A 41,004-nucleotide genomic window follows, 5' to 3' on the forward strand; every position below is an offset into this window, starting at 1 on the left:
GGTGTGGGGTACCGCCTGGACCTGGACGCGGACGCGCCCACCCCCCTCGTCGGGGACCGGTCGCGGTGACCGACGTCCTGCTCATCGCGCTCTTCGCGTTCCTGGGGGCGGCGGCCGCCGGGCTCCTCGGCGCGTGCGTCCTGCGCCTCCTGCGCCACCGTTCGCTGGTGGTCTCGCTGACCGTCGTCGCCGGAGTGGCCGTCACGGCGATGCTCGCCGGGACGCTGACGGTCGCCTGGGCGATGTTCCTCTCGCCCCACGATCTCTACGTCGTCACGACCGTCGTCGCCATGGCCGCCCTGATCTCCCTGGCCACCGCCGTCCTGCTGGGCCGCTGGGTGGCCGACCGCAGTCACGAACTGACCCTGGCCACAAGGTCGTTCGGCGACGGCGGAACCTTTGCCGCGCCCCTCGGGCAGCCCACCGCCGAGCTGGCCGCGCTCGCCCGTGAACTGGCCGCCACCAGCGCCAAGCTGGATAGCTCGCGGGAGCGGGAACGCGCCCTGGAGGCCTCGCGGCGCGAACTCGTCGCCTGGATCTCGCACGATCTGCGCACCCCGCTCGCCGGGCTGCGGGCGATGGCCGAGGCGCTGGAGGACGGCATGGCCGTGGACTCCGGGCGCTATCTGCGGCAGATAAGGACCGAGGTCGAGCGGATGAACGCGATGGTCGGCGACCTCTTCGAACTCTCCCGGATCCAGGCCGGTTCGCTCAGCCTGGCGCCGGCCCGGATCTCCCTCTACGACCTGGTCGGCGACGCGCTGGCCGGCGTGGACCCGCTGGCCCGTGAGCACGGGGTGCGGCTGGTCGGCGACCGGATCGACGAGGTGCCGGTGGAGGTCGACGGCAAGGAGATGAGCCGGGTGCTGGGCAACCTCCTGATCAACGCCATCCGCCGCACCCCGCCCGACGGCACGGTGGCCGTCGCCGCGCACCGGTCGGACGGCGGCGTCGTGCTGTCGGTGACCGACGGCTGCGGCGGAATCCCGGAGGAGGACCTGCCCCGGGTCTTCGACACCGGCTGGCGCGGCAGCCATGCCCGTACCCCACCGGCCGGGGCCGGCCTCGGACTCGCCATCGTGCGCGGCATCGTCGAGGCGCACGCCGGACGGGCCGAGGTCCGCAACGTCCAGGGCGGCTGCTGCTTCTCGGTCACGCTCCCGACAGCGTGACGGCACTCTCCTCCCGGAGGCCCCGCGAACCGCGCAAGGGGGCCGCCGCGAAGTCCCCCATCCCCTGGGCGAAGGAGACCCGGGGTCGCCAGCCCAGCTCCTCGCGCAGCGCCCGCGAGTCCGCCGTGACATGGCGTACGTCGCCGAGGCGGTACTCCCCGGTCACCACCGGGTCCGGCCCGCCGTGCGCGCCGGCCAGCGCGGCGGCCATCTCGCCGATGGTGTGCGGCTCGCCGCTGCCGGTGTTGTACGCGGCGAAGGACGAGGGCCGCCGCTCCCGTACCGCCTCCAGCGCCACCGCGTTCGCCGCCGCCACATCGTGGACGTGGACGAAGTCGCGCCGCTGGCCCCCGTCCTCGTAGACCCGGGGGGCCTCACCGCGTGCCAGGGCGGAGCGGAAGAACGAGGCGACACCGGCGTACGGGGTGTCGCGCGGCATCCCCGGCCCGTAGACGTTGTGGTAGCGCAGGGACACCGCCCGGCCGCCCGTCGCCCGCGCCCACGCGGCGGCCAGGTGCTCCTGGGCCAGCTTGGTCGACGCGTACACGTTGCGCGGGTCCGCGGGCGCGTCCTCGGCCACCAGGCCGGGCGTCAGCTCCGTTCCGCAGTCCGGGCAGCGCGGCTCGAAGCCGCCCGCCCGCAGATCGGCCTCCGCGCGCGGCCCGGGGCGGACCGTGCCGTGGCGCGGGCAGTCGTAGCGACCCTCGCCGTAGACCACCATCGACCCGGCCAGCACCAGGTCCCGCACCCCGGCCGCGGCCATCTCCGCCAGCAGCACCGCCGTACCGAGGTCGTTGCACCCCACGTACAGCGGGGCGTCCGCGAAGTCCTTGCCGAGGCCGACCATGGCCGCCTGGTGGCACACGGCGTCCACCCCGGCCAGGGCGTCCGCCACCGCCTCCCGGTCCCGGACGTCTCCGACGACCACCCGGTCGCCCGGCGGCTGCGGGGGAGTGGCGCCGGGGTGGGCCGAGGGCAGCAGGGCGTCCAGCACCACGCTCTCGTGCCCGGCCGCGGCGAGGGCGGCGACGACATGTGACCCGATGAAACCGGCTCCGCCGGTGACCAGTACGCGCATGACCGCCACGCTAGGGCCCGGTGGCGCGCGGGGCGGGGTGCGGCGCGCGCACGTCACGGGACCGTAAGAACGGGGCCGGCCCTGCCGGGACCTCGTGGGGTTCGTGACCTCCCGGAGGGACCCGCCGCCGGACGCCACCCCATATGGTTGTAACTTGAACAACTTTTGCGTGAGGGAAGGCGGCGGACCAGTGGGCGATCGGTCGGCGGGCGAAACGGCGGGCGACGCGGCGGACGGCATGACGGGCGGGCGGCCGGAGGCCTGGGCCGAGGCCGTGGTGGCCGGACTCGATGCCGCGAAGGCCGCGGAGCGCGCCCTGGCGGACGCCCTGCGGCCGGCCATGTCCCTGAAGGAGGAGAAGGCGCAACGACGGGCCGAGGCGGTCCGGGCGGCGGCCATGGGGCTGGGCGCCGCGGGCTGCGCTTCCGCCGCGGGCGTCTCCGAGCGCCTGCTCGCATCCTGGCGCGCCGAGGACCCGGTCTTCGACGCCGCCCTGTCGGCGGCCAGGTCGTTGGCGCATGTGCACGACGTGGTGCCGGACGTCGCCGCCAACCCCGCGGTGCTCAGGGTGGCGCTGGACGCCATTCTGGCCGGCGTGCCGTTCATCGCGGCCGGCGCCCTGGTGGGGGTCAAGCGGGACGCCTTCTACCGTCTGAGGCGAGGCAACCCCCGGCTCGGCGCGCTGTTCGGCGCGGCGCAGAACGTGCGCCGCCGGAGCGTGTCGCCGGGCCGGAAGAGGAAGACGGAGCTCAAGGGATACCGGCTGGTCCGGCTCGACGCGGCGGAGCCCCCGCGCGCCGACCCTGTCGCCTGAGCGGTGAAACACGTCTCACTCGGGGCGGCAACGGTGCGCGGTTGAGCCTCATTTGACGGAATATCATCATGACGTCACCCCATTTGCCCTATCGACAAGGCGGGTTGGTCAGCTTAGGCTCACCTAAGTTCAGGTGGGCGGTTCCGTCTGCGTGCCCACCTTCCGCGCCCTTCCCCTCACGCCTGACAGGCGGCTTTCCCAGACGATGGGAGTGACATGTCACAGGTTCTTCCTGGCGACACACCACTGGTCCACGACCTCATCGGCATCGGCTTCGGCCCGTCCAATGTGGCCATGGCGATCGCACTCAGCGAGCACAACAGCAAAGTCGGCAGGCAGGATTCGGTCACCGCCCACTTCTTCGAGCAGCAGTCGAGCTTCGGCTGGCACCGCGGCATGCTCATCGACGACGCCACCATGCAGGTGTCCTTCCTCAAGGACCTGGTGACGCTGCGGAACCCGGCCAGCGAATTCAGCTTCCTCTGCTACCTGCAGAGCAAGGGCCGGCTGATCGACTTCATCAACCACAAGAACCTCTTCCCGCTGCGGGTGGAGTTCCACGACTACTTCGAGTGGGCCGCGGCCAAGGTCGACGACCTGGTCTCCTACGGCCACGAGGTCGTCGCCGTCACGCCGTACGTCCACGACGGCACCGTGGAGTACCTGGACGTGACCGTCCGGTCCGCGGAGGGTCTCGCGGTCCACCGGGCCCGCAACCTCGTCATCGGGACCGGCCTGCGCCCCCTCATGCCGGAGGGCGTGGAACGCGGCGACCGGGTCTGGCACAACTCCGACCTGCTGCGGAAGGTCGACGCCCTGGAGAGCGCCTCGCCCTCTCCCTCGCGGTTCGTCGTCGTCGGCGCCGGTCAGAGCGCCGCCGAGAACGTCGCCTACCTGCACCGCCGCTTCCCGGACGCCGAGGTCTGCGCGGTCTTCTCCCGCTACGGCTACAGCCCCGCCGACGACAGCAGCTTCGCCAACCGGATCTTCGACCCCGACGCGGTCGACGACTACTTCGCCGCCCCCGAGGACGTCAAGAGCCGTCTGATGGCCTACCACGGCAACACCAACTACTCCGTGGTGGACATCGACCTGATCGACGATCTCTACCGGCAGATGTACCGGGAGAAGGTCCTCGGCACCGAACGGCTGCGCTTCCTCAACGTGTCCCGGGTCACCGGAGTGGCGGAGAAGCCCGACAGCGTTCGCGCCACGGTGAAATCCCTGGTGACCGACGAGGAGTCCGAACTGGACGCCGACGTCGTGGTGTTCGCCACCGGATACAGCCCCGCCGACCCGCTCGGCCTCCTCGGCGACGTCGGGGAGCGCTGCCTGCGCGACGACGCGGGCCGCGTCCGCGTGGAGCGCGACTACCGGATCGCGACCGACCCCGGTCTGCGCTGCGGCATCTACCTCCAGGGCGGTACGGAGCACACGCACGGCATCACCACGTCGCTGCTCTCCAACACCGCGATACGGGTCGGCGAGATCCTCGACTCGCTGCTCGACCGCCGGGTCAAGTCCACCTCCGACGCGTCCGGTCCGGTCACCGAGGGCGCCGGCCGCTGACGCGCCGGGCACCGCCGGCACGCCGTGGATACGGCGCCCGGCCCACCCGGTGACCTGCCGGGCGGGCCGGGCGCAGCCGTTCTGATCAAAGGGATATCGTTCGTCGACATGTTCACGACTGCAGTGGAGCGCCCCGCGCCCGGGGGGACGACGGACACCCGCAGACGGCGGGTCGTGGGGCTGGGCGTCCTCACGGTGACTCTGGTGATCGCGGCAACGGTGTCGTTGGCCGTCGGGGCGCGCGCGCTCAGCCCCGGCGAGGTCTGGCACGGGTTGTTCGCCGAGCCCGAGCCCGACCAGAAGCTCACCGAGATCCGGCTCATCGTGCAGACCGTGCGCGTGCCCCGGACGGTCCTCGCGATCGTGGCGGGCCTGGCCCTGGGGGTCGGCGGTGCGCTGATCCAGGGGTACACACGCAACCCCATCGCCGACACGGGGCTGCTGGGGGTGAACGCCGGAGCCTCCTTCGCCGTGGTGTCGGTCATCGCCGTGTTCGGGTTCACCAACCCCTTCCAGTACGTCTGGTTCGCCTTCGCGGGCGCGGGCATCGCCGGCGTCGTCGTCTTCGGCCTGGCGAGCATCGGCAGGGGAGCGGGCAACCCGCTGACCCTCGCCCTGGCCGGGCAGGGCATCACGGTGTTCCTCGCGGCGATGACCACGGCGGTGGCGCTGTCCGACCAGAAGTCGCTGAACGCGCTGCGGTTCTGGAACGCGGGCTCCGTGGCGGGCGTCGGATTCGACGTCATCTGGCCGGTGACGGGGTTCATCGCCGTCGGACTGGTCCTGGCCCTGATCACCCTGCCGGCCCTGAACCTGCTCAACCTGGGCGACGACGTGGCGCGCGGGCTGGGAGTGAACATCGCGGCGAGCCGGACGATCGGCATCGTCGCCATCACCCTGCTGGCGGGGGCCGCCACGGCGGCCTGCGGCCCCATCGCCTTCCTCGGGCTCATGGTGGCCCACGTGGCCCGCTATCTGACCGGCCCCGACTACCGCTGGCTGGTGCCGTACGCGGGTCTGCTCGGATCCGGCGTCCTGCTGGTCTGCGACATCGCGGGCCGCCTGGTCGTGCGGCCGGGCGAGTTGGAGTCGGGTGTCGTGGTCGCCCTCCTCGGGGCCCCCTTCTTCGCGGTACTGGTGTGGCGAGGAAAGTTCAGGAGCGCATGAGGCAGGTTCACGAGCGCATGAAGGAAGCCCCGGAGTCCATGGACGGGACCGAAGTGAAGGCGTCGGTGGCGCCGGGCGTGCGGATCGGCCGGGTGTCGTTCGTCTGGCGGCCCCTGCTCGTGCTGGTCACGCTGGTGCTCGCGGCGGCGGCCTTCCTGGTCTTCTGCCTCTCCATCAGCATCGGGGACTTCCCCATCGGTCTCTCCCGGGTCATCGCCACCCTCCTCGGCCGGGGCGAACAGGTCGACGAGTTCGTGGTGATGGACCTCCGGATGCCCCGGGCGCTGGCCGGTCTCATCGTGGGCATCGCCCTGGGCATGTCCGGGGCCATCACCCAGTCCGTGGCGCGCAATCCGCTCGCCAGTCCGGACATCCTCGGGATCACCGGCGGAGCCAGCGCCGTCGCGGTGTTCCTGGTGACGGCGACGGGCGGCACGGCCGCGGCGATCACCGGCTCGATCGGGCTGTCGGCGGCGGCCCTCGCGGGCGGTCTCGGCACCGGACTGCTGGTGTACTTCCTGGCCTGGCGGCGCGGCGTCGACGGCTTCCGGCTCATCCTCATCGGCATCTCGGTGACCGCCATGATGCAGGCGATCACGACCTGGCTGCTGGTCTCGGCCGACATCAGGGATGTGGCGCGCGCCCAGGTATGGCTGGTCGGCTCGCTGGACAACCGGTCCTGGGACGAGGTCCGGGTGGCGTTCTGGTGCACCCTGGTCCTGCTGGCCGTCGTGGCCACCGTGGCCTTCCCGTTCAAGCCGATGCACCTCGGCGACGACGTCGCCGCCGGGCTGGGCGTGCGGTTCGGCCGGGTGCGGGCCGTCCTGCTGCTCTGCGCCGTCCTGCTGGCCGCGGTGGGGGTGAGCGCGGCGGGGCCGGTCCCCTTCGTCGCGCTGGTGGCGCCCCAGGTGGCGATGCGCCTGGCGAGGTGGCCGACGCCGCCGGTCATCGCCTCCGGCCTGGTGGGCGCGCTGCTGCTGATCGGCTCGGACCTGGTCGCCCGCGCGGTGCTGCCGATCGGTCTGCCGGTCGGCGTGGTCACCGCCGTGATCGGCGGACCGTTCCTGGTCTACCTGTTGGTACGGGCGAACCTCCGGTAGATGGTATGAAGTAAGGCGAACCTCAGTAAGGGGGGGCTTGTGGCCGCTCAGTTCACCGCCCGGCCCGATGCCGGCGTCAAGGACGTCGCTCGGCTGGCAGCCAGGGGCATCACCGTCGGATACGGCGGCCGGCCGGTCATCGACGAGCTCGACGTGGCGATCCCGCCCGGGGTGATCACCACCATCATCGGACCCAACGGCTGCGGGAAGTCCACCCTGTTGCGCACCCTGACCCGCCTCCTCAAGCCGGCCGGCGGCACCGTCGTGCTGGACGGCGAGGACATCGGCAGGCTCCGGACCAGGGACGTGGCGAAGAAGCTCGGGCTGCTGCCGCAGGCGCCGGTCGCCCCGGAAGGGCTGACGGTCGCCGACCTGGTCGCCCGCGGCCGCCATCCGCACCAGAGCTGGCTGCGGCAGTGGTCCTCGGACGACGCCGACGTGGTGCGGCGCGCGCTGGCCATGACCGGGGTGGCGGACCTGGCCGACCGGCCCGTCGACTCGCTCTCGGGCGGACAGCGCCAGCGCGTGTGGATATCGATGACGCTCGCTCAGGGCACCGACCTGCTGCTGCTGGACGAGCCGACCACCTATCTGGACCTGGCGCACGCCATCGACGTACTCGACCTGGTCGACGATCTGCACGAGTCGGGCTGCACCGTCGTCATGGTGCTGCACGACCTCAATCTGGCCACGCGCTACAGCGACAACCTCGTCGTCATGCGGGCCGGGGCCATTCTGGCGCAGGGCCATCCGCGGGACGTGATCACCGCCGAGCTGCTGCGGGAGGCGTTCGGACTGCGGGCCCAGGTGATCGAGGACCCGGTGGGGGACCGGCCGCTCATCGTGCCGATCGGCAGGGCGCACGTCCGACCCGGTCCCTAGGCCCGGCAGGCCGCCCGACCCGATGCCGTACGACCGTTCCTTGACGGGTCGTCGGCCGGATCCGACGGACCCCGGTACCCCGACGGAGTCCAACTCATCCTGACCAGTGGAAAGTTAGTTGGTTAGGCTAGGCTGACCTCACTTGGTCGGGGTACAGTCTGGCTGCCCTCATACCGGGGCGCAGTGGACAGCGCGAAAGCAAGGGATTCCGGATGTCTCTCCATAGAACGACGCTTGTGAAGCCGTGGCAGCGGCTGGCCGCGGCCGTGTCCGCAGCCACCCTCGGCGTCGGTCTCCTCGCGGGATGCGGTAGCGACTCGGCGGACGAGAAGAAGAGCGACGACGCCCCGGCCGCGGCCGCGGGCGCGTTCCCGGTCACCGTGGAGCACGCGTTCGGATCCACCGAGGTCGCCAAGGCCCCCGAGCGGGTCGTCACCGTCGGCTACACCGACGACCAGGCCGTCCTCGCGTTCGGCATCAAGCCGGTCGGCATGGTCGACCAGTACCCGAACCCGACCGGTCAGACGCCCGACATCAACACGCAGTGGCCCTGGGTGAAGGACCAGTGGGGCGACACCCGCCCCGAAGTCGTCATGAAGAACGGCGACGCCGGTCCCAACTTCGAGAAGATCGCCTCGCTGCGCCCGGACCTGATCATCGCGGTCTACTCCGAGGTCGACAAGGCCGCCTACGACAAGCTCTCCAAGATCGCCCCGACCGTCGGCCGGACCAAGGGCGAGAAGGAACTCTTCAGCGCCCCGTGGCAGGACAACGCCACGCACATCGCCAAGGCGCTCGGCAAGGAGAAGGAGGGCGCCGAACTGGTGAAGGGCATCCAGGGCAAGCTGGACGCCGCCAAGAAGGCCCACCCCGAGTTCGGCGGGCAGAACGCCGTCGCGCTGTCCTGGTACAAGGACTCGATCTCGGCCTTCACCTCCACCGACGTGCGCGGCCGGCTCATCACCGGCACCGGATTCACCTACCAGACCGAGATCGACAAGATCGCGGACGGTGGCTTCTCCGCCGAGCTCTCGCCCGAGCGCATCGACCTGATCGACGTCGACCGCATCTTCGTCATCAACGACAAGGCCGACACGGACGCGCTCAAGAAGTTCGAACTGTTCAACAACCTGCCCGCCGTCAAGAAGGGCAAGGTCTCCTACCTCCTGGACAGCGAGGGCCCGGCGATCGGCGCGGCGATGTCCCAGGGCACCCTGCTCTCCCTGCCGTACGCGATCGACGAGCTCGTCGAGTCGGTCAAGTAGAAGATGACGACCCGCCACCCCCTTCCCCGGCGAGATTCGAGCTCCGCGTGAGTGCCGTCGACACCCCCGTCGCCCCGGCGGCCCTGCGCACGGCGACCGGAGGCGAGGCCGCCCGGTGGGTGACCGCGCACTGCCGGCGGACGCCGTGGCTGACGGCCTCCACCGTCCTCACCACGGTGGCCGGGGCCGCGCTCCAAGTGGTCCCGGTGCTGCTGCTCGGCCGGGTCGTCGACGGGGTGGTCGGGGGCCAATCGCGCTCGATACTGCTCACGGTCGGGGTGCTGATGGTGGCCGCCGCGCTGTTCGGCGCGGCGGCCACCGCGGCCTCCACCTTCCTGATCGGGAAGCTCGGGGCCGAACTGCTCGCCCGGCTCCGCGAGGAAGCCGTCCGCGCCGTGCTCGGGATGCCCAGCGCACGCGTCGAGGAGGTCGGCCGGGGGGATGTGCTGTCCCGCGTCGGCGACGACGTGGCCGTCCTGTCCAAGGGCATCCGGACGGCCATCCCCACGGTGTTCTCGGCGGGCGTCCTGGTCGCCATCGCGACGGTCGGCATGTTCGGCCTCGACTGGCGGCTCGGCCTGGCCGGAGCCTGCGCCCTGCCCGCCTACGCGCTGGCGCTGCGCTGGTACCTGCCCCGGTCCGCGCCGCTCTACCGCAGGCAGCGGGTGGCCCAGGCCGACCGCGCCCAGGCGCTGATCAGCGGACTGAACGGCATCGACACGGTCCGGGCCTACCGCCTGGAGGAGTCCGTACGCGAGAAGGTCACCGACGAGTCGTGGCGGGTGCGCAACCTCGGCGTCGAGGTCTTCCGCTTCTTCGGGCGGTTCGTCGGGCGGGAGAACCGGGCCGAGTTCATCGGACTCGTCCTGATCCTGGTCGTCGGATACGCCCTGCTGGAGGCGGATGCCGCCACCCTGGGCGAAGTGTCGGCCGCCCCGCTGATGTTCCACCGCCTGTTCACCCCGCTGGGCGCCATCATGTTCACCTTCGACGAGGCGCAGAAGTCGGGCGCGAGCCTGACCCGCCTGGTCGGCGTGTTCTCGGAGCCCTCCGAGCAGCGGCTGGTGGGCGACGGGTCCGTCGCCACCGCCGACATCGCGCCCTACCCGGTCACGGTGGAGGGGCTGACCTTCAGCTACCCCGGGGCGGACGAACCGGTGCTGCGGGAGGTGTCCCTGTCCATCCCGGCCGGCGGTTCGCTCGCCCTGGTCGGGGCGACCGGCGCCGGCAAGTCGACCCTGGCCGCGCTCATCGCCGGCATCGGGCGACCGCAGGCCGGATCGGTGCGCATCGGGACGCACGACCTCGCGGACATGGACGAGGCCGGGGCACGCGCCCTGGTGAGCATCCTGACCCAGGAGACCCATGTGTTCTCCGGTCCGCTCGCCGACGACCTGCGGCTCGCCGCACCCGGGGCGAGCGACGAGGAGCTGATGGACGCGCTGCGTACGGTCGGCGCCGGGGGATGGGCCGAACTGCTCCCCGACGGTCTCGACGCCATGGTCGGCGAGGGCGGCGAGCGCCTGGACGTCACCAAGGTCGCCCAGATCGCCCTGGCCCGGCTGTTGCTCGGCCGGTCACCGGTGGTCGTGCTCGACGAGTCGACCGCGGAGGCGGGCAGCGAGGGCGCCGCCGAGCTGGAACGCGCCGTGCGGGCCGCCTGCTCCGGCCGGACCACGCTGTTCGTGGCCCACCGGCTGACCCAGGCGATGACCGCGGACCGGATCGCCGTGCTGGACGAGGGGCGCGTGGTGGAGGAAGGAACGCACAGCGAGCTGGTCGAGCTGGGCGGCCGGTACGCCCGGCTGTGGCGTGCGTGGCGAGAAGGCAGTTAGACACACCGGGCCAAGGCCAGGTCAACTCGCATACCTCGGAAGGATGCTGAGACGTCGATGACGGAACCGAGCGCTTCTCGCGTACTGCTGTCCCCCACGCGGCTGGCCGCCGTACGCCGGCGGATCGGCGACTACAGCGACCGCACCGTCGTCGAGGCGTGCGCCGTAGGCCTCGCCTACTGGGCGACCGGCGCCGGCCCGGCCGGTATGGACCTCACCCCCGCCACGCCCTTCCCCGACCTCCTCGGATGGGCCGACAACGCCACGGGCGGGGCCGGAGGATGGGAGACCGACCCGGAGAGTCTCCACATCACCGTGCCGCCCGGCGTCGACCGTGCCGACGCGCAGCAGGCCCTGGACGACCTGGCGGACTTCCCGGACCGGCCCGTCGGCACCATCGGCCCCTCCGGCCCCCTGGCGAGGACCGAGGAGCTGGCCCGGTGGAACGACACCGGGGCGGACCGGGCCCGCCCGACCGTCATGGAGATGTTCCGCGAGCAGGCGCGCCTGCGGCCGGACGCCGTCGCGATCGTCGACGAGCACCGCTCCCTGACGTACCGCGAAACAGCGGCGCTCTCGGCCCAGTTGGCCCACCACCTGATCGAGCGCGGCCTCGGCCCCGAACAGGTCGTCGGCATCTCGCTCGGCCGTTCCGCCGAGATGGTCGTCGGCCTCCTCGCCGTCCTCCAGGCCAGGGGCGCGTTCGTCCCCCTCGACCCGCAGTGGCCCGCCGCCCGCCGGGCCGTGGTCGCCGAGGACGCCCGGATCGTGTTCCAGCTCAACCCCACCGGCAAGGCCGGCGCCGGGGAACCGGACGCCGTCGCCGTCGATCTCGGCGACTGGAAGTACGGAGCCCATCCGGCGGACGCGCCCGACGCGACCGTCCCCGGCGGCGCCCTGGCCTACGTGATCTTCACCTCCGGCTCGACCGGGCGGCCCAAGGGCGCCATGATCCGGCACGAGGCGATCAGCGAGCGTCTGCTGTGGCAGTCCGGCGAGATCCTCCACTTCGGCCACGACGACGCCTCCCTCTTCAAGGCCCCGCTGTCGTTCGACATCTCCGTCAACGAGATCTTCCTGCCGCTCGTCACCGGCGGCCGCCTGGTGATCCTGCGGCCCGGCGGCGAGCGCGACCCGCACCATCTGCTCGGCGTCATCGCCGAACAGCGCGTCACTTTCACCTACCTGGTGTCGTCCATGCTGGACGTCCTCCTGGAGATCGCGGGCGACACCGGCCGGCTCGACAGCCTGCGGCACGTCTGGTGCGGCGGCGAGGTCCTCACCCCGGAGCTGTACGAGCGCTTCCGCGACCGCCTCGACATCCCCCTCTACCACGGCTACGGCCCCGCCGAGACGACCATCGGCGTCTCCCACGTCATCTACCGGGGCGCGGCGACACGGCTGTCGACCTCCATCGGCAAGGCCAACCCCAACACCCAGCTCTACGTCCTCGACGACGAACTGCGCCCCGTCCCGGTCGGCGTCGGCGGCGAACTGTACGTCGGAGGCCTCCTGCTGGGACGGGGATACGTGGGCGCGCCCGGCCTCACCGCCGCCCGCTTCGTCGCCAACCCCTTCGCCTCGGACGGGTCCCGGCTGTACCGCACCGGTGACCTCGCGCGGTACGCCCCGGACGGGTCGCTGGACTTCCTCGGCCGCGCCGACAACCAGATCAAGATCCGCGGCATGCGGCTGGAGATCGAGGACGTCGAGGCCGGTCTGGCCGAACACCCCGGCGTACGGCACACCTGCGTCGTCGCGAGGAAGAACACGGCGGGCGGCGCCTATCTCGTCGGCTACGTCATCCCGTCCGGCGGCCACGAGGAGCTGAGCGCGGACGCGGTCAGGGCCTGGGCCGCCGCCCACATGGTCGAGTACATGGTGCCCGCCCACCTCGTCGTGCTGAGGGAGTTCCCGCTCACCGCGAACGGCAAGATCGACCGGAACGCGCTGCCGGAACCCTCCGTGGGCGGCGGGGCCCTCGTGGCGCCCGCCACCGAGAACGAGCGTCTGGTGTGCGAGGCCGTCGCGGCGGTGCTGCGGCTGGACGACGTCGGCGTGGACCAGGACTTCTTCCAGCTCGGCGGGGACAGCATCCTGGCGATCTCCCTGCTCAGCGCCCTGCGGGAGGTCGGCCTCCATGTGAGCGCACGCCAGATCTTCACCAACACCGTGGTGGGCGCCCTGGCGGCGGTGGCGAGCCGGGAGTCCGTCGCCGCCGTGGACCACGGCGACGTCGCGACCGGCTCCGTCGTGGGATCGCCCATCGTGCAGTGGCTCGGCGCGACCACGGACGCGATCGACGGCTTCGTGCAGTCGGTCGTCCTCAACACCCCGGCGGAGCTGACCGCCGACGCGCTCGACGACATCCTCGCCGCCGTGCTCGGCCGGCACGACATGCTGCGCGCCAAGCTGGTACGCGGCGAGCGCTGGGGCTTCGACATCCCGCCGGCCGGACCGGCAGCCCCCTGCTGGGAGCTGAGCGACGCCCCACCGGCGGAGTGCGTCGCCCGCGCCACCGAGGCGCTCGACCCGGAGGGCGGCGTCATGCTGCGGGCCGTCTGGCGCCGCGCGGCACGGCAGCTCGTCCTGGTCGCCCACCACGTGGTGATCGACGGTGTGTCCTGGCGGATCCTGATGGACGACCTCGCCACGGCCTGGCGTCAGCGCTCCTCGGGCGCACCCGTCGAGCTGCCCCCGGTGGGCACGTCGTTCAGGCGCTGGACCCAACTGCTGGGCCGCGCGCCGTTCGCCGCCGACCGGACGCACTACGCGACGCCGCTGCCCGCCGCCGACGCGCCGATCGGTCGCCGCGCCCTGACCCCGGCCGACACGGTGGAACGGGAGCGCACCCGGACCGTCTCCGTCGGAGCCGGGGCCACGGCGGCCCTGCTCGGTGAGATCCCCGCGAAGTTCCACGCGGGCGTCAACGACGTCCTGCTGACCGCCCTCGCCGTCGCCCTCGCCCGGTGGCGCCGCGACCGGGGCCAGGAGCAGACCTTCGCCCACATCGAGTTGGAAGGCCACGGACGCGAGGGACGCTTCGTCGCGGCCGCGGCCGGCTTCGAGCCCGAACTCTCGAGGACCGTCGGCTGGTTCACCACCCTCTTCCCGGTCACGGTGGATCCCGGCGCGGCGGGCGACCTCACCGCGCCCGCCTACCTCGCCGCCGCCCTCAAGGCGGTCAAGGAAGACCTCGCCCGTACGCCGGGCAACGGCCTCTCCTACGGGGCCCTGCGCTACCTGACCGGCGACGGGCCGGCCGGCCCCGCGCCGCAGGTGCTCTTCAACTACCTGGGCCGCTTCGACGCGGGCGGCTCGGCGGAATGGCAACCCGCCGGAACGACTGGCCAGTTGGGCGAGAAGCGCGACCCGCGGATGCGGCTGCCGCGCGCCCTGGAGTTCAACGCGATAGCCGAGCCCGACGCGAGCGGCGCCTACGAACTGGTCACCACCATCTCCTGGCCCGAGGGCGTGTTCGTCGAGGAGGACATCACCGCCCTCGGCGACCACTTCCGCTCGGCCCTCACCGCACTCGCCGCGCTCGATGAGGGCGGCCACACGCCCAGCGACTTCCCGCTGGTGCCGCTGACACAGGCCGACGTCGACGCCCTGGAGAGCCCGGCGCTGCACGACATCCTGCCGCTGACCCCGCTGCAGGAGGGTCTCTACTTCCACTCCGTCTTCGACGACGACACCACGGGCAGCTACGTCGAGCAGCAGTTGCTGACGCTGCACGGTGACGTGGACGCCGACCGGCTGGAGGCGGCGGCCACCCGGCTGCTCACCCTCTACCCCAACCTGGCCGCCCGCTTCACGGCCCTCGCGGACGGGCGGGTCGTCTCCGTCGTCGAGACCGGCAGGCGCGCGCCCTTCACCACCCTGGAGGGCCCCCTCACCGACGAGGAGATCCGCCGCCACGCCGAACAGGACCGCCGGGCCGGCTTCGACCTCGCCGCCGGGCCCCTGATGCGCTACACGCTCATCCGCGCCGGCGCGGGCCGCACCGTCCTGGTGCAGACCGTGCACCACATCATCGCGGACGGCTGGTCGGTCCCGCCGATGCTCCGCACGCTGCTGGCCGAATACCACACGCCCGGATCCGTGTACCCGATCGGCGGCTACCGCGACTACCTGACCTGGCTCGCCGGACGCGACCAGGAGGAGAGCGACCGGGTGTGGCGCGAGGAGCTCGCGGACCTGCCCGGCCCCTCCCTCGTGGCCGAGGGCCACACCCCCTCGGAACGGTTCGCCGACGTCTCGGCCGAGCCCGCCGACGACATCGACGTGGCCGCACGCTCGGCCGGGGTGTCCTTGAGCGTGGCCGTGCACAGCGCCTGGGCGGTGACCCTGGGCGGCATCCTGCACAGCGGGGACGTCGTCTTCGGCTCCACCGTGTCCGGCCGTGACGCCGAGGTGCCCGGTCTGCGCGACATGGTCGGCCTCTTCATCAACACCATTCCCGTACGCGCCCGCCTGGGCGACGCCGACACCGCCTACGACCTGCTCGAAGCCGTGAAGCGGCACCAGGGCGCGGTGCTGGCGCACCAGCACGTCTCACTGGCCCGGATCGGCCGGCAGAGCGGAACGGGCTCGCTCTTCGACACCCTGGTGGTGTTCGACCTCGCCACCGACGTGGCCGACCTGCGGCGACCGGACGACTCCCTCGTCATCACCGACCTCGTCAACGAGGGCGCACCGCACTACCCGTTGACGCTCGTCGTCGAGCGGGCCCGGGACGGCCGCTCCCGCTTCAACCTCATCTACGACGGTGAACTCCTCGGCCCCGACGGCGCCGAGGCGATCCTGCACACGTTCACCCGGACCCTCACCGAACTGCTCGGCCGCCCGGACGCCCCCGTCGACGAGCTGCTCCCCGCGACCGGCAGGGCTCCGGCCGAGGCCCCCGAGGCGACCCTGGGCGAGCTCTTCGACGCCGCCGCGCACCGCGACCCGACGGCCACGGCCGTCACCCAGTGCGCGCTGGACGGCGCCGCCCGGTCCCTCTCCTACGGCGAACTCGCTGACGCCAAGGACGCGTTGGCGGCCGTTCTGCGCGCGGCCGGAGTCGGCGTCGGACAGCGGGTCGCCGTCGCCGTCCCGCGCTCCCTGGAACAGGTCGTCGCGTTGATCGCGGTCGTCACCGCCGGAGGCGCGTACGTACCGCTGGACCTGGCCTATCCGGACGAACGGCTGGAGTACATCCTCGCCGACGCCGCCCCGCAGGTCGTCCTCGTGGACCGGGAACAGCGAGGCCGCTTCACCCGGCTGCTGGACCGGGCGGGCGTGGCGGCCCGGGTGCTCGTCCAGGGCGACGAACACCCCTCGGACACCGACCTCCCCGACGTCCGCCCGGGGGACCCGGCGTACGTGATCTACACCTCCGGCTCGACCGGCCGGCCCAAGGGCGTCGTCGTCCCGCACTCCGCCGTGACCACGCTCCTCGCCAACACCCGGCCGGACATGGACTTCGGCCCCGACGACGTATGGGTCCAGTTCCACTCCTTCTCCTTCGACTTCGCCGTCTGGGAACTGTGGGGCGCACTCGCGCACGGCGGTGAACTGCTGGTACCGGAGTACGGGCTGACCCGCTCCCCGGTCGACTTCCACCGACTGGTCCGCGAACGCGGCGTGACCGTGCTCAACCAGACCCCTTCGGCCTTCTACCGGTTCATCGAGGCCGACCTGCACGCGGGGCAGCCGGTCCCGGCGCTGCGCCGCATCGTCTTCGGCGGCGAGGCGCTCGACCTGGGGCGGCTGCGCGGCTGGGTCGAGCGGCACGGCACCGGCACGCCCGAGCTGGTCAACATGTACGGCATCACCGAGACCACCGTCCACGTCACCCACCGGGTGCTGACCGAGGAGGACTTCGCCCGCGGCGACGCCGGCCCCATCGGCGGGCCGATCCCCGGCCTGACCACCCATCTCCTCGACGACCGGCTGCGGCCGGTTCCGCCGGGCCGGGTGGGCGCCATCTACGTCGCGGGCGACCAGCTGTCCCTCGGCTACCTGGGCCGTCCCGGGCTCACCGCCGGGAGGTTCGTGGCGAACCCGTTCGCGGCCGACGGCTCCCGGATGTATCACACGGGCGACCTCGCCCGCCGGACGCTGGACGGCGAGCTGGAGTTCGCCGGCCGCGCCGACGACCAGGTGCAGCTCAAGGGCTTCCGCATCGAGCTCGGCGAGGTGGAGGGCGCGGTGAGGGAACTCGACGGCGTCGCGGACGTGGCCGTCACCGTGGCGGACAGCGGCGACCATCTGATCGCCCACGTGGTCGGCGAACTGCCCGCCGACTTCACCGCCCTGCTCTCCGCCAAGCTCCCCGTGCACATGGTGCCGGGCCGGGCGCTGCCGGTCGACGCCCTGCCGCTGACGGTCAACGGCAAGCTGGACCGCAAGGCCCTCACCGAGCGGGCCGCACAGCCGGACCCCCCGGCGGCGGCCACGAGCGGGCCCGACGCCCTCACCGCCCTGACCGGCATCTTCGCCGAGACGCTGCCCGGGGCGACCGTGGACGCCGACACCGACTTCTTCGGCGCCGGGGGCGACAGCATCGTCGCCATCACCGTGATCAACCGGGCCCGGACGCTCGGATGGCCGATCGCGCCCCGCGACGTGTTCCTGTTCAGGACGCCGCGTGCCCTCGCCGACCACCTGGCCGCGCGCGCCCCGCAGGCCGCACCGACGCCCCCGCCCTCCCGCCGCGCGGACGGACCCCTGCCGCTCACGCCGATCATCCTGCGCCAGCGCGAACTGGGCGGCCCGCTCGCCCGGTTCGCCCAGGCACGGGCGTTGCCCGTCGCCGAGGGCGTCGGCCTCGCCGACGTCCGGCGCGCCGTGAACGCCGTGGTGTCCGCCCACCCGGCGCTGCGCCTGCGGCTGCACATCGAGCACGGGGTGTGGGCCCTGCGCACCGAGCCCGCCCGCGAGGACGTCGTCGTCACCGTCGTGGCGGAGGCCACCGCCGACGCGACGGCCGCCGCCGACGAGGCCGCCGGGCGGCTCGATCCCGAGACCGGAGACGTCATCGCGTTCTCCTGGCTCGCGGCGAACCGCACCCTGGTCGTCACCGTCCACCACCTCGCCGTGGACGCGGTGTCCTGGCTCGTCCTCCTCGACGACCTCGCCACCGCCCTGAGCGGGGCCGCCCTGCCGCCGCCGACCACCTCCTACGCCGCGTACGCCGAAGCGCTGGCCCTGCGCTCCGCCGAGTCGACCGACGGCATCGGCCACTGGATCACCACCCTCCAGGCCCCGCCGCTGCTGCCGGTGGTCCGGGGCCTCCGCGAGCGGACGGTCGTCCTGCCGCCCGGGGCCGGCGACCGGGTGACGCGCAGCGCGCCCGGGGCACTGGGCCTCGGCCTCACCGAGCTGCTGTGCGGGGCCCTGCGCACCGCGCTGACCCGGATCCAGCCCGCGCCCACCGACCTCGCCGTCGAACTGGAGCGGCACGGCCGGGCGCCGGCCAGGGACCACCACGACTACTCCCGTACCGTCGGCTGGTTCACCTCCATCGCCCCCGTACGCCTCACCGCCCACACCGACCCCGTCGCCGCCGCGCGCGAGCTCACCGACCGCCAGCCGGACGAGGACGGCCACATCGCCTACGGCCGGCTCAGATACCTCAACCCGCAGACCGCCCCCCTGCTGACCGCCCGGCCGCAGGTCCTGTTCAACTACCTCGGCCGGGGCAGTGAGTCGGCGGCCCTGCGGATCACCGGCGACCAGGCCGACAGCCCGTACGCCGTCGAGGTCAACGCCTGGACCGACCACGCCACCGGCAGCCTCCACGCGACCTTCACTCTCGCCGAGGGCATCCCCGACGCGATCACCGGACATTGGCTGGCCGCCCTGGAACAGATCGGGGACGCCTCCGCGACGGCCGAGCGCACCGCCCCGGTCACCCCGCTCCAGCGGGGCCTGTTCTTCCAGGCGCAGATGGCGGGCGCGGGGATCGCGAACACGGCCGGGCACTACGTCGCGCAGAGCTGGTTCACCTTCGACCGGCGGCTGGACACCGACGCGCTGGCCGAGGCGATGGCGTACGTGATCGCCCGCCACCCCGTCGTCGGCGCGGGCTTCACCACCGACGACGACGGCAACCCGGTCCAGGTCCTCAGGGAGGGCCGGCGGGTCCCCGTCCGCACGGTCGAGCTCACGACCGGGGCCGAGACCGACGCCCTGCGCACCCGCGACCGCGAGCAGGGCTTCGACCCGGGGGAGCCGCCGCTCGTCCGGATGACCGTGGTGCGGCTGCCCGACGGCCACGACGGCCTGCTGCTCAGCTACCACCTGCTGCTCTGGGACGGCTGGTCCCGCGAGATCCTGCTGCGCGACCTGTTCGACGCCTACGAGAGGGTCCTCGCGGGCGAGCTGCCCGCGGCCACCCCCGCCGCGCCGGCCTTCGAGGAGTACGCCCGGACGCTCGCCGCCAAGGACCCGGCCGTGGCGGAGCGCTTCTGGGCGGAGCACCTGGCGGGCCTGCCGGGTCCGACGCTGCTCGCCGGACCGGCCCCGGCCCTGTCCGACGAACTGCCGCAGCCGCTCGTGCACACCCTCTCCGCCGATCTGTCGGAGCTGCTGCGCGAAGCGGCCCGGACCCGTGGCGTCACCCTGAACTCGGTGCTGACCGGCGCCTTCGGGCTCTTTCTCGGAGCCCGTACCGGCCGCGGCGACGCCGTGTTCGGCGTGACCGTCTCCGGCCGCGAGGGCGAGGGACACGGCGACATCGTCGGCGTCCTGCTCAACACCGTGCCCCTGTGGACGAGGGCCCGGCCCGACGAGCCGGTCGGCGCGTACCTGGCGGCCGTACAGGCGGCACGCGTGGCGGCGATGGACCACGAGCACCTGGGGCTCGGCGAGATCCAGCGGGCCAGCGGCCACGACACCCTGTTCGACAACCTGTTCGTGCTCCAGAACTTCCTGGACCAGGACGCGTTCGCCGCGATGAACGCCCGCCACGGCATCACCTCGGTCCGGGCGGACGACTCCACGCACTACCCCTACACCTGGGTCGTCACCCCCGGCGACCGGCTCACGGTCAAGCTGGAGCACCGCCACGGCGACCCCGGGAGCGCCCGCCGTCTCCTCGACGACTACCTGCGGGTGCTGGCGGACCTGGCGAGGGCGACCGGCCCGATCGGCGCGCTGCCCGGCCTGGCGCCCGACCCCGAGCCCGCCGCGCGCACCGAGGTCGGCACGGACACCGTCGTCGACCGCTTCGACCTCGCGGCCGACCGGGATCCGCAGCGCGTCGCGCTCGTCGCCGACGGCGCGACCATGACCTTCGCCGAACTCCGGGACCGCAGCCGGGCCGTGGCGGGCGTCCTCGCCCGACGGGGCATCGGCCCCGAGACGACCGTGGGCCTGGCGATCCCGCGCTCCCCCGAGTGGATCGCCGCGCTGTTCGCGGTGCTGCGCGTCGGAGCCGCGTACGTGCCGCTGGAGCTGGACCACCCGGACGAGCGGATCGCGGCGATCGTCCAGGACGCCCGGCCCGAGGTGATCCTCACCGTGAGCGCGGTCTCGCCCCGGCTGGACGGCGAACTGATCGAGCTGGACCGCCCGTTGCCGCAGGCCGAGCCGTACACGACGTTCGCGCCGCACGACCCGGACCGGCTGCGCCACCCCGCGTACACGATCTACACCTCCGGGTCGACCGGGAAGCCCAAGGGTGTGGTGACCGAATACGCCGGGCTCACCAACATGCTGATCAACCATCAGCGCCGGATCTTCGAACCGGTCCTCGCCGAGCACGACCACCGGGTCTTCCGGATCGCGCACACGGTCTCCTTCGCGTTCGACATGTCGTGGGAGGAGCTGCTCTGGCTGGCCGACGGCCATGAAGTGCACATCTGCGACGAGGAGTTGCGCCGCGACGCACCCCGTCTGGTGGAGTACTGCGTCGGCCACGGCATCGACGTCATCAACGTGACACCCACCTACGCCCAGCAGTTGGTGGCCGAGGGGCTGCTGGAGGACCCGGAACGGCGGCCCGCACTGGTGCTGCTCGGCGGGGAGGCCGTCACGCCGACCCTGTGGCAGCGGCTCGCGGAGACCGAGGGCACGGTCGGCTACAACCTCTACGGGCCCACCGAATACACCATCAACACCCTCGGCGTCGGGACCTTCGAGTGCCAGGACCCGGTGGTCGGCGTGGCCATCGACAACACCGAGGCGTACGTCCTGGACCCGTGGCTGCGACCGCTGCCCGACGGGGTCCCCGGCGAGCTGTACGTGGCGGGCGTCGGCATCGCCCGCGGCTACCTGGGCCAGAGCGGCCAGACCGCGCACCGCTTCGTCGCCTGCCCCTTCGGCCCGCCCGGGACCCGCATGTACCGCACCGGCGACCTGGTGATCCGCCGGCCGGACGGGAACATCGCCTACCTGGGCCGCACCGACCAGCAGGTCAAGATCCGCGGCCACCGGGTCGAACCGGGCGAGGTCGAGGCCGTGTTCGCGGCCCACCCGGCGGTCCGCTTCGTCGCCGCCGTCGCCCAGCCCGACCCGGGGGTCGACGGCGCGTACCGGCTGGCCGCCTATCTCGTCCTCGCGGGCTCCGCGGACCTCGCGCAGGTCGCCGCCGAGGCCGGCGCCGGGCTGCCGGACTTCCTGCGCCCCACGCACTTCGCCCAGGTCGACAGCATCCCGCTGACCGTGAACGGCAAGGCCGACACGAAGGCGCTGCCCGAGGCCAGGCCGCTCGGCGCGCTGACCACGGCGGGCGAGCGCGGCCCGGAGACCGAAACCGAGACCATCGTCTGCGAGTTCTTCGCCGAGGCGCTCGACCTCGACGACGACGAGGTCAGCGCGGTGAGCGACTTCGTGTCCCTCGGCGGACACTCCATGCTGGCGGTGCGGCTGATCGGGCTGCTCCGCCGCGAGTACGGTCCTGTCATCACCATCCGCGACCTGTTCACCCTGCGAACCCCGGAAGCGATGGCCCGCCACCTCGATGAGAACTCCTGACCCTGATGAAAACACCTGACACCCAGCGGCCCCGCCCGGGAGCCGCCATCCTGCGAACCGCACTGCGCCGCAACATCGGCGCCATGATCGCCGGCACCGTCCTCATGGGCCTGTACCAGGCGGCGGAGACCGCGTTCCCCATCGCGCTCGGACTCATCGTCGAGCACACGATGCAGGACCGCAGCCTCGGCTCGCTCGGCGTCTCGATCGGCTCGCTGGCCGTGATCATCACGACCGTGTCCCTGTCGTGGCGGTTCGGCATGCGCGTGCTGCAGAAGGCCAACACGACCGAGGCACACCGCTGGCGGGTGCAGGTGGCCGCCTGCGGGCTCCAGCCGGTGGCCAGGGACGTCGACCTCAAGTCCGGCGAGATCCTGACCATCGCCACCGAGGACGCCGACCAGACCGCCGACATCATCGAGGTGGTGCCGCTGCTGATCAGCTCACTGGTCGCCGTCGTGGTCGCGGCGGTGGCGCTGAGCCTCGCCGACTTCCGGCTCGGCCTGCTGGTGGTCGTGGGGACCGTCGTGATCCTGTCGATCCTGGCCGTGATGTCCAGGAGGATCGGGGCCGCCACCCAGGAACAGCAGGCCCGGGTGGCCCGTGCGGGCGCCAAGGTCGCCGACCTGATCATCGGGCTGCGCCCGCTGCACGGCTTCGGCGGCAACCACGCCGCCTTCGGGGCCTACCGCGAGGTCAGCGCCGACGCGCGGCGCCAGGCGATCACCGTCGCCCGGGTGAACGGCCGTTACGCGGGCACCGCGCTGGCCCTCAACGCGGTCCTCGCCGCGGCGGTCTCCCTGACGGCCGGCTGGCTGGCGTTCGAGGGCCGGATCACCATCGGGGAGCTCGTCATGGCCGTGGGCCTCGCGCAGTTCATCATGGAACCGCTCAAGATGTTCTCCGAAATGCCCAAGTACGTGATGATGGCGCGGGCTTCGGCCGAGCGCATGGCCCTGGTCCTCTCCGCGCCACCCGTGGCGACACCGGGGCCCGAGCGCCCGGAGCCGGGCGGAGGCCTGGAAGTCGACGGCGTACGCCACGGGACGCTCCAGGGTGTCAAGTTCGCGGTGCCGGCCGGGGAGTTCGTGGCGATCGCCGCCTACCAGCCGCGCGCGGCGGCCGACCTCGCCGCCGTTCTCGCGGTGAACGTCGCCCCCCACGCGTACGGGGGAGTGGTGCGCGTCGGCGGCCGGGAGATCGGTGAGCTGTCGATCGAGGCGGTCCGCGAACACCTGCTGGTGAACCCCTACGACGGGGAGATCTTCGCCGGCACCCTCCGTTCGAACATCGACCCGTCGGGCAGCGGGCGGGCGATCGCCGAGGCCGTCGAGGCGTCCATGCTCACCGACGTCGTCGCCCTGCACCGCGAGGGGCTCGACCACCCGGTCCGCGACCGGGGCGCGAACCTCTCCGGGGGACAACGTCAACGGCTGTCGCTGGCACGGGCTTTGGCCGCCGAGTCCGAGGTGCTGGTGCTGCACGATCCGACGACGGCCGTCGACGCGGTCACCGAACAGCTCATCGCCCGCAACGTCGCGAAGCTGCGCCGCGGCCGGACCACCCTGGTGATCACCAGCAGCCCGGCGCTCCTGGACGCGGCGGACCGGGTGCTCGTCCTGGACGAGGGCGTCATCACCGCCGAGGACACCCACCGCAACCTGCTCGCCGCCGACGAGGCCTACTGCCTGGCCGTGGCCAGATGACCTGCCGGGCGGCCGCCGGGACGAGCACCGCTCGTCCCGGCAGCCAGCCGGAGGAGCCCGTCCCGGCAGCCACCCGGGAGGAGCCCGTCCCGGGAGCCGGCCCGCACAGCCCGTCACGGGTGAGTAGCCGGCCCGCACAGGCTCGGGAATCCGTCAGCCGAGCGCCCAGGCGACGTCCCTGAGCAGGGCGTGCCGCCAGCCCGCCCGGTCGTGCCCCGACGCCGATCGCGACACCCGCACCGTGGCGCCGGCCCGCTCGGTCAGCGTCTCGGTCAGCTCGCAGTGCGGCAGCATCGGGCCCTCGTGCTCTCCCACGTCGAACGCGCACCGCAGCCGCGACAGGTCCACGCCCCGGCGCAGCCGCTCGGCGACCGCGCCGCCGACCGCCCCGCCCAGCGGATCCGCCAGCTCCGCGGTTCCCGGCGCCCACCAGAAGGACCCCGACTGGCAGGCGACGCGTGAGACCAGCTCGGGGAAGTCCAGCGCCGCGTGCAGCGCGCTCAGCCCGCCCAGGCTCTGTCCCGCGACCACCAGCCGGCCCAGGTCGGCCGGTACGCCCGACTCGGCCACCAGCGGCAGCAGTTCGTCCCGGACCGCCTCCCACAGCTCCGGGCGGCAGGCGAACTCGGCCTCCCGGTCCTTGGCCGGCAGGAACACGAGAGTGACCGGGGGCATGTCGCCCGCGGCCACGGCCGCGTCGAAGGCGGTCACGGCCGGGTGCAGATACAGCCAGTCGTCCCCGTCGAGCAGCAGCACCACCGGACCGCCGCCGCCCGCCGGGTGGACCCGCACGGTACGCCGTCCGCCGAGCCGGTCGCTGTTCCAGCGGATCCGGTCACGGGGCAGCGGCGGCACGTCGTCCGGGCCGAGGGCGGGCCAGTGCGGCTGGGGCGGGGCGTCCGGCGTGGCGGCGATGGAGCGGTCGGCCCCGGCGCCGACCGGGTTGAGCGGATCGGCATGGGCCGCGTCCCCCACCAGGACCCGGTAGGTCACCCGCAGCCGTGCGGGCAGGGGCACTTCGGCGTACCAGCAGTCCGTACCCTCCCACCGGCGCAACGGGACGGGCGGGGACCAGCTCTCGAAGTCGACCACGGCCCCGGGGCCGCGCCACAGGAAGAGGGCCGTCCAGCCGTCGCCGGCGGGCGCCCACGCGGGCGTTCGCGCCGCCGCCCAGAACGCGTCGGTGCCGGGGCGGCCCGGCAGCCCGAAGGCCCCGAAGGGACGCTCGGGGTCGGCCGCGGGACCGGAGCGGGGAGCGGTCACGGGCGCGGGGCCGGGCGGTGGCCCGCGGTCGGGGAGAACGCGCTCGCAGGCGCTGTCGTCCTGCCCTCGCGGCACGGCCGTTCGATCATCGGACGCATCAACGGCTCCTTGGGGGAGGGGAAGAGCGGGAGACGGGCTCCGCGTTACTGAGGGGAGCCTAACCCAAGGCCGCTGAGCGGGTGTTGGCGTCGGGAACCCCGTCAGCCGGAGGACGCGGCGCGCAGCAGACGCAACTGCCCGATCTCGGCCACGTTCTTCATCAGCTCGGCGTTCACCCACGCGGCCATGTGGGCGACGGTGTAGTCCGGGTCGTGCTCCCGGGGGAACGGCGCGGGGGCTTCGAGGGCCGCTTCGTCCAGTCCGTCCAGCACGCCCAGCCACTGCTCCCGGAGTTCGCGCAGCCGGCCGATGGCCCCCTCGGCGTCGCCCGGCCACGTGACGTCCGCGCGGTCGGGTGGCCGTCGGCCCAGGGTGTGCTCGACCGTCGTGCTCCACCACCAGTCGATGTGCCAGCTGAGCCAGCCGATCGTCGGCACCGGAACCGGCTCGGGCTCGGTCTCGGTCTCGGCCCAGTCCGGCAGCCAGCGTCCGTCGGCCTGCCGGTGCACCGTCCAGCACAGGGGCGCCGGACGCCACAGGAAGTCCTCGGTGTCGAGCCGGTCGAGGTGGTACTCGAACAGCGACCAGGTCAGCTCGAACTGCCCGCGCAGCAGGTCACATCGTGAGGCGTTCACCGGGTGACCTTGGCACACGCGCCCGTCCCCGACAACGGGAAATCCGCCTCTCCCGGACCGAGGAGCGGGGCCCGCCGGCCCCACCGGTGCTGCGCTGCGGCGACGGGCGGCCGGGCGACGGACGCACCGGCTGGACCGTCGGCCGGTTCCGGCATGCTGCGCGCCCTGTCGACTGCCGATACCACCCTCGACGAGTGGCTCCACTGCGACCGGGAGACGGCTGCGGTTGTCATCGCGCTGGATCGACGGGCCGTGGTCGGCCGCACCGTCGGGCGGAGCTCTGCCACGCGGCGTCGCGCAGCAGACGGAGGCCGTTGAGTCCGACGATCACCGTGGAGCCCTCGTGCCCGGCGACACCGAGCGGGAGCGGCAGGGTGCCGATCAGATCCCAGGCCACCAGAGCGGTGATGCAGGTTCCGGCGATGACGAGGTTCTGCACGACGAGGCGGTTTGCCTTGCGGGAGAGGGCCACGACGGCGGGGATGGCGGCGAGTTCGTCGCGGACGACGACCGCGTCCGCCGTCTCCAGGGCGAGGTCGGAGCCGGCCCGGCCCATGGCGATCCCGGTGTGGGCGGCGGCCAGGGCGGGGGCGTCGTTGACGCCGTCGCCCACGACCAGGACCCGGCGCCGTTCGGCTTCCCACGACCGGACCGCGTCCACCTTGTCCTGCGGCAGCAGTCCGGCTCGTACGTCGGTGATCCCGACCTCGCATGCCAGGCGCCGGGCGGCGCGTTCGTTGTCACCGGTCAGCAGGACGGGCGAGCGGCCGGTGAGTCCGGTCAGCGCCGCCACGGTGGCCGCCGCGTCCGGGCGCAGCCGGTCGGCGATGCCCAGCACGCCGACCGGCGCCCCGTCGCGCAGGACGACGACGGCGGTACGGCCGTCCGCCTCCAGCGCGTCCACCGCCGTCCGGGCGGGGCCGTCCTCCTCGCCGGCCGCGTCGAGAAGGCGGGCCGGGGAGCCCACCCGGACGGTACGTCCGCCCACGACGGCGGTGACGCCCCGGCCGGGCGACGCGCTGAAGCCGGTGGCCTCCGCCGGGGCGAGGCCCCGCTCCCGGGCTGCGTCGGTCACGGCGCGGGCGAGCGGGTGTTCGCTCGCGTGCTCGGCCGCCGCGGCCAGGGCCAGCAGTGCCTTCTCGTCCAGACCGGACCCGGGCAGGGGGTGCAGGTCGGTGACGCGCGGCGTGCCCTCGGTCAGGGTGCCGGTCTTGTCCAGGGCGACCAGGTCGATCTGACCGAGCCGTTCCATCACGACGGCGGACTTGGCGAGCACGCCGTGGCGGCCTGCGTTGGCGATGGCCGAGAGCAGGGGCGGCATCGTGGACAGCACCACGGCGCACGGGGAGGCGACGATCATGAACGTCATCGCGCGCAACAGGGCCGGCTGGAGCCCGGATCCGAACGCCAGGGGTACGGCGAAGACGGTCAGCGTGGCGATGACCATGCCGAGGGAGTAGCGCTGCTCGATCTTCTCGATGAACAACTGCGTCGGCGCCTTGGTGCCGGACGCCTCCTCGACCATTCTCACGATCCGGGCGATCACGGACTCCGACGGGTCGCGGCCGACCCGCACCCGCAGGGCGCCGGTGCCGTTGACCGTCCCGGCGAACACCTCGTCCCCGGGCCCCTTCGCCGCCGGCAGGGGCTCGCCGGTGATGCTCGCCTGGTCGACGTCGCCGGTTCCGGCGAGGACCTGCCCGTCGGCGCCGACCCGCTCGCCCGGCCGGACCAGGATGACGTCCCCGACGGCGAGCGCGTCCGTGGGAACCCTCTCCTCCCCGCCGTCGGGCGACAGCCGCTGCGCGGTAGTCGGAGCCAGCCGGAGCAGGCCCCGTACGGAGTCGGCGGTGCGGGCGGTGGCGACCGCCTCCAGCGCTCCGGAGGTCGCGAAGATGACGATCAGCAGCGCGCCGTCGAGGAACTGCCCGATGCCGGCGGCGCCGAGCGCGGCCACCACCATCAGCAGATCCACGTCGAGCGTCCTGTTGCCGAGCGCCTTGAGACCGTCCAGACCCGGCTGCCATCCGCCGGTGACGTACACGGCGGCGTACAGCGGCCCCCACGCCCACCATGGGGCGCCCGCGAGATCCAGGGGGAGGGCGAGGAGGAACAGCGCCAGAGCGGCCAGCGCCCACCGGGCCTCGGGCAGGGCCAGGAGGCGCGTCCGGTGTTTCGGGAGCGTCGGGCGCGGTCCGGCGACGGCCGGAGCGGGCCGTTGATCCAGGGCAGCAGGCATGGCGGAACAACCCTTCACGGGCGGACGGGGCGACGCGTTTCACCATACAGGAATATATGAATAGGTCTTCAGGTGTTCCGCGTATGATGGGCGGATGGGCCACGGAGTCGACACCAGCAGCACCGCCACCACCCGCGAACGCCTCGACGCCGTCGGCACGGCCGATGTGGCCGCCACCCTCCAGGCCCTCGCGACCCCGTCCCGGCTCTACATCCTGGCCCGGCTGCAAGAGGGACCCTGCTCCGTGAGCGACCTCGCGGCGGCCGTCGATATGGAGCCCTCGGCCTGCTCCCACCAACTGCGTCTGCTGCGCAATCTGGGGCTGGTCACCGGTGAGCGGCAGGGGCGCTCGATCATCTACGCGCTCTACGACAACCACGTCGCGGAACTCCTGGACCAGGCGCTCCACCACGTCGAGCATCTGCGCCTGGGGGCCCGCGACGCCGGATTCGCGGACGCGGAGTCCGTCGGCGGTTGATCCGCCGGCCCTGTCCGCGCTGTGTGATCCGCCCTGCGTGATCCGCCCTTCCCGGGGGGACGTCGCACCCCCGACCGGCTTCTAGTGCGCGGCGAGCCGTTCCATCAGGGCGACGCTGTGCGCGAGCGCCTTCTGCTCCTCTTCGCTGAGCTCGACATCGATCGCACGGGCGAGCCAGTCGGCCCGGCGGTCGCGCTCCGCCCCGAGTGCCGCCCGCCCCACCTCGGAGAGGCCGACGAGCGACTTGCGGCGGTCCGTCGGGTGCGCCCGGCGGACGACGAGGCCCTGCTCCATCAAAAGGCCGACCGTGCGGGCCATCGACTGGGGGCGCACGCGCTGGTCCGCCGCGAGGTCGCTGGTGGTCATGGCCCCGTCCCGGTCGAGGACGCCCAGAAGGGCGACCTGGCCGTGCGGGATCCGGTCCTCCTGCTTCACGCGCCGCGCGAGCTTGCCCATGGCGGTGCGCAGATCGGCGGCGACGGTGGCGGGTTCCGGGGTGGGCATAGGGCACTTTAACCCGCGATCGTCAGCGAGTCTGCGCAGGTCGCCTGCGCAGGAGCACTGTGCAGCGAAGCTGGGCAGCACAACTGAACAGCAAAGCTAAACAGTCAATCTGAACAGCATTGCTGTAGAGTTTGCGATGTCGCGGCTCGCGCCGGCGCTGTCGCAACAGTGCCGCGGCATGTGACTACGGAAGGACCTCGCATGGCCCACAAGGCAGCTGAGCCCACCGCCATCCAGTCCGTCACCGCCCGCCGGATCATCGACAGCCGGGGCAACCCCACCGTCGAGGCCGACGTCCGGCTCGCCGACGGCTCGCTCGGGCGCGCCGCGGTCCCGTCCGGCGCCTCCACCGGTGCACGGGAGGCCGTGGAGCTGCGCGACGGGGATGCCGGCCAGTGGCACGGCAAGGGAGTCGACCGTGCGGTCGCCCACGTCAGCGGCGACATCGCGGCCGCGGTCGTGGGCCGCGACGCGGACGACCAGGCGGGCCTGGACGCCGCGCTCGTCGCGCTCGACGGCACGCCCGACAAGTCCCGGCTCGGCGCGAACGCGATCCTCGGGGTCTCCCTCGCCGCCGCGAAGGCCGCCGCGGCGGCCCACCGCCAGCCGCTCTACCGCTATCTCGGCGGAGCCGACGCCCGGCTTCTCCCGCTGCCGATGATGAACATCATCAACGGCGGTGCGCACGCGGACAATCCGCTGGACTTCCAGGAGTTCATGATCGCGCCGGTGGGCGCGGAGACCTTCGCGGAGGCCGTCCGCATGGGTTCCGAGATCTTCCACACCCTGCGACGCGACCTGCTAGCCGCCGGACACGCCACCGGCGTCGGCGACGAAGGAGGCTTCGCGCCCGCGCTGCGCACGGCCGAGGAGGCGCTCGACTTCGTCCTGAGCGCCGTCGAGCGTGCCGGATACCGTCCCGGCGCGGACATCGGCCTGATCATGGACCCGGCGTCGTCGGAGTTCTTCCACGACGGCGCCTACGTGTACACGGGCGAGGGCGTCCGCCGCACCCCCTCCGAACAGGTCGACTACCTGGTCAAGTTGATCGACGCGTACCCGATCGTCTCCATCGAGGACCCGATGGCCGAGGACGACGCGGACGGCTGGCGCGAGCTGACCGCCCGCGTCGGTCACCGCTGCCAGCTGACCGGCGACGACGTGTTCTGCACCGACGAGAAGCTGGTGCGCGAGGGCATCCGCACCGGCGTCGCCAACTCGGTCCTGGTGAAGGTCAACCAGATCGGCACGCTCACCGAAGCCCTCGCCACGGTCGCCACCGCGCGTCGTGCGGGCTGGAGTGTCGTGATGTCCCACCGCTCCGGCGAGACGGAGGACACCACGATCGCGGACCTGGCGGTGGCGACGGGCTGCGGCCAGATCAAGACCGGCTCGCTGTCCCGCTCCGACCGCACGGCCAAGTACAACCAACTGATCAGGATCGAAGAGGAGTTGGGCGAGTCCGCGCAGTACGCGGGCGGGGCGCTGCTGTCCCGCTCCTGACCGCCGCACCGCCGCACGCACCGCGATCCGGTGCGTGTGACGGTGCGACGGACGGGGGTCGGTCGGATCAGGCTTTCCGGCCCTAGGATCGCCCGTCCCCCTCGACGTTGGCGATCATCCTGCGCAGCACCTTGAGCGCGGCCACGTACTCCTCGTCGCCGATGCCCTCGTGGACCACGGCGCGCTGCTCGGTCGCCAGCGCGCGCAACCGGACTCTGGCCTCCTCGCCGGCCTCGGTGAGGCGCAGGAGCTGCTCGGCGTCGACGCGAAGCCATGCGCGGTGCAGCAACTGGTCGACCACTCTGGCGATCTCGTGCGGCCCGTCGGCCAGGGAGGCCAACTGACTGATCACCTCTTCGCGACTCGGCGCCGCGGGACCGCTGTTCACCCGGTTGAGCACCCAGTACTGCGGCTGCGTGACGTCGATCCTGGCCATGGCGTCCCGCAGTTGCCGGGTGACCGCGGCGTGAGCCCGGCCGCTCCAGTAGCCGATGGGCTGAGTGGCCGACATGTCCTCGGCGGCGGTGGCCGGATGCGCCGGCGCCTGATCGGTGGTGGTGTCCGTCAGCGGTTTCATGATCGCGACGCTACCTTCCCCGGCGTACGCGAGCAGGCCGAACGGGCGGCCCCCGGCGGACGGTTGTGTCCGCCGGAGGCCGCCCTCCGTTCGCGGTGGGCCGGTCCGGGCCGCCGGACACCGGACCTGCTCACCGCTCCCGGGTCAGGGGAAGTTGACGACGGTCGACGGAATCGTCGACGTTCCCGAGGTGGGGGATCCGGTGTTGTTGATGACGTGCTCGTACTGGCCGTTGCCGCCGAGGGAGATGACGAGCAGGTTGTGGAACTTCACGCCGGGTTTCACCGGGGCCTTGAAGCCGTGGCCCTGGACGATCGTCGGGTCGACGTTGTAGAAGCAGTAGCTGCCCAGGCCCCAGCCCTCGTGCTGTTCGACCGAGTCGTCGACCCGGTAGGCGGCGTAGCCCTTCGTGTCGCCGTTCTGGATGGCGGCCTGGTTCGGGGCGTCGTACGCCTTCTCGTTCTGGAAGAAGATCGTGCGGCCGCGCTCGCCGTACCACTCCACGTCGTACTTGTTGAAGTGCTCCACGAACAGCCCGGTCGCCAGGACGTCGTCGCCGTTGACGCGTACGCCGTAGTCGGCCCGGTTGGTCTCCCAGCCCCAGCCCTCGCCGTGGTCCGCACGCCACACCCAGGTGTGGTCGATGATCGTGTCGTCGCTGTTCACGACGATGCTCGTGGTCGCCTTGCCGGGACCCGCCCCGCCGATCCGCACGAACACGTCCTGCAGCGACGTGGGGTTCGCCGAGTGATCGGCCGACGCGCCCTGCGGCCCGACCTCCAGCAGGGTCGAGGAGTTGACGGGACCGGCGTCGATGAGGAAGCCCGCCAGCTTCACCCCGTCGACGTCGGCGACCTTCATCGCGGTCACCCCGTTGTCCGGGATGATCGTGGCCAGGCCGAGACCCAGGACGACCGTGTCGGCCCGGTTCACGTTGATGGTCTGGTCGATGTGGTAGACGCCGGGCGTGAACAGCAGGTTCAGCCCCTGCGCCAGCGCGGCGTTGATCGTCGCGGCGGTGGCTCCCTGCTTGACGACGTAGAAGCGGTTCAGCGGGATGGACTCGCCCGGCTGCGTACCGCCGTCCCAGGAGACGCCGCGCGCGTTGACGCGCTTGGCGGGGACGAAGACCTTGTACTCATTGCCGTCGAGGTAGAGGAACGGCTTCTCGCGGGAGATCGGGGTGGTGTCCAGTGTGGTGTACGGCGGGGTCGGATAGCTCGCCGCCGGTGCGCCCTGGACGCCGGAGAACGTCATGTTCCAGACGGCGTTGGTCCAGCCGCCGACCGAGCTGTCGCGGGTGTACCACTGCTGCTGGGAGTACGGGCCGACCTGGCCGTCGATCTTGCTGTCGGCGATGTAGCCGCCGCTGGCCCAGCCGTATCCGTCGGGTGCGAGGTTCAGTCCGCCCTTGACGTGCATCCGGCGGAACGGGGCCGCCTGGGAGACCGCCCAGCGGTTGGTGCCGCTGACCGGGTTCAGCGTCAGGTTCTCCGCCGAGCGCCAGAAGTTCTGTGTCGCGTTTCCGTCGAACCAGCCCGCGTCCACGGTCACATCGCCGTTGAACGTGGTGTCGTTCGGGTTCAGGCCGAGGCCCGCGATCTGGGTGTAGAAGCCGATCTGCGCGTTGATGTTGTCGTACGTTCCCGGCTTGAAGAGGAGCGCGTGCCGGCCGCTGCCGAACTGGGCCTCCTCCTGCTGCTGGAAGATCTCGTCGACCCTGCCCTGGATGTTCGGCGTGGACGGGTCGAAGACATGGACGTTCGGACCGAGGTCGCCGCCGCCCGGGATCTCCGGTCCGCCGCCGCCGTCACGGGTGCCGAAGACCTTGAACTCCCAGAGCGAATAGCCGTATCCGGTGGCCCGCTCGGTGCCGGTCAGACGTACGTAACGGGCGTCGCCGGAGAGGGTCAGGGTCTCGTCGCCGCCCGTGGACGTGGTGGTGCTGTAGGCGGTCGTCCAGTCGTCGCCGTCGGTCGAGAGCTCGATGCGGTAGCTCTTCGCGTGCGCGGCCTCCCAGGAGAGTTCGACCCGGCTGAGGGCGGCCGGGGAACCGAGGTCGATCCGTATCCACTGGGGGTCGGAGAACGCGCTGGACCAGCGTGTTCCGCCGTCGCCGTCGACGGCGTTGCCCGCGCCCGTGCCGCCGTTCTCCGCGCTCGACGCGGTCACCGCGCCGCCCTGGGAGAGGAGGACGGGAGCGGCCTGCGCCGGGGCCGCCTGCACGGCCGCGAGGAGCGCCGCGACCAGCGTGGTGACGAGGGCCAGGGCCAGGGTGCGCCATCGGGGGGATGCGGCCATCGGGGGCCGCGAGGGTCTGACGAGGGCAACGGACATGTCTGAACTCCTGAAGGGTCGGGTGGACGGGGTGAAACGGGTGCGGACAGCTCTCCCAGGAGGGAGAGAGCGCTCTCTCGGTAGCCGAATGATTCTCCCGCGTTTCCGTCACGTCAAGAGTTGTGCACAGGATTGCCGGGCCCGGTCCACCGGCTGATCAGATGTTTCATCTTCTGAAAGCTCAGAGGCAGTTGACCTGGCATCAGGACGACAAGTCGGACGCCGCATCCATGGTCTCTTGAATCAACTCCGCGGCAACCCTTGACGGTTCACCCGGCTCCCGCCACGCTCCCCACTGCGGGGGAGCGCTCTCTCGGTCCAACCCCCTCACAGAGCAAGGAGTTCGCATGGAACCCCGTGGAACACCACGGTTGCGCGGTGCCCTGGCGGTCATGGCCGCCGTGGCCCTCCTGTTCACCCTCTCGGTGGCCGTCGCCCCGGAACGCGCCGCCGCCGCGGCCGTGCTCGTCTCCCAGGGAAAGCCGGCCACCGCCTCCAGCACGGAGGCCCCCTTCACCGCCCCGTCCGCCGTCGACGGCGACACCGCCACCCGCTGGTCCAGCGCCTTCACCGACGACGAGTGGCTCCGCGTCGACCTGGGCGCGAACACCTCGATCGGGCAGGTCGTCCTGGACTGGGAGGCCGCCTACGCCAAGGGCTACCGCCTGGAGGTCTCGAGCGACGGAAGCGACTGGACGACCATCCACTCCACCACCACCGGCGCCGGGGGCGTCGAGACCCTGACGGTCTCCGGGACCGGCCGCTACATCCGGATGCACGGCACCCAGCGCGCCACCCCCTGGGGCTACTCCCTCCACGAGTTCCAGGTCTACTCCACCACCGGCGGCACCGCCCCCGGCGACGACGTCCTGCTCTCCTACGGCCGGGCCGGCTCCGCCTCGACCTTCCAGAACGACGGCACCTGCTGGGAATGCTCCCCGGACAAGGCGTTCGACCGGGACCCCGCCAGCCGCTGGGCCACCAGCCCCGAGGGCGGCTGGACCGACCCGGGCTGGATCGCCGTCGACCTCGGAGCCCGCGCCGAGATCAACCGTGTGGTCCTCCAGTGGGACCCGGCGTACGCCAGGGCCTACCGGATCGAGGTCTCCGACAACGGGACCGACTGGACGACGATCCACCAGACCACCACCGGCGCCGGCTTCAAGGAGACGCTGGACGTCAGCGGCGCCGGCCGGCACGTACGCCTGTACGCCACCCAGCGCAGCGGTGAATACGGCTACTCGCTCTGGGAGTTCCAGGTCTGGGGCACCGGCGGAGCGCCGATCCCCGCACCGCCGCTGCCCGCGGACCCCACGTACGACCGGCTGGTGTTCAGCGACGAGTTCGACGGACCCGCCGGCGCGGCCCCCGACCCGGCCAAGTGGGTCCCGGAGACGGGCACCGGCCCCAACAACGAGCTGGAGTACTACACGGACAACAAGAACGCCGCCCAGGACGGCGACGGCAGCCTCGTCCTGGAGGCCCGCCGCGAGGAGACGCCCGGTTCCGCCTGCCCGCCCGACCCGCTGAGCGGCAGCACCACCTGCCAGTACACCTCGGCGCGGCTCAACACCTACGGGAAGTTCCAGTTCACCTACGGCCGGGTCGAGGCGCGCATCAAGGTCTCCGGCACGCAGGGGCTCTGGCCCGCGTTCTGGATGCTGGGCGCGGACTACTTCGACGAGGGCCGTCCGTGGCCCTACACCGGCGAGATCGACATCATGGAGCATGTCGGCAAGGAGCCGAACACCACGTACTCCACCCTGCACGCACCCGCGTACAACGGCGCGGCCGGCTACGGAGCCCCCTACTCCCTGCCCGGCGGCGCGAACTTCGCCGACGACTTCCACACCTTCGCCGTGGACTGGAACAGCCGGGGCATGACGTTCCGGGTGGACGGTCAGGTCACGCACACGGTCGACAAGGAGGAGCTGGAGCGCACCCGCGGACCCTGGGTGTTCGACCACGACTTCTTCCTCATCCTCAACAACGCGGTCGGCGGTGACTGGCCCGGCCCGCCCGACGCCACCACACGCTTCCCGCAGAAGCTGAGCGTCGACTACATCAAGGTCTGGCAGTAGCCGCATCCGCCGACCCGGGGGCGTCCGGACGGTGCGGCTCTCCCGCCGTCCGGACGCCCTCCCCGGCTCAGCGACCCGCCGCGGACCCGCCGCCGCGCGGCGCGTACAGGATCCACAGCGGTCCTTCGGCGAGATCGACGCGCTGCCCGTCCGGCGTCCTGAACACCGTGTCGGCACCGGCCGCGCTCCGCGTCCACCGCGCCTCGTACGCCCGGCCGTCCCGCAGGACGACCGCGCTCCCCGCCCCCACCGTCTCGGTGAACGGGGTGTTGTTCCCCGACCGGTCGCGGAAGTCCGACGGCCGTACGTCCACGTCCTGGACGACGACCGTACCGGCCCCGAGCCGGTCGCCCTCGGCGGTACGGGCGGGGGAGCCGTCCAGGGAGACGAGCCACCGCTCGCCCTCGGCGGACCAGGTGAACGTCACCGACGCGGACGGATAGCGCACCGTACGGCTGTCCTCCGGCTCCCCGCCGGGAGGCGCCGCACCGAACGCGAGCCCCAGCTCCTCGACGGCGTTCACCCCGGAGGCCTCGAACGGGATGCGCTCCGGCCGCAGGTAGAGGTTGTGCGGTGCGGGCCGGTCCGGACCCCGGAAGTAGGCCCGTGGCGCCTTCGAGGGCGGCACGGCGTCCAGCGGCGCCCGGTCGATGACCGGCAGCAGCCTGCTCTGGGCCCCCGAGAAGGCCAGCGTCGGCCGGTCGAACTGCCGCAGCAGCTCCAGATCGGTCTCCCGCGCGCTGCGCACCGGACCGATGACCGGCGGCAGACCGGAGGAGTAGACGGCGAGAATCCGGCTCAGCCCGGCCTCCACCTGCTCGACGTAGACGATGTCGGCCCGCTCCAGCCCGGTATGGGGGCGTGCGGGCGCCACATTGTCGATCTTGACGGCGAGCACGTGGGCGGCCCCGCCCGTATCGGAGGGAGAGCTGCTGCGGGGCGAGGGCGACCCGTCCCCGCCCGTGCATCCCGCGACCACGGCCAGCACGAGCGCGGTGAGCAGGGCTGCGGCCGAGGTCCTGACTCCGGCTGCGGACATGGCGACCGCCCTTCCGGGGCGCCGGCCGGCGGTGCCTGCGGAACACCGTCGTGTCGGGACCCCCCGTCCATCATCCACCATCAGGTGTCCCGCGCGCCCGCGATCGCGTGGGAAGCCGCGCCGGGCCCGGACGGTCAGGACATGGCCGGAACTGCTCTGCGCCGCGCCCCCGATTCCGCTTCCGAAGGCGCTGTTCGCTCTCTACGGTTGCACCAGTGACGGGTTGCGTACCCGTCCGGTGCGACAGGCGAGGCAGAGGGGGGTTCGGTGGAAGCCGAGTTGACGGCACTGGCGGCATCGGGTGCGACGACGTTCGTCGGGCTGATGGCGACGGAGGCCTGGACACAGGCGCGCGGGCGCGTGGCCCGGTTCCTGGGCCGGGGCGAGGACGACGAGGCGGTCGACGCGGAGCTGGAGGAGTCCCGCGCCGAGCTGACGGCGGCCCGCGCCGAGGCCGACGAGGAGACGGCCGCGGACATCGAGGCGGAGTGGCGGACCAGGCTCCGCCGGACCCTGCGCGCCAACCCGGAGGCGGCCGAGGAGCTGAGGAGCCTGCTCGACGAGCTGTCGCCCCTGGAGCCCGAGGGCAAGAACGTGTCGATCAACCACAACACGATCAGCGGTGGCACCTACCACGGACCGGTGATCATGGCCCAGTCGATTCACGACGGCGGGCGCACGATGCCCCGGCGGGAACCGGGCGTCAGGTGACGGCCCCGGGTTCCGGCGACGGGTCCCGGCACATCGTCGCGCGGAACGACTTCTCCGGCACGAGCCACGGACCGGTCGTGCAGGCCGGCACCATCCACGGCGGCATCACCTTCCACGTCGAGCCGCCGCCGCCGGTCGGAACGCAGGTCACACCCGACGAGATCCCGCCACTGACCGTCCGGTTGATCGACCGGACAGCAGGCCTCGCCACGCTCGACGGCTGGCTGGTCCCCGAGCCGGACGGCGAGGACGACGAGGACGACGGCTCGAGCGTGGGCTTCGCCGCGCTGCACGGGCCGCCCGGCGTCGGGAAGACCGCGCTGGTGTCCCGCTGGGCCGAGCGGGGACGCAAGCGGTTCCCGGACGGACAGATCTATGTGGACTTCGCGACCCTGCGGGGAGAGTCGATGGGCGCGGACGTCTCCGAGGCGGCCCGGTGCTGCCTGCGGTCCCTGGGCATCGACGACGCCTACATCCCGGCCACGTTCGCGGAACGCGTCCGGCTGCTGCGGAGCCGGTCGGCGGACCGGCGGCTGCTGGTCTTCCTGGACAACGTCTCCCAACCCGCACAGGCCGCCGCGCTGATCCCCAAGGGACGGGGCAGTTTTCTGGTGGTGGCCGGAGGCAGCGGGCTCGGAGAGCTCGCCGCCTCCGGGGCGAAGCTGATGCCGGTGGAGCCGCTCGACCGGGACAGCGCCCTGGAAGTGCTCGCCGACCGGTGCGGAGCGGACAGGATCGCGGCCGACCCGGCCGCGGCGGAACGCCTGGTGGAGCTCTGCGACGGACTGCCGGTGGCGCTGCACGTGGTCGCCGCGCGGCTCGCGGCCAAGGCCCGGCTCACCCTGGCGGCGCTGGTGACCGAGCTGGCCGAGGAGCCGCGCCGGCTGGCAGGGATGTCCCTCGGAAAGGAACGGTCCGTGGCCGCAGCGTTCGATCTCGCCTACCGTGAACTCCCTCCGGAATCGGCCCGGTTCTACCGCCTCATGGGCTGGTATCCGGGAGCCGCCTTCGACGCCGGAGTCGCCGCGGTGGCGACCGGTCTGGACCCGGAACGCACCGCGGACGCGCTGGAGGCGCTGACCGGGGCCAGCCTGCTGGAGGAAACGCCGGACGGGCGCTTCTGCTTCCACGGCCTCGTGCGGCTGCACGCGGGTGAACGCGCGGCGGCGGAGGAAGCGCCTGCCGAGCGGACCGCTCTGGTACGGCGGGTGACGCTGCACTACCTGGCCCTCACCGCGCTCGCCGACCGGGCCGTGCGGCTGGACCGGCTGCGGATCGCCGACCACACCCACCTGCTCGCCGGCGTTCCCGACCCCTTCGGGGCCGAGGACGGACCGCAGCCGCTGGCCTGGCTGGAGGCCGAGCACCGCAACATCCTCGGTGTGCTGAGGGCCGCCGCCCGCGAGGAGACGCTGCTCACCGAGGTCTGGCAGCTCGCGGAGGCGTTCACGGTCCTGTTCTTCCACCACCGGCACCTCGGCGACTGGCGGGAGTCGCTCGAACTCGGCGCGGCGGCCGCTGCCGGGGCCCTGGCCCCGGCAGCCGAGGCACGCCTGCGCAGCCTGCTGTCACGCCCGTTGACGGACCTGGGCGAGTACGAGGCCGCCCGGCGCGAGCTGGACATCGCCCAGGCCTGCGCCGAGGTGGCGGACCATCTGGTCGTCCGCGCCTCCGTACAGGAGTTCTCCGGACGGTACTGGGACCGCACCGACCCGGCGCGGGCCATGGCGGCCTACCGCAACGCCCTCGACCTCAACACGGCCGCGAACGAAGGCCGCGGCGCCGCCATAGCGGCCTACTTCCTCGGCTGCGCCCAGGATGCGGCCGGGGATCCCAGCGGGGCCCTGGACACCCTGCGCGGAGCTCATGACGAGCTCATCGCACGGAAGGACCGGCGGATGGCGGCCCGGGTGCAGGCGGCCATCGGCATCGCCCACGATCACCTGGAAGAGACCGACAAGGCGGTACGGGCGCTGGGCGAGGCGGCCGAGATCCTCGGCGAGGAGCGGGCGACCCACTACGAGGCCCAGGCACTCGTCGCGCTCGCCGACATCCAGGAGCGCGCGCAGGGCGACCCCCGCGCGGTACGCGCCCGGCTGCGACGGGCCCTGGAGATCTACGAGGCCGGGGGCAGCCCCCGCGCGCAGGAGCTGCGGGACCGGCTGGCCGCGGGAGAGCCGACCGGAGGAGAGCCGGCGGGGTGACGCGAGGCGTTGCGCGGGCTCAGCCGGGCGAGCCGCCCCGCCGGGGCGGACGCAGCCGGAGCGCCACGTCCTCGTCGCGCCCGCCGACCCGCACGGTCACCAGGGCGTCGTCCAACGGGGCGGCGGCGCGCAGCAGCGTGTAGACGGCCGCCGCGGGCAGCCCGGGGTCCGGCGCCGGACCCGTCATGGCGGCCTCCACGATCCGGCCGTCCCGCAGTCCGACCAGGGCGCCGCCCCCGGCCAGCGCGGTCGCCGCGAGGGCGGCCCCCGGCAGGCGGTCCAGGGTCTCGCCGATCCACCGGACACCCTCCGCCGCGCTCTCTGCGGGAGCACTTCGCAGAAGCACCGAGGCGCTCTCGACCAGACGCCGGTCCGGCTCCCGCTCGTCGCAGGCGAGATGCCGGAAGCGCCCGGCCTGCGCGTCCTCGCCCGGATCGTCCGTCCCCCGCGACACCGCCGCGGGCTGTCTGCGTACGGTGACGGCATCCGGCCCGCCCTTCGGCAGTCCGGTCGTGGTGACCGTCCAGGCGCTGGCCCGCGCGCCCGTCTCGACCGGCTCGGCCAGGAACCGCTCCGGCGGGTCGGCGGACACCGGCCGGGGAAGACCGAGCAGGTCGTAGAGCGCGGACCGCAGTCGGGGCAGCGCCCGGCCCGGCTGGTGGAAGGCGCCCTCGGTGACGGTGGCGAAGAGCTCGGGCCGCTGCACGGCGAGCGCCGCGACGATCTGCGCGTGCACGTCACCGTGGGCGTCGAGGCGGGGCGCGGCCCGGCCGAGCGCGGCCATCGCGGTGCCGGGCACGGCCTCGCTCCCGAAGGCCCCCAGCAGCACCGGTTTGCCGAGCGCCGCACCGTACAGCGTCACCGACCCGTGGTCGCCCACGACCAGGTCCGCCGCGACCAGCGCCGACCGCCACGCGTGGATGTGGGGAATGAGCATCAGTCCCGCGTCCAGGGCGGGCGCCAGGATCGTGCGGATCTGCCAGGAACCGTGCCCCGACCAGACGTTGGGGTGCACGATCGCCGCCACCCGGAACTCGTCGTAGGGCAGGGCGGCGAGAACGCGGGCCGCCAGCTCGGGGTCCTGCCCGAACAGGGAGGTGGGGCCCCAGGTGGAGCTGAGCACCACCAGCCGGTGCGCGTCGGGCACGCCGAGCGCCCGGCGGTAGGCGCCCGCCCGGTCCGCGCTGCCCAGCAGTTCGTCGTAGCACGGGTCGCCCACGAGCAGGGTGCGTCCGGACGCCTTGGGATGCGAGGAGAGCAGCTGTTCCTCCTGCCCCGGATGCGAGATGGCCAGCCAGGCCCTGCCGGATTCCAGCAGGCTGTCCGGCACGACCCCCGACAGCCGGTCGCCCGGGGCGCGGGCGTCGGGCACCTGCTTCTGGAAGCCGATGCCGTGCGGCAGCACGAGCACCGGACAGTGCCCGTCGGGGACGTCGATGTTCTCGCTGGCGGTCAGGATCAGATCGGGGTCCGCGTGGCTCACCTGCTCCCAGGGGATGACCCGGCAGCCGGCGTCGTGCAGCAGATCCAGCACCCCGTCGTTGAACGCGGAGGTGGGGTCGTGGGCGAAGACGACCGTCACCCGGCTGTCCCCGCGCAGAAGGGCGGGCAGGCATTCGAGGACCCGTACGGTCGAGGTCACCGTACGGGCCGCTACGACCAGGGTCTTCTCACCGTGGAAGGTGTTCCACCGCCCGGCGTCGCTGCCGACGGGGACACGGAGGGGCTGGCTAGCGTGCATGGCCACCCCGAAAGGCTACGGGCACACCGCCCCAGCG

At 72.7% G+C, this 41,004-nt stretch carries 25 protein-coding genes (1 of these 25 cut by a window edge); 16 read left to right on the forward strand and 9 right to left on the reverse strand.

The features are described from left to right. Positions 1-69, forward strand: the end of a protein-coding gene (locus ACH4UK_RS22320) for a response regulator transcription factor (RefSeq protein ID WP_398358794.1). Its footprint begins 705 nt before the window's first position; the window shows 69 of its 774 coding nt (coding positions 706-774); the start codon falls outside the window, past its left edge; the stop codon is at positions 67-69. Then, positions 66-1,172, forward strand: a complete 1,107-nt coding sequence (locus ACH4UK_RS22325; protein WP_398358796.1) for a sensor histidine kinase — start codon at positions 66-68, stop codon at positions 1,170-1,172. Before ACH4UK_RS22320 ends, ACH4UK_RS22325 begins: the two co-directional genes overlap by 4 nt. Here the strand turns inward: ACH4UK_RS22325 and ACH4UK_RS22330 are convergent. Beyond that, positions 1,153-2,250, reverse strand: a complete 1,098-nt coding sequence (locus ACH4UK_RS22330; protein WP_398358798.1) for an NAD-dependent epimerase/dehydratase family protein — start codon at positions 2,248-2,250, stop codon at positions 1,153-1,155. The two genes, ACH4UK_RS22325 and ACH4UK_RS22330, sit on opposite strands and share 20 nt — an antisense overlap. Positions 2,251-2,440: 190 nt before the next feature. Here ACH4UK_RS22330 and ACH4UK_RS22335 point away from each other — a divergent pair, with 190 nt between their 5' ends. The 9 genes from ACH4UK_RS22335 (at position 2,441) to ACH4UK_RS22375 (ending at position 23,556) form a co-directional block, all read left to right on the forward strand. Continuing rightward, complete coding sequence (locus ACH4UK_RS22335; protein WP_398358800.1) at positions 2,441-3,064, forward strand: hypothetical protein; 624 nt, start codon at positions 2,441-2,443, stop codon at positions 3,062-3,064. Positions 3,065-3,280: 216 nt separating this feature from the next. Continuing rightward, the gene (locus ACH4UK_RS22340; protein WP_398358802.1) at positions 3,281-4,633 is read left to right on the forward strand and encodes a lysine N(6)-hydroxylase/L-ornithine N(5)-oxygenase family protein; all 1,353 of its coding nucleotides are present in this window, start codon (positions 3,281-3,283) and stop codon (positions 4,631-4,633) included. A gap of 108 nt (positions 4,634-4,741) precedes the next feature. Next, positions 4,742-5,800: a FecCD family ABC transporter permease gene (locus ACH4UK_RS22345; RefSeq protein ID WP_398358804.1), complete on the forward strand. Its 1,059-nt coding sequence runs from the start codon at positions 4,742-4,744 to the stop codon at positions 5,798-5,800. A 38-nt stretch (positions 5,801-5,838) separates the two neighbouring features. Beyond that, positions 5,839-6,900: a FecCD family ABC transporter permease gene (locus ACH4UK_RS22350; protein WP_398359243.1), complete on the forward strand. Its 1,062-nt coding sequence runs from the start codon at positions 5,839-5,841 to the stop codon at positions 6,898-6,900. A gap of 39 nt (positions 6,901-6,939) precedes the next feature. Further along, positions 6,940-7,782 carry an ABC transporter ATP-binding protein gene (locus ACH4UK_RS22355; protein WP_398358806.1) on the forward strand — a complete coding sequence of 281 codons (843 nt, stop codon included), beginning with the start codon at positions 6,940-6,942 and terminating at the stop codon, positions 7,780-7,782. Positions 7,783-7,994: 212 nt separating this feature from the next. Then, entirely contained in the window at positions 7,995-9,047 is a 1,053-nt protein-coding gene (locus ACH4UK_RS22360; RefSeq protein ID WP_398358808.1) for an iron-siderophore ABC transporter substrate-binding protein, read from the forward strand. 47 nt (positions 9,048-9,094) lie between these two features. Next, complete coding sequence (locus tag ACH4UK_RS22365) at positions 9,095-10,882, forward strand: ABC transporter ATP-binding protein (RefSeq protein WP_398358810.1); 1,788 nt, start codon at positions 9,095-9,097, stop codon at positions 10,880-10,882. A gap of 57 nt (positions 10,883-10,939) precedes the next feature. Then, the gene (locus ACH4UK_RS22370; protein WP_398358812.1) at positions 10,940-21,850 is read left to right on the forward strand and encodes an amino acid adenylation domain-containing protein; all 10,911 of its coding nucleotides are present in this window, start codon (positions 10,940-10,942) and stop codon (positions 21,848-21,850) included. 5 nt (positions 21,851-21,855) lie between these two features. Then, positions 21,856-23,556, forward strand: a complete 1,701-nt coding sequence (locus ACH4UK_RS22375) for an ABC transporter ATP-binding protein (RefSeq protein ID WP_398358814.1) — start codon at positions 21,856-21,858, stop codon at positions 23,554-23,556. Positions 23,557-23,709: 153 nt separating this feature from the next. Here the strand turns inward: ACH4UK_RS22375 and ACH4UK_RS22380 are convergent, their stop codons facing one another. The 3 genes from ACH4UK_RS22380 to ACH4UK_RS22390 all read right to left on the reverse strand — a co-directional run bounded on the left by ACH4UK_RS22380 (position 23,710) and on the right by ACH4UK_RS22390 (position 27,792). Continuing rightward, entirely contained in the window at positions 23,710-24,819 is a 1,110-nt protein-coding gene (locus ACH4UK_RS22380) for an alpha/beta hydrolase-fold protein (protein ID WP_398359245.1), read from the reverse strand. A 200-nt stretch (positions 24,820-25,019) separates the two neighbouring features. Further along, positions 25,020-25,553: a DinB family protein gene (locus tag ACH4UK_RS22385; protein WP_398358816.1), complete on the reverse strand. Its 534-nt coding sequence runs from the start codon at positions 25,551-25,553 to the stop codon at positions 25,020-25,022. A gap of 229 nt (positions 25,554-25,782) precedes the next feature. Then, entirely contained in the window at positions 25,783-27,792 is a 2,010-nt protein-coding gene (locus tag ACH4UK_RS22390) for a heavy metal translocating P-type ATPase (protein WP_398358818.1), read from the reverse strand. A gap of 94 nt (positions 27,793-27,886) precedes the next feature. On the opposite strand from ACH4UK_RS22390, the gene ACH4UK_RS22395 reads away from it, so the two are divergent. Next, complete coding sequence (locus ACH4UK_RS22395) at positions 27,887-28,270, forward strand: ArsR/SmtB family transcription factor (RefSeq protein WP_398358820.1); 384 nt, start codon at positions 27,887-27,889, stop codon at positions 28,268-28,270. Positions 28,271-28,351: 81 nt separating this feature from the next. On the opposite strand, the gene ACH4UK_RS22400 is transcribed toward ACH4UK_RS22395, so the two are convergent. After that, positions 28,352-28,774, reverse strand: coding sequence for a MarR family winged helix-turn-helix transcriptional regulator (locus ACH4UK_RS22400; protein ID WP_398358821.1), 423 nt, complete (start codon positions 28,772-28,774; stop codon positions 28,352-28,354). Between the two features lie 201 nt (positions 28,775-28,975). Here ACH4UK_RS22400 and eno point away from each other — a divergent pair, with 201 nt between their 5' ends. Beyond that, positions 28,976-30,277, forward strand: coding sequence for a phosphopyruvate hydratase (gene eno / locus ACH4UK_RS22405; RefSeq protein ID WP_398358823.1), 1,302 nt, complete (start codon positions 28,976-28,978; stop codon positions 30,275-30,277). 82 nt (positions 30,278-30,359) lie between these two features. Here eno and ACH4UK_RS22410 read toward each other — a convergent pair whose 3' ends face one another. Beyond that, positions 30,360-30,854: a MarR family winged helix-turn-helix transcriptional regulator gene (locus ACH4UK_RS22410; RefSeq protein ID WP_398358825.1), complete on the reverse strand. Its 495-nt coding sequence runs from the start codon at positions 30,852-30,854 to the stop codon at positions 30,360-30,362. Between the two features lie 144 nt (positions 30,855-30,998). Beyond that, positions 30,999-33,191 carry a discoidin domain-containing protein gene (locus tag ACH4UK_RS22415; RefSeq protein WP_398358827.1) on the reverse strand — a complete coding sequence of 731 codons (2,193 nt, stop codon included), beginning with the start codon at positions 33,189-33,191 and terminating at the stop codon, positions 30,999-31,001. A 347-nt stretch (positions 33,192-33,538) separates the two neighbouring features. Between ACH4UK_RS22415 and ACH4UK_RS22420 the strand changes: the two genes are divergently transcribed. Then, positions 33,539-35,272: a discoidin domain-containing protein gene (locus ACH4UK_RS22420; protein WP_398358829.1), complete on the forward strand. Its 1,734-nt coding sequence runs from the start codon at positions 33,539-33,541 to the stop codon at positions 35,270-35,272. Between the two features lie 67 nt (positions 35,273-35,339). On the opposite strand, the gene ACH4UK_RS22425 is transcribed toward ACH4UK_RS22420, so the two are convergent. Next, positions 35,340-36,311 (reverse strand): DUF3048 domain-containing protein, encoded by a 972-nt coding sequence (locus ACH4UK_RS22425; RefSeq protein ID WP_398358831.1) that lies wholly within the window; start codon positions 36,309-36,311, stop codon positions 35,340-35,342. Positions 36,312-36,578: 267 nt separating this feature from the next. On the opposite strand from ACH4UK_RS22425, the gene ACH4UK_RS22430 reads away from it, so the two are divergent. Together ACH4UK_RS22430 and ACH4UK_RS22435 are read left to right on the forward strand one after the other, a co-directional pair. Beyond that, a complete protein-coding gene (locus ACH4UK_RS22430) occupies positions 36,579-37,022 on the forward strand; it encodes a hypothetical protein (RefSeq protein WP_398358833.1) in 444 nt (147 codons plus the stop codon). Then, entirely contained in the window at positions 37,019-39,226 is a 2,208-nt protein-coding gene (locus tag ACH4UK_RS22435; protein ID WP_398358835.1) for an NB-ARC domain-containing protein, read from the forward strand. The genes ACH4UK_RS22430 and ACH4UK_RS22435 overlap by 4 nt, the downstream gene beginning before the upstream one ends. A gap of 19 nt (positions 39,227-39,245) precedes the next feature. On the opposite strand, the gene ACH4UK_RS22440 is transcribed toward ACH4UK_RS22435, so the two are convergent. Then, entirely contained in the window at positions 39,246-40,967 is a 1,722-nt protein-coding gene (locus tag ACH4UK_RS22440) for a hypothetical protein (RefSeq protein WP_398359247.1), read from the reverse strand. Between the last annotated feature and the right edge of the window lie 37 nt (positions 40,968-41,004).

Origin of the sequence: Streptomyces sp. NPDC020884 (genome assembly GCF_044333935.1) — a bacterium.
Taxonomy (GTDB): Bacteria; Actinomycetota; Actinomycetes; order Streptomycetales; family Streptomycetaceae; genus Streptomyces.

Bases quoted from the DNA above. Each gene is read 5' to 3' on its own strand.
- ACH4UK_RS22330 (WP_398358798.1), bottom strand. From the start codon at position 2,250: ATGCGCGTACTGGTCACCGGCGGAGCCGGTTTCATCGGGTCACATGTC.
- ACH4UK_RS22340 (WP_398358802.1), top strand. From the start codon at position 3,281: ATGTCACAGGTTCTTCCTGGCGACACACCACTGGTCCACGACCTCATC.
- ACH4UK_RS22345 (WP_398358804.1), top strand. From the start codon at position 4,742: ATGTTCACGACTGCAGTGGAGCGCCCCGCGCCCGGGGGGACGACGGAC.
- ACH4UK_RS22350 (WP_398359243.1), top strand. From the start codon at position 5,839: ATGGACGGGACCGAAGTGAAGGCGTCGGTGGCGCCGGGCGTGCGGATC.
- ACH4UK_RS22360 (WP_398358808.1), top strand. From the start codon at position 7,995: ATGTCTCTCCATAGAACGACGCTTGTGAAGCCGTGGCAGCGGCTGGCC.
- ACH4UK_RS22370 (WP_398358812.1), top strand. From the start codon at position 10,940: ATGACGGAACCGAGCGCTTCTCGCGTACTGCTGTCCCCCACGCGGCTG.
- ACH4UK_RS22375 (WP_398358814.1), top strand. From the start codon at position 21,856: ATGAAAACACCTGACACCCAGCGGCCCCGCCCGGGAGCCGCCATCCTG.
- ACH4UK_RS22390 (WP_398358818.1), bottom strand. From the start codon at position 27,792: ATGCCTGCTGCCCTGGATCAACGGCCCGCTCCGGCCGTCGCCGGACCG.
- ACH4UK_RS22395 (WP_398358820.1), top strand. From the start codon at position 27,887: ATGGGCCACGGAGTCGACACCAGCAGCACCGCCACCACCCGCGAACGC.
- ACH4UK_RS22400 (WP_398358821.1), bottom strand. From the start codon at position 28,774: ATGCCCACCCCGGAACCCGCCACCGTCGCCGCCGATCTGCGCACCGCC.
- eno (WP_398358823.1), top strand. From the start codon at position 28,976: ATGGCCCACAAGGCAGCTGAGCCCACCGCCATCCAGTCCGTCACCGCC.
- ACH4UK_RS22410 (WP_398358825.1), bottom strand. From the start codon at position 30,854: ATGAAACCGCTGACGGACACCACCACCGATCAGGCGCCGGCGCATCCG.
- ACH4UK_RS22415 (WP_398358827.1), bottom strand. From the start codon at position 33,191: ATGTCCGTTGCCCTCGTCAGACCCTCGCGGCCCCCGATGGCCGCATCC.
- ACH4UK_RS22420 (WP_398358829.1), top strand. From the start codon at position 33,539: ATGGAACCCCGTGGAACACCACGGTTGCGCGGTGCCCTGGCGGTCATG.
- ACH4UK_RS22425 (WP_398358831.1), bottom strand. From the start codon at position 36,311: ATGTCCGCAGCCGGAGTCAGGACCTCGGCCGCAGCCCTGCTCACCGCG.
- ACH4UK_RS22440 (WP_398359247.1), bottom strand. From the start codon at position 40,967: ATGCACGCTAGCCAGCCCCTCCGTGTCCCCGTCGGCAGCGACGCCGGG.